The 57,671-nt window shown below is 52.1% G+C and carries 54 protein-coding genes and 2 pseudogenes (1 of these 56 running past the window's edge); 51 read left to right on the top strand and 5 right to left on the bottom strand.

The genetic code is table 11. From position 1 onward, the window contains the following. The 20 genes from Q0L28_RS03470 to Q0L28_RS03375 form a co-directional block, all read left to right on the top strand. On the top strand, nt 1-112 hold the final stretch of the coding sequence (locus tag Q0L28_RS03470) for an HAD-IIA family hydrolase (RefSeq protein WP_296631650.1). The gene continues 896 nt to the left of window position 1, outside the view; the window shows 112 of its 1,008 coding nt (coding positions 897-1,008); its start codon lies beyond the left edge, outside the window; the stop codon is at nt 110-112. Between the two features lie 9 nt (nt 113-121). Next, nucleotides 122-268, top strand: coding sequence for a hypothetical protein (locus tag Q0L28_RS03465; RefSeq protein ID WP_296631648.1), 147 nt, complete (start codon nt 122-124; stop codon nt 266-268). Continuing rightward, the gene (locus Q0L28_RS03460) at nt 269-1,078 is read left to right on the top strand and encodes a TlyA family RNA methyltransferase (protein ID WP_296631645.1); all 810 of its coding nucleotides are present in this window, start codon (nt 269-271) and stop codon (nt 1,076-1,078) included. Beyond that, nucleotides 1,075-1,992, top strand: a complete 918-nt coding sequence (locus Q0L28_RS03455; protein ID WP_296631643.1) for an NAD kinase — start codon at nt 1,075-1,077, stop codon at nt 1,990-1,992. The genes Q0L28_RS03460 and Q0L28_RS03455 overlap by 4 nt, the downstream gene beginning before the upstream one ends. A 6-nt stretch (nt 1,993-1,998) precedes the next feature. After that, the gene (recN, locus tag Q0L28_RS03450) at nt 1,999-3,696 is read left to right on the top strand and encodes a DNA repair protein RecN (RefSeq protein WP_296631640.1); all 1,698 of its coding nucleotides are present in this window, start codon (nt 1,999-2,001) and stop codon (nt 3,694-3,696) included. A gap of 63 nt (nt 3,697-3,759) precedes the next feature. Beyond that, entirely contained in the window at nt 3,760-5,442 is a 1,683-nt protein-coding gene (locus Q0L28_RS03445; RefSeq protein ID WP_296631637.1) for a CTP synthase, read from the top strand. Then, nucleotides 5,435-6,004, top strand: a complete 570-nt coding sequence (locus tag Q0L28_RS03440) for an NUDIX hydrolase (protein WP_296631634.1) — start codon at nt 5,435-5,437, stop codon at nt 6,002-6,004. Before Q0L28_RS03445 ends, Q0L28_RS03440 begins: the two co-directional genes overlap by 8 nt. A gap of 10 nt (nt 6,005-6,014) precedes the next feature. After that, nucleotides 6,015-6,929, top strand: a complete 915-nt coding sequence (gene xerD / locus Q0L28_RS03435) for a site-specific tyrosine recombinase XerD (protein WP_296631663.1) — start codon at nt 6,015-6,017, stop codon at nt 6,927-6,929. A gap of 68 nt (nt 6,930-6,997) precedes the next feature. After that, the gene (locus Q0L28_RS03430) at nt 6,998-7,834 is read left to right on the top strand and encodes a ParA family protein (protein WP_296631631.1); all 837 of its coding nucleotides are present in this window, start codon (nt 6,998-7,000) and stop codon (nt 7,832-7,834) included. Then, nucleotides 7,818-8,645, top strand: a complete 828-nt coding sequence (locus Q0L28_RS03425; RefSeq protein WP_296631627.1) for a ScpA family protein — start codon at nt 7,818-7,820, stop codon at nt 8,643-8,645. Before Q0L28_RS03430 ends, Q0L28_RS03425 begins: the two co-directional genes overlap by 17 nt. Continuing rightward, nucleotides 8,635-9,240 (top strand): SMC-Scp complex subunit ScpB, encoded by a 606-nt coding sequence (gene scpB, locus Q0L28_RS03420; RefSeq protein WP_296631624.1) that lies wholly within the window; start codon nt 8,635-8,637, stop codon nt 9,238-9,240. Before Q0L28_RS03425 ends, scpB begins: the two co-directional genes overlap by 11 nt. Beyond that, nucleotides 9,227-10,030, top strand: coding sequence for a pseudouridine synthase (locus tag Q0L28_RS03415; RefSeq protein WP_296631621.1), 804 nt, complete (start codon nt 9,227-9,229; stop codon nt 10,028-10,030). Before scpB ends, Q0L28_RS03415 begins: the two co-directional genes overlap by 14 nt. 2 nt (nt 10,031-10,032) lie before the next feature. Next, nucleotides 10,033-10,395, top strand: coding sequence for a chorismate mutase (gene aroH / locus Q0L28_RS03410; protein WP_296631618.1), 363 nt, complete (start codon nt 10,033-10,035; stop codon nt 10,393-10,395). Next, a complete protein-coding gene (locus tag Q0L28_RS03405; RefSeq protein WP_296631615.1) occupies nt 10,392-11,471 on the top strand; it encodes a prephenate dehydrogenase in 1,080 nt (359 codons plus the stop codon). Before aroH ends, Q0L28_RS03405 begins: the two co-directional genes overlap by 4 nt. Continuing rightward, nucleotides 11,468-12,148, top strand: a complete 681-nt coding sequence (cmk, locus tag Q0L28_RS03400) for a (d)CMP kinase (protein WP_296631613.1) — start codon at nt 11,468-11,470, stop codon at nt 12,146-12,148. The genes Q0L28_RS03405 and cmk overlap by 4 nt, the downstream gene beginning before the upstream one ends. Nucleotides 12,149-12,206: 58 nt before the next feature. Then, entirely contained in the window at nt 12,207-13,655 is a 1,449-nt protein-coding gene (gene der / locus Q0L28_RS03395) for a ribosome biogenesis GTPase Der (RefSeq protein ID WP_296631659.1), read from the top strand. A gap of 1 nt (nt 13,656) precedes the next feature. Next, nucleotides 13,657-14,250, top strand: coding sequence for a CDP-alcohol phosphatidyltransferase family protein (locus tag Q0L28_RS03390; RefSeq protein WP_296631610.1), 594 nt, complete (start codon nt 13,657-13,659; stop codon nt 14,248-14,250). Nucleotides 14,251-14,274: 24 nt separating this feature from the next. Then, complete coding sequence (locus Q0L28_RS03385; protein WP_296631607.1) at nt 14,275-14,730, top strand: FHA domain-containing protein; 456 nt, start codon at nt 14,275-14,277, stop codon at nt 14,728-14,730. Then, nucleotides 14,730-15,431, top strand: a complete 702-nt coding sequence (locus Q0L28_RS03380) for a MerR family transcriptional regulator (RefSeq protein WP_296631604.1) — start codon at nt 14,730-14,732, stop codon at nt 15,429-15,431. The genes Q0L28_RS03385 and Q0L28_RS03380 overlap by 1 nt, the downstream gene beginning before the upstream one ends. Before the next feature lie 159 nt (nt 15,432-15,590). Further along, entirely contained in the window at nt 15,591-16,094 is a 504-nt protein-coding gene (locus Q0L28_RS03375) for a MerR family transcriptional regulator (RefSeq protein ID WP_296631658.1), read from the top strand. A gap of 260 nt (nt 16,095-16,354) precedes the next feature. Here Q0L28_RS03375 and Q0L28_RS03370 read toward each other — a convergent pair. Then, nucleotides 16,355-17,110 (bottom strand): annotated as a pseudogene (locus Q0L28_RS03370) (ParA family protein); the annotation flags it as partial. A 68-nt stretch (nt 17,111-17,178) separates the two neighbouring features. Between Q0L28_RS03370 and Q0L28_RS03365 the strand changes: the two are divergent. From Q0L28_RS03365 to def, 3 genes are all read left to right on the top strand, one after another. Beyond that, nucleotides 17,179-20,586: a pyruvate carboxylase gene (locus Q0L28_RS03365; protein ID WP_296631602.1), complete on the top strand. Its 3,408-nt coding sequence runs from the start codon at nt 17,179-17,181 to the stop codon at nt 20,584-20,586. Nucleotides 20,587-20,653: 67 nt separating this feature from the next. Beyond that, nucleotides 20,654-21,850 (top strand): MinD/ParA family protein, encoded by a 1,197-nt coding sequence (locus Q0L28_RS03360; protein ID WP_296631599.1) that lies wholly within the window; start codon nt 20,654-20,656, stop codon nt 21,848-21,850. 6 nt (nt 21,851-21,856) lie between these two features. Next, complete coding sequence (def, locus tag Q0L28_RS03355; protein WP_296631596.1) at nt 21,857-22,354, top strand: peptide deformylase; 498 nt, start codon at nt 21,857-21,859, stop codon at nt 22,352-22,354. 2 nt (nt 22,355-22,356) lie between these two features. Here the strand turns inward: def and Q0L28_RS03350 are convergent, their stop codons facing one another. Beyond that, on the bottom strand, nt 22,357-24,183 hold the full coding sequence (locus Q0L28_RS03350) for a long-chain fatty acid--CoA ligase (protein WP_296631595.1): 1,827 nt from the start codon (nt 24,181-24,183) through the stop codon (nt 22,357-22,359). Nucleotides 24,184-24,326: 143 nt separating this feature from the next. Here Q0L28_RS03350 and Q0L28_RS03345 point away from each other — a divergent pair, with 143 nt between their 5' ends. The 3 genes from Q0L28_RS03345 to Q0L28_RS03335 are packed head-to-tail and all read left to right on the top strand — an operon-like array spanning nt 24,327 to nt 27,385. Beyond that, nucleotides 24,327-25,280: an ROK family glucokinase gene (locus Q0L28_RS03345; protein WP_296631592.1), complete on the top strand. Its 954-nt coding sequence runs from the start codon at nt 24,327-24,329 to the stop codon at nt 25,278-25,280. 39 nt (nt 25,281-25,319) lie between these two features. Then, complete coding sequence (locus Q0L28_RS03340; RefSeq protein ID WP_366843465.1) at nt 25,320-26,009, top strand: lysophospholipid acyltransferase family protein; 690 nt, start codon at nt 25,320-25,322, stop codon at nt 26,007-26,009. Nucleotides 26,010-26,023: 14 nt separating this feature from the next. Next, entirely contained in the window at nt 26,024-27,385 is a 1,362-nt protein-coding gene (locus Q0L28_RS03335) for a class II 3-deoxy-7-phosphoheptulonate synthase (RefSeq protein WP_296631584.1), read from the top strand. On the opposite strand, the gene pknB is transcribed toward Q0L28_RS03335, so the two are convergent. Then, nucleotides 27,382-29,310 (bottom strand): Stk1 family PASTA domain-containing Ser/Thr kinase, encoded by a 1,929-nt coding sequence (gene pknB / locus Q0L28_RS03330; protein WP_296631582.1) that lies wholly within the window; start codon nt 29,308-29,310, stop codon nt 27,382-27,384. The genes Q0L28_RS03335 and pknB overlap by 4 nt on opposite strands. A gap of 104 nt (nt 29,311-29,414) precedes the next feature. Between pknB and Q0L28_RS03325 the strand changes: the two genes are divergently transcribed. After that, nucleotides 29,415-29,762: an Rv2175c family DNA-binding protein gene (locus tag Q0L28_RS03325; RefSeq protein ID WP_296631579.1), complete on the top strand. Its 348-nt coding sequence runs from the start codon at nt 29,415-29,417 to the stop codon at nt 29,760-29,762. Here Q0L28_RS03325 and Q0L28_RS03320 read toward each other — a convergent pair. Then, complete coding sequence (locus tag Q0L28_RS03320) at nt 29,759-30,874, bottom strand: polyprenyl synthetase family protein (protein WP_296631576.1); 1,116 nt, start codon at nt 30,872-30,874, stop codon at nt 29,759-29,761. The two genes, Q0L28_RS03325 and Q0L28_RS03320, sit on opposite strands and share 4 nt — an antisense overlap. Before the next feature lie 64 nt (nt 30,875-30,938). On the opposite strand from Q0L28_RS03320, the gene Q0L28_RS03315 reads away from it, so the two are divergent. From Q0L28_RS03315 to dnaE, 21 genes are all read left to right on the top strand, one after another. Then, nucleotides 30,939-31,295, top strand: coding sequence for a DUF3040 domain-containing protein (locus Q0L28_RS03315; protein WP_296631573.1), 357 nt, complete (start codon nt 30,939-30,941; stop codon nt 31,293-31,295). A gap of 206 nt (nt 31,296-31,501) precedes the next feature. After that, nucleotides 31,502-31,933 (top strand): division/cell wall cluster transcriptional repressor MraZ, encoded by a 432-nt coding sequence (gene mraZ, locus Q0L28_RS03310; protein ID WP_296631570.1) that lies wholly within the window; start codon nt 31,502-31,504, stop codon nt 31,931-31,933. A 125-nt stretch (nt 31,934-32,058) separates the two neighbouring features. Continuing rightward, entirely contained in the window at nt 32,059-33,021 is a 963-nt protein-coding gene (rsmH, locus tag Q0L28_RS03305; RefSeq protein WP_296631567.1) for a 16S rRNA (cytosine(1402)-N(4))-methyltransferase RsmH, read from the top strand. Beyond that, the gene (locus tag Q0L28_RS03300) at nt 33,018-33,590 is read left to right on the top strand and encodes a hypothetical protein (RefSeq protein WP_296631565.1); all 573 of its coding nucleotides are present in this window, start codon (nt 33,018-33,020) and stop codon (nt 33,588-33,590) included. Before rsmH ends, Q0L28_RS03300 begins: the two co-directional genes overlap by 4 nt. A gap of 16 nt (nt 33,591-33,606) precedes the next feature. Continuing rightward, nucleotides 33,607-35,373: a penicillin-binding protein 2 gene (locus Q0L28_RS03295; RefSeq protein ID WP_296631560.1), complete on the top strand. Its 1,767-nt coding sequence runs from the start codon at nt 33,607-33,609 to the stop codon at nt 35,371-35,373. A gap of 2 nt (nt 35,374-35,375) precedes the next feature. Further along, entirely contained in the window at nt 35,376-36,920 is a 1,545-nt protein-coding gene (locus Q0L28_RS03290) for a UDP-N-acetylmuramoyl-L-alanyl-D-glutamate--2,6-diaminopimelate ligase (RefSeq protein WP_296631557.1), read from the top strand. Next, a complete protein-coding gene (murF, locus tag Q0L28_RS03285; protein ID WP_296631556.1) occupies nt 36,917-38,323 on the top strand; it encodes a UDP-N-acetylmuramoyl-tripeptide--D-alanyl-D-alanine ligase in 1,407 nt (468 codons plus the stop codon). Before Q0L28_RS03290 ends, murF begins: the two co-directional genes overlap by 4 nt. Next, nucleotides 38,320-39,420 carry a phospho-N-acetylmuramoyl-pentapeptide-transferase gene (gene mraY / locus Q0L28_RS03280; RefSeq protein WP_296631553.1) on the top strand — a complete coding sequence of 367 codons (1,101 nt, stop codon included), beginning with the start codon at nt 38,320-38,322 and terminating at the stop codon, nt 39,418-39,420. Before murF ends, mraY begins: the two co-directional genes overlap by 4 nt. 3 nt (nt 39,421-39,423) lie before the next feature. Then, nucleotides 39,424-40,893, top strand: coding sequence for a UDP-N-acetylmuramoyl-L-alanine--D-glutamate ligase (murD, locus tag Q0L28_RS03275; protein ID WP_296631550.1), 1,470 nt, complete (start codon nt 39,424-39,426; stop codon nt 40,891-40,893). Beyond that, nucleotides 40,890-42,188: a putative peptidoglycan glycosyltransferase FtsW gene (locus Q0L28_RS03270; protein ID WP_296631548.1), complete on the top strand. Its 1,299-nt coding sequence runs from the start codon at nt 40,890-40,892 to the stop codon at nt 42,186-42,188. The genes murD and Q0L28_RS03270 overlap by 4 nt, the downstream gene beginning before the upstream one ends. Further along, a complete protein-coding gene (gene murG, locus Q0L28_RS03265; protein WP_296631545.1) occupies nt 42,185-43,258 on the top strand; it encodes an undecaprenyldiphospho-muramoylpentapeptide beta-N-acetylglucosaminyltransferase in 1,074 nt (357 codons plus the stop codon). Before Q0L28_RS03270 ends, murG begins: the two co-directional genes overlap by 4 nt. Before the next feature lie 46 nt (nt 43,259-43,304). Beyond that, nucleotides 43,305-44,693: a UDP-N-acetylmuramate--L-alanine ligase gene (gene murC / locus Q0L28_RS03260; RefSeq protein ID WP_296631542.1), complete on the top strand. Its 1,389-nt coding sequence runs from the start codon at nt 43,305-43,307 to the stop codon at nt 44,691-44,693. A 66-nt stretch (nt 44,694-44,759) separates the two neighbouring features. After that, nucleotides 44,760-45,614: an FtsQ-type POTRA domain-containing protein gene (locus tag Q0L28_RS03255; protein ID WP_296631539.1), complete on the top strand. Its 855-nt coding sequence runs from the start codon at nt 44,760-44,762 to the stop codon at nt 45,612-45,614. Nucleotides 45,615-45,771: 157 nt separating this feature from the next. Further along, entirely contained in the window at nt 45,772-46,998 is a 1,227-nt protein-coding gene (gene ftsZ, locus Q0L28_RS03250; protein WP_296631535.1) for a cell division protein FtsZ, read from the top strand. A 27-nt stretch (nt 46,999-47,025) separates the two neighbouring features. After that, nucleotides 47,026-47,712 (top strand): YggS family pyridoxal phosphate-dependent enzyme, encoded by a 687-nt coding sequence (locus Q0L28_RS03245; protein ID WP_296631532.1) that lies wholly within the window; start codon nt 47,026-47,028, stop codon nt 47,710-47,712. Nucleotides 47,713-47,752: 40 nt separating this feature from the next. Further along, on the top strand, nt 47,753-48,184 hold the full coding sequence (sepF, locus tag Q0L28_RS03240) for a cell division protein SepF (RefSeq protein WP_296631529.1): 432 nt from the start codon (nt 47,753-47,755) through the stop codon (nt 48,182-48,184). Between the two features lie 19 nt (nt 48,185-48,203). Next, complete coding sequence (locus Q0L28_RS03235) at nt 48,204-48,491, top strand: YggT family protein (protein ID WP_296631526.1); 288 nt, start codon at nt 48,204-48,206, stop codon at nt 48,489-48,491. Nucleotides 48,492-48,592: 101 nt separating this feature from the next. After that, on the top strand, nt 48,593-49,282 hold the full coding sequence (locus Q0L28_RS03230; protein WP_296631523.1) for a DivIVA domain-containing protein: 690 nt from the start codon (nt 48,593-48,595) through the stop codon (nt 49,280-49,282). A gap of 3 nt (nt 49,283-49,285) precedes the next feature. Next, a complete protein-coding gene (gene lspA / locus Q0L28_RS03225; protein WP_296631520.1) occupies nt 49,286-49,792 on the top strand; it encodes a signal peptidase II in 507 nt (168 codons plus the stop codon). Continuing rightward, entirely contained in the window at nt 49,785-50,711 is a 927-nt protein-coding gene (locus tag Q0L28_RS03220) for an RluA family pseudouridine synthase (RefSeq protein WP_296631517.1), read from the top strand. Before lspA ends, Q0L28_RS03220 begins: the two co-directional genes overlap by 8 nt. A gap of 110 nt (nt 50,712-50,821) precedes the next feature. Beyond that, nucleotides 50,822-54,346, top strand: a complete 3,525-nt coding sequence (gene dnaE / locus Q0L28_RS03215; protein ID WP_296631515.1) for a DNA polymerase III subunit alpha — start codon at nt 50,822-50,824, stop codon at nt 54,344-54,346. Between the two features lie 10 nt (nt 54,347-54,356). Here the strand turns inward: dnaE and Q0L28_RS03210 are convergent, their stop codons facing one another. Beyond that, nucleotides 54,357-54,863 (bottom strand): flavin reductase family protein, encoded by a 507-nt coding sequence (locus tag Q0L28_RS03210; RefSeq protein WP_296631512.1) that lies wholly within the window; start codon nt 54,861-54,863, stop codon nt 54,357-54,359. A 71-nt stretch (nt 54,864-54,934) separates the two neighbouring features. Between Q0L28_RS03210 and hisD the strand changes: the two genes are divergently transcribed. From hisD to Q0L28_RS03195, 3 genes and pseudogenes are all read left to right on the top strand, one after another. Continuing rightward, entirely contained in the window at nt 54,935-56,263 is a 1,329-nt protein-coding gene (gene hisD / locus Q0L28_RS03205) for a histidinol dehydrogenase (RefSeq protein ID WP_296631509.1), read from the top strand. A 267-nt stretch (nt 56,264-56,530) separates the two neighbouring features. Further along, a complete protein-coding gene (gene nrdR / locus Q0L28_RS03200) occupies nt 56,531-57,001 on the top strand; it encodes a transcriptional regulator NrdR (protein ID WP_296631506.1) in 471 nt (156 codons plus the stop codon). Nucleotides 57,002-57,109: 108 nt separating this feature from the next. Continuing rightward, nucleotides 57,110-57,671 (top strand): annotated as a pseudogene (locus tag Q0L28_RS03195) (vitamin B12-dependent ribonucleotide reductase); the annotation flags it as partial.

Raw genomic sequence — 57,671 nt, 5'->3', positions numbered from 1 at the left:
AACTCACGGTGACCCGAAGAGCCTCGGTGCTTTGCGCGCCGCCTGTGCTGTCATTTATGCCTCGGAAGTTCCGATCTATGGCTTGGATGTTGAGCCAGCCCTTTACGAATAGGCTTAAGGCATGTCACAAGAACTAGAGACCCAAGTTACCGACGAGGTTTCCCGCATCACGGCTTTGCCGCTTGAAGCGCAGCCGCCAGCATTCGCCGCACTTCGCGACCAGCTTGAGCAGGCGCTTAATTCTGATGACAATGGCGCTGAGGCATAGTTGCGCCTCGATCTTGCATTAGTAGAGCGCGGTCTCGCACGTTCGCGAAATCACGCTGCGTCGCTTATCGACGCCGATCGAATTTTGATCAACGGAAAAGCAGCACGCAAGGCATCACAACCGGTTGAAGACGATGCTCAAATTGTTGCTCTCGAAGCTATTGACTACGTGAGTCGCGCTGGCCACAAGTTGGCAAAGGCGCTCGATAAATTTGCCGAAATCGACCTAGTTGGCAGGACCGCTTTGGACGTTGGTGCCTCAACCGGTGGATTCACCGACGTGTTGCTTCGCCGCGGTGTTGATCGCGTTTTTGCGATTGATGTTGGCCATGACCAGATGGTTCAAGAATTGGTTGACAACCCGCGGGTCATCAGCATCGAAGGTTTCAATGCTCGCGATCTAACTCTCGAGACTCTTTCGCAGCTGAGTCGAGTGCCCGAAAAAGACATCAAGATTGAGGTCGTGGTTGGCGACCTTTCATTTATCTCGTTGACCCTGGTGATGAAACAAATGCTTGAAGTTGCTCCAAACGCCGAGTTTGTGCTTTTGGTAAAACCGCAGTTCGAGGTTGGCAAACAGTCACTCAGCGCCCACGGATTGGTGACCGATCACCGACTTCGCGCTGGAGCAATCAAGCAGGTGGCAGACGAGGCTGCCGCGCTGGGCATGGGCATCCGCGGTTTGGAACGCTCTGAACTGCCGGGCACTCATGGAAACATTGAATATGTTTTGTGGATATCTGCAAACGAACCTGTAAATCAGTCAAAATGGACGGACCGGATTGAAGCGATTGCGAAGGAGTCAAAATGAGTTCAGCTCGTTTTGTATTGCTCGTTTCACACACTCGCCGCGAAGAAGCGATGGCCGCAACTCGAGTTGCGGTTGAAAAGTTGGTCGCTGCTGGCATCACTCCGGTGATGACCGAAGTTGAGTTGACTGATTTTGCCACTCACGCCGCTGGTCTAGAAGCGCAGGTTAAGCAACTCGACAAAGATTGCACACAATCGCAGCTTGAATTGGTGATGGTGCTTGGTGGCGACGGCACAATTTTGAAAGCTGCCGAAGTCGTTCGCGAATCTTCGGTTCCGCTGGTGGGCATCAATCTTGGCCACGTTGGTTTCTTGGCCGAAAGCGAAAGCGAAGACCTTGCCGAGGTGGTTTCTCGAGTAGCCGCTAAGCAATACAAAATTCGCGAACGCGTGACTTTGGATGTGACCGTTTTTGTAGATGGCAAAGAGGTTTATAAGAGTTGGGCGCTTAACGAAGCAACCGTTGAAAAGAGCGAGCGCGAGCGCATGCTCGAGGTGGTTGTTGAAGTTGAGGGCCACCCACTTTCTAGTTTTGGTTGCGATGGAATTGTCATTTCGACACCAACCGGTTCAACTGCCTATGCGTTTTCTGCCGGTGGTCCAATTGTTTGGCCAACCGTTGATGCTCTGATGTTGGTGCCATTAAGCGCACACGCTTTGTTTGCTCGACCATTAGTGATTCGCCCAGATGCTGTTTTGGCGGTAGAAGTTTTGCAGCGCAGCGCCGGTCACGGAATTCTTTGGTGCGATGGTCGACGCAGTGTTGAACTTCCGCCGGGTGCGCGTGTGGAAGTTCGCAAATCTGCTCAACCGGTGCGCATCGCGCGTATGCACGAGGGCAAGTTCACAGATCGTTTGGTGAAGAAGTTTCAATTGCCGGTTACCGGTTGGCGCGGAACCGACCACAGAAAATAATTCAACGTGATTGAAGAGATTTACATTCGCGACCTTGGCGTAATTGCTGAGGCGCGTTTGCCATTTGGTCGAGGTTTAACTGTGTTGACCGGTGAAACCGGTGCCGGTAAAACCATGGTGCTAACCGCGCTGGGTTTGTTGCTGGGGGAGCGTGCCGACTCTGCCGCTATTCGTCGCGGCCAGCCACAAGCTTTCGTTGAAGGCCGATGGATGTTGCCAGGGGATGCACCCGCCGTTGAACGAGCTGCTGAGGCAGGCGCCGAGGTTGTTGACGGTGAACTAATTTTGAACCGATCGGTCTCAAGTGAGGGACGTTCACGTGCTTCGATTGGCGGTCGCGCAGCACCAATCAACGTTCTCACCGAGATTGGTGAGCAGTTGGTTGTTGTTCATGGCCAGTCCGATCAGATTCGCCTTCGCTCGGCTGCTGCCCAACGTGAGGCGTTAGATCAGTTTGCCGGCGAAGCTTGTGCATCGGCACTGCAGAAATACCAGGCTCACTTTGGCGCTTGGAAGACCGCATCGACCCGACTTGCCCAGCTTGAAGCCGAGGCCAGCACCCGAAGCATCGAGGCCGAGGGAATTCGTGCCGCAGTAATTGAACTAGAAGAAGCTGCCCCACAGCCAGGCGAAGATGCCGCACTTGTGGAACAAGCCGAACGCCTAACCCACATTGAAGACCTAAGAGTTGCTGCGAACACGGCACACGAAGCGCTCTCGAGCGAGTCTTTTGGTGAGGCCAGCGATGCCTTGGGGTTAGTCGCAGTTGCACGCCGAGCACTTGAGCAGGCGGCCAGCCATGACAGCGAACTTGAGGCAGTTGCAGACGAATTGCGTGAAGTTGGGGCTCAACTCAACGAGGTGGCTGCCAAGATTTCTGGCTACGTAGCAGGCCTAGAAGAAGACACCACCGCGTCGCTGCAGCAAATTCAAGAGCGACGTGCACTGATTAGTCAGTTGATTCGAAAGTACGGGCCAACTCTAGACGAAGTGATTGAATTCCGTCGCACCGCTTCTGATCGCTTGCTTGACCTTGACTCATCTGGCGATCAAATTGAAAAACTTACTGGTGAGGTTGCCCGAGAGTTTGAATTGCTGCAGACCTCTGCAAGGGAGCTCTCCTCGCTTCGCCAAAAGGCGGCAGCCGAACTGGCTGAACAAGTAAATGTTGAGCTGGCAGCATTGGCTATGCCAGGCGCCACATTGGTGGTAGATGTTGCCGAGGCTTCTGACTTCAACGCCTTCGGTCACGATGCCATTTCGATTCAACTTTCTTCTTACCCAGGTGCCGAACCGCGCCCACTTGGCAAGGGCGCCAGCGGAGGAGAACTTTCTCGAATCATGTTGGCCATCGAAGTGGTGCTAGCCAAAACCGAGCAAGCGCCAACTTTTATTTTTGATGAGGTCGACGCCGGTGTGGGAGGCGCTGCAGCAATCGAAGTAGGTCGTCGATTGGCAGCTTTGGCCCAACAAGCTCAGGTAATCGTGGTGACTCACCTGGCTCAGGTTGCCGCCTATGCAAACCAGCATTTGCGAGTGCTAAAAAACACCACCGAATCTTTCACGGCTACCGACGTTGTTCAGCTATCCCTGGATGCTCGCATTGACGAACTTGCGCGCATGCTTTCTGGCTTGCCGGAATCAGAATCTGGTCGCGTTCACGCGGCAGAATTGCTCGACCGAGCCCGAGCGGAATTCGCTTAAAATTTTTGGGCCAGCATGTCGCGCGGTCTTAAAGGGCGCGAGTGAATGGTAGGCTGAAGTTCCATGGCAGAAGCTTTGGATCCCGGTAGAACACGTCACATTTTCGTCACCGGAGGTGTTGCATCATCACTCGGTAAGGGCCTAACCGCCTCGAGTCTTGGCAACCTACTGCGTGCCCGCGGCCTAAAGGTCGTGATGCAGAAACTAGACCCTTATCTAAACGTTGACCCGGGAACAATGAACCCGTTTCAGCACGGCGAAGTGTTTGTTACCGATGACGGCGCCGAGACCGACCTAGACATTGGTCACTACGAGCGTTTTCTAGACATCAACCTTGGCCAGTCTGCCAACGTAACCACCGGTCAGATTTACTCGACTGTGATTGCGCGTGAGCGCCGCGGTGAGTACCTTGGCGACACCGTTCAGGTCATCCCTCACATCACCGATGAAATCAAGCGCCGCATGCGTTTGCAGTCTCACGACGTGCCAGCTCCAGATGTGATCATCACCGAAATTGGTGGCACCGTTGGTGACATCGAGTCACAGCCTTTTCTTGAAGCAGCTCGTCAGATTCGTCACGAGGTTGGCCGCGATAACGTGTTCTATGTTCACGTTTCATTGGTGCCTTACCTAAGTGCATCTGGTGAATTGAAGACCAAGCCAACTCAGCACTCGGTGGCAACCTTGCGCTCAATCGGTATTCAGCCAGACGCAGTGGTTTGCCGCACCGACCGCCCGCTGCCGGATTCAATCAAGAACAAGATTGCTCTGATGTGCGACATCGACTCGAAGGCGGTTATCACCGCAGCCGACGCAGCGAGCATCTATGACGTGCCAACAGTTTTGAACGACCAGGGTTTCGACAGCTACATCATCGAGCGTCTTGGCTTGCAAGAAAAAGCTGGCGAAGTTGACTGGAGCCGTTGGCAGAGCGTCCTTGACGCAGTTCACCATCCGAAGCACCAGGTAAAAATTGGTTTAGTTGGCAAGTACATTGATTTGCCAGACGCCTACCTTTCGGTTACCGAAGCTCTTCGCGCCGGTGGTTTTGCAAACATCGCCAAGGTCAACATCAAGTGGATTCCTTCGGATGGCTGTGAGTCCGAAGAGGGCGCTCGCGCCGAACTTAGCGACGTTGACGCTATTTGTGTTCCTGGCGGTTTTGGTGTTCGAGGCATCGAAGGAAAACTTGGCGCCCTGAAGTTTGCTCGTGAAAACGGAATTCCAGCCTTGGGTCTTTGCCTTGGCTTGCAGTGCATGGTGATTGAGTATGCACGCAACGTGGTTGGCCTGCATGGAGCTTCATCAACCGAGTTTGACCCAGAAGCCAAGTATCCGGTGATTGCCACAATGGCTGAGCAGGTAGACATTTTGGCTGCCGGCGACATGGGCGGAACCATGCGTTTGGGTCTATACACCGCCAAGCTAAAGCCAGGTTCAATCGTGGCTGAGGTTTATGGTGCAGATTCGGCAGAAGAGCGCCACCGTCACCGCTACGAAGTTAACAACAGCTTCCGCGATCAGATTGCGACTGCTGGTTTGGTTTTCTCGGGCACATCACCAGACGACCACCTGGTTGAGTTTGTGGAATTGCCTCGTGAGGTTCACCCTTATTACGTTGCAACTCAGGCGCACCCTGAATTCAAGTCACGTCCTACCAATGCCCACCCGCTATTCCGCGGATTGGTTGCGGCGGCAATTGAGCGCCAGGCTTCGAACAAATTGTTCGAGGTTAACGGTGCCTAAAGACCAACCTGCTGCTCTTGAAGTCCTAAAGAGCGAAGTTGTCTTTGCTGGACGCATCTGGGATGTGCTGAGCGAAACTTTTAGCTACAACGGTGAACCTTTGGTTCGCGAATTTGTAAAGCACCCCGGAGCCGTTGCGGTGGTTGCTGTGAATGAGCGCCAAGAGGTGTTGCTCATTCAGCAGTATCGCCATCCCGTGCGTGAATACCTTTGGGAAATTCCAGCAGGTTTGTTGGATGTCGAAGGCGAATCTCGCGTTGAGGGCGCGAAGCGTGAGCTGCTAGAGGAGACCGGCTTCATCGCCGAAAACTGGCAAGAGCTAATTTCGTTTCACACCACTCCGGGTGGTAACAGTGAAACGATTACTACTTTTCTGGCGCAAGAACTACGCCATCAGGGCCACGACTTAGTGCTTGAAGGCGAAGAAGTTGACATGCAAGTTTTGTGGGTGCCACTAGCCGAAGCCGTGAACAGCATTCTCAAGTCTGAAATGCGCAGCCCAAGCGCTGCCGTTGGAATTATGGCTGTGGCTTTGAAACTTGGTGTGACTCCAAGTGTCTGATTTGCAGTCGATGGTCGAGCGCTACATCCGACATCTTGCAATTGAACGCGGCGTTGCCGAAAACACGCTGAAGGCTTATCGAGCCGACCTCGCGCGTTATCAAACTTTCCTCGAGCAAAAAGGCATCCAATCTGCGGATGCGATCAGCGACTTAGATATCGTGGATTTTGCCGAATCGCTAAATTTGAAATCGGGCTTGGTGGCCAGTTCGGTTGCCCGGGTATTGGCCGCGGTTCGTGGATTGCATAAGTTCTGGTTGCTAGAGGGACTAACCATCAATGACCCGGCGGCTGCAGTGAAGCCACCAAAGACTCCGCGAAATTTACCTAAAGCCATCACAATCGACCAGGTTGAACGCCTGCTAGCCGCAGCTGGCCCTGACCCAAACAATGAGCAAGATATGGCCGCCGACCCGGTGAGGGTTCGCGACCGAGCAATTTTGGAACTGCTTTATGCAACCGGCGCTCGAATCAGTGAAATCACTGCTCTTGATCTCGATGACCTAATCGATCCAACCTTGGTTCGCCTTTTTGGAAAAGGCTCGAAAGAGCGAGTTGTGCCAGTTGGCGGTTTTGCCCAGCGTGCACTTCAGGCCTACCTGGTTCGCACCAGACCCGGATTAGTCGCCAATGGCCGAGGAACGCCGGCCCTGTTTTTGAATCAAAGAGGCACCCGATTGAGTCGCCAAAGCGCTTGGCAAATTATTCACGATGCCGCCAAGGTTGCCGAGCTCGGAGTTGAAGTTAGTCCGCACACCCTGCGCCACTCATTTGCCACCCACCTGCTAGAGGGTGGGGCAGATGTGCGTGTGGTTCAAGAGCTTCTGGGTCACTCGTCGGTGGCTACCACTCAGATTTATACCCTGGTTACCGTGGATCGATTGCGTGAAATCTACGCCACAGCGCATCCGCGGGCCCGTCGATAGCGAATTTGGCAGGGGCCAGTCGGCGGTAGGCTAGAGCCCATAACCAGTGCGGAATTTCGGGAGGAATCATGGCCAAGGAAGCAAAGGCGCCGGATAACCGTTTCGCCAAGCCAAAACCACTTGCCACACATGGCCCAGCCCGCATTATTGCGATGTGCAACCAAAAAGGTGGCGTTGGCAAGACCACAACCTCAATCAACATGTCGGCCGCTTTGGCTGAATATGGCCGCAAGGTTTTGCTTATTGACTTTGACCCGCAGGGAGCACTTTCGGCCGGTCTAGGTGTCAACGCACACGATGCGTTGACAATTTATGACCTAATGCTTGATCGCAAGATCAACCCTAAAGACGCTATTCAAAAAACTTCGGTTGCGAACCTAGATGTGATTCCAGCCAACATTGAGCTTTCGGCAGCCGAAATGAAATTGGTGAACGAAATTGCTCGTGAGCAAATTCTTGCCAAGATTTTGAAGCAAGTGGTTGATGACTACGACCTGATCGTGATTGACTGCCAACCTTCACTTGGTTTGCTAACTGTGAATGCACTTACTGCTGCACACGGCGTCATCATTCCGCTGGCAACAGAGTTCTTTGCTTTGCGCGGTGTGGCAATTTTGGAAGACATCATTTCGAAGGTTAAAGAGGGGCTCAACCCGGCTCTTCAGCTCGATGGAATTTTGGCAACCATGGTGGATGCCCGCACTCTTCACTCGCGAGAAGTTCTTGGCCGTTTGCACGAAGCATTCGGTCAGAAAGTTTTCCGCAGCGTGATCAACCGAACCGTTAAATTTCCAGACGCAACCGTGGCTCAATCACCAATCACTGCGTTTGCCCCAGATTCAGAAGCTGCAGAGGCTTACCGCACCGTAGCAAGAGAATTGGTTTCTCGTGGCTGCGCCCCTTAAAGACGAGTTGTTTGACGGCACCGAGAAGGGCTCAGGCTTCGCAGTTAGCCTTGGCAATTTTGATGGCCCGTTTGACCTTTTGCTCTCACTCATCTCGAAGCACGAGATGAATATCACTGAAATCTCATTGAGCAAAGTCACCGACGAGTTCATTTCATATCTAAAAACTTTGGATGAAGCCGAAGAGCTTGACCAGGCAAGTGAATTTCTAGTAATTGCAGCAACCCTGCTAGACCTAAAGATTGCTGGCTTGCTGCCAAAGGGCGAAGTGGTCGACGCCGAAGACGTCGCTCTACTTGAAGCGCGCGACCTTTTGTTTGCTCGCTTGTTGCAATATCGAGCCTTCAAGGAAATTTCTAGCTGGTTCAGCACTGCAATCACACTCGAAGCGATGCGAGTATCGCGTGAAGTGCGCATCGAAGAGCGATTCAGAAAACAAAAGCCTGAACTGGTTTGGTCGATGTCGCTCGAGGAATTTGGCCGTCTGGCTCAAGAGACCATGACTCCTCGCGAGATTCCTTCGGTTGGCCTCACTCACTTGCACGCACCACGCATAAGCATTCGAGAACAGGCCGCAGAGGTAGTCAGCATGCTGCGCAAGGCAGTCAGCCTGAGTTTTAGAGATCTAATTGGTTCGGTAAAAGACCGTGCCGTTGTGGTTGCGCGCTTCTTGGCTGTGCTTGAGCTTTACCGCTTGTCGGCAATTAGTTTCGAGCAGGAATCACCGCTTGGTGATTTGAAACTTGCTTGGCGAGCCGAAAATTTTGACGATGAAAAACTAGCAACGCTTGGAGCTGACTATGACTCTTGATCAATCACCAGTTGAAGTTGAGCAAGAAATTGCCCACATCAACGCTGACAATCTGCGAAGCGCAATCGAGGCCATCTTGATGGTCACCGATGTGCCGCTTTCTTTGGTTGCCATTGCAACTGCACTGGATAACCCGGTGAACGAGGTGCGCGATGCGGTGCTTTCTCTAAAATCAGATTACGACGGCGAGGGCGAGCAGCCCATCCGCGGATTTGAACTTCGCGAAGTGGGCGGCGGTTGGAGAATTTATGTTCGCCAAGATTTTGACTGGGCTGTGCGCATGTTTATTGCCAACGAAAACCCAACCAAATTGAGTCAAGCCGCGCTCGAAACTTTGGCCGTGATTGCTTATAAGCAACCAATTTCACGCGGACAAATTGCTTCGATTCGTGCGGTAAACGTTGACTCAGTAGTTCGCACTCTGCTTAGCCGCGGACTTATCTCAGAGCTTTATACCGATTCAGAAACTGGTGCAATCAACTATGGAACTACCGAACTGCTGCTCGAAGTTTTGGGAATCAATTCCCTTGATGAGCTTCCATTGATTAGCCCGTTCTTGCCTGACGCTACTAGCAACTTCGATGCCGAACTCTAGCGAGGCGCCGGAGGGCGTAAGACTCCAGAAAGTTATGGCAGCAGCTGGCGTAGCATCGCGCCGCGTGTGCGAGGACTACATCACCAACGGCCGTGTCAAAGTTAACGGCAAGGTTGTCACCGAACTCGGCACGCGAATTAATCCTGAGGTCGACAAAGTCACTGTTGGTGGCACCCCGATTCAGTTGGATAACTCACGCGTGTACCTAGCGTTGAACAAGCCAGCCGGCGTGGTTAGTTCGATGGCAGACGAAAACGGTCGTCCAGACTTGAGTCAATTTGTAGTTGGCTATGACCGCGTTTTCAACGTGGGTCGCCTCGACTCTGAAACCACCGGGCTCATCATCATGACCAACGATGGCGAACTTGCGCACAAACTGGCTCACCCAAAGTTTGGTGTGCCTAAGACTTACGTTGCCCGAGTTGAGGGCATCGTGACTCCGGCCATCATCCACAAATTGCTCTCTGGTTTCGAACTTGAAGACGGAATGATCAAGGCCGACAAAGCCCACATCATTGACTTTCAACCGGGGGAGAGTTTGGTTGAAGTGCAACTGCACTCAGGCCGCAACCGCATTGTTCGAAGAATGTTTGAATTCGTGGGGCACCCAGTGGTCGGTTTGGTTCGCCGCTCATTTGGCCCAATTCAACTCGGCCCGCTCAAAGAGGGTCGCATTCGCGAACTAAGTAAAATAGAGGTCGGTGCGCTGCTAAAGGCCGCCGAAGGAAAGGTTGAGCGAGCCCCGCGTCCACGTGACAAGCAGGCGGCAGCCAACCAGAAGAGGCGGTAACCATGGCTATTCGCGCAATTCGTGGAGCCATTCAACTTGATGTTGACGAGCGTGAGCACCTTTTGAAGTCAACCGCAGAACTGTTGACCAAAACGTTGCACGCCAACGACATTGAAAATGGTCAACTGATTTCAATTCTTTTTACCGCCACTCCGGATATCACCAGTGAGTTCCCAGCAATTGCCGCGCGTGAGCTTGGCCTGGGCGATGTTCCGCTGATGTGTTTCGTCGAAATGAATGTAAAGCACGCGCTGCCGCGAACTATTCGAATCATGATCAATGCTGACCTTGAAAAGAGTCGTGCTGAAATCAAGCACGTTTACCTTCGCGGAGCGACTGCACTTAGGTTGGACATCGCGCAGTGACAACCAACCTAGGCACAGTAAGGATCGTGGGGGCGGGCCTATTGGGCACCAGCCTGGGTCTTGCTCTGTCTAAATTGGGTGTCGATGTTGTGCTGACTTCGCACTCGCAGAAGAGCATTGACCTGGCTATTGAATATGGTGCCGGTCGCGCGGCAGCAGAAAGCGACAACCCGAATCTGGTTGTGGTTTGCGTTCCGCCGGCAAAGACCGCACAAATTGTTGCTGCAGAATTAGTGGCCTTTCCAAGCGCCGTGGTGACCGATGTGGCAAGTGTAAAAAACAGTGTGCTAGAAGATCTTGCAGAACTCGGCGCCGACCTTTCTCGTTATGTTGGTTCGCACCCAATGGCTGGCCGCGAACGCGGCGGAGCTATTGCAGGCCGTGCCGATCTTTTTGTGGGTCGCCCTTGGGTGATTTGCTCAACATCGAAAACAACACCCGAGGCAACAAAACTTGTCGAATCGCTGGCTCAGGCAGTAGGTGCCGCAACCGTAGCGGTTGAGGCGAGCGAACACGACCGAGCAGTTGCGTTGGTGTCGCATGTCCCGCAATTGGTTTCAAGCCTTTTGGCTGCTCGCTTGGTTGCTGCCCGACCTTCGGATATCGCTCTCGCCGGCCAAGGCCTTCGCGACACCACCAGAATTGCCGCCAGCGACCCAAACCTTTGGTTGCAAATTCTTGAAGCCAACTCATCCGAGGTGTTGGCTGTACTCAAGGCTTTTGAAGTCGATTTACATTCTTTGGTTGCGGCAATCGAATCTGGTTCGGCCCAAACGGCATCGGCTCAAATTGTGAAGGTGCTTGAAACTGGCAACCTCGGCGTCGAGCGCATCCCGGGCAAACACGGCACCAAGCACACCGAGTACTCGCAAATTGTTGTGATGATCGATGACAAGCCGGGTGAATTGGCTCGTTTGCTCACCGAGGTTGGGCAAATTGGCGTGAACCTTGAAGAGCTCAAGCTCGAGCACTCGCCAAGCGCGCAGATTGGCCTTGTTGAACTTTATGTTGTGCCAGAGGCCGAGCAAAAGTTGATTGATGACCTGGTTGCCCGAGGATGGCGAATCGCTGGATGATCCCATTCATCGTTGCCATTGATGGCCCGGCAGGTTCAGGCAAATCAAGTGTTAGCAAAGAAGTGGCCCGCAGGTTGGGGTTCGGCTATTTAGACACTGGCGCTGCCTATCGTGCGCTGGCTTGGGCAAGCATGAATGACCCAAAATTATCCGCGGATAACCTTGCCGACCCAGGTTTTGCCCAGAATTTCGATTATTCAATTTCAACTAACCCTGCCGACTACTGGGTTTCGGTGGGTGAAACCGACGTCACTGACGCAATTCGTGAGGGCAAAATCGCCGAATCGGTGAGCAAAGTGGCCAGCATTCCGGCTGTGCGTGCATTTATGAAGGCTAAAACTCGTCAAATTGTCGACGAAGCCCCATTTGAAGCGGTGGTGGTTGAAGGCCGTGACATCACAACCGTTGTAGCCCCGGATGCAAAAATTCGCATACTGCTAACTGCGCGCGAAGCCGTTAGACTTGAACGACGGTCCGCCGAACTCCTTGGAGCTAATTCTGCAACCGTCGCGCGTCAAGTATTAGAACGTGACGCCAGCGACTCAAAAGTCGTTGACTTTATGACACCAGCTCCTGGTGTCCAACTCGTGGATTCTTCTGATCTCAACTTCGAACAAACGGTTCAGACCGTTATTGGTTTGATTGAGCAGGGGAGTTCTAAGGACTCAAATGATTAATGAAGAAGACTTCAACGAAGAGCCGGTGGATCCGGAATTCGTAGAACGTTTGCGCTCGATGAGCACTGACGAAGAAGACAACCGTGCTCGCGTTTTGCGTTCGGGCCTAGAAGACTATGACCTAGACCCAGAAGACTTCGATGTCATCGATGGCGCCGAAGAATTCCACGATGGCCCAGTATTCCTTCCAGCGCTTCCGGTATTGGCAATTGTTGGTCGACCAAACGTTGGCAAATCGGCATTGGTTAACCGAATTCTTGGTCGCCGCGAAGCTGTGGTTGAAGATAAGCCTGGAGTCACTCGCGACCGTGTTTCTTATAAAGCCGAGTGGAACGAACGTAAATTCACTTTGGTTGATACTGGCGGTTGGGAACCGGATGCACGAGGCATTGACAAGTCAGTGGCGCTTCAAGCTGAGATTGCGGTTGAACTTGCTGATGCTGTTTTGTTTGTGGTTGACGCAATGGTTGGGGCTACCAGCACCGACGAGCGCGTAGTAAAGATGCTTCGCGGTTCTGGCAAGCCAGTTATTTTGGTGGCCAACAAAATTGATGACGTTCGTCAAGAGCCAGAAGCGGCAAATCTTTGGTCGCTTGGTTTAGGCGAGCCATACCCGGTTTCTGCAGTTCACGGTCGTGGTGTCGCAGACCTGCTTGATGCAGCAATGAAGGTATTGCCAAAAATTTCAGCAGTAGCCAAAGAAGAAATCGGCGGCCCACGTCGAGTAGCTCTTATTGGTCGACCAAACGTTGGCAAGTCATCGCTTCTAAACAAAGCGGTTGGCAGCGAACGTGCAGTTGTAAATGACCTTGCCGGCACAACTCGTGACCCAATCGATGAGCAAGTTGAGTTGGGCGGCAAAGCTTGGCGATTTGTTGACACCGCTGGTATTCGCCGTCGACTTCACTTGGCCCAGGGCGCAGATTTCTACGCATCGCTTCGCACTGCTGCTGCGCTAGAACGCGCCGAAGTTGCAGTTGTGCTTTTTGATGTGACGCAACCAATCAGTGAAGCGGATATTCGCATCGTTGACATGGCGCTCGAGTCAGGACGTGCACTCGTGCTTGCTTTCAACAAGTGGGACGAACTTGACGACGAACGTCGCCGTTACCTTGAGCGAGAAATCGAACAAGACTTGGCGCACGTTGATTGGGCTCCTCGCGTTAACATTTCTGCAAAGACTGGTCGACACCTCGAGAAGCTTGTTCCGGCCCTTGAAATTGCACTCGACTCTTGGGATCAGCGCATTCCAACTGGCAAGCTAAACGCTTTTATTCAAGAGCTGACTATGGAAACCCCGCACCCAGTTCGCGGCGGCAAGCAGCCTCGGATTTTGTTTGCGACCCAAGCTGGCAGCCGCCCGCCAAAGTTTGTTTTGTTTACCACTGGCTTCCTTGACCCGGGTTACCGCCGCTTTATTCAGCGTCGCCTGCGTGAAACCTATGGATTCGAAGGCACACCAATCGAAGTTGGCATGCGAGTTCGCGAGAAACGTAAGCGCAGCTAACATGGCGGATCAACCGGTACTGAGCTTGAAAGAGCAGTTCTTAACGCTGCCAAATATTTTGAGCATGATTCGCTTAGCTCTAGTGCCAGTGTTTTTGATTTTACTTTTGGTGCACCAAGACTTGCTGGCAATTTTGGTTTTGGCTTTTGCGAGCATCACTGATTACTTAGATGGGTTTTTTGCACGACGCTTAAATCAGTTCACGCGCCTTGGGCAATTGCTCGACCCAGCAGCAGATCGCCTTTACATTTTTGCCACTTTGATTGGCCTCACCTTGGCCGGGCACATTCCACTTTGGCTTGCGCTCATCATCATTTCGCGCGATTTGATTTTGATGGTTAGCTACCCAATCTTGGCAACTCATGGATACGGGCCGCTGCCAGTTCACTTCTTGGGTAAGACCGGAACCTTTGCGTTGTTATACGCGTTCCCGCTTTTGTTGATGGCAAAAATTTGGACCGGCGCTGAATTTATTATTTTGCCGTTGGCTTGGGCGTTTGCACTTTGGGGCACCGGACTCTATTGGTTGTCGGGTTTTATTTACCTACGCCAAGTGCGCGACGTCGTGAAAAATGACCCAATTAAATCCCGCTAGGCTAGTGCCAAAGGAGTCATGGGGATGATGAATAACGCAGAGTTAGGTTTCGGGGGATCAGCCGATGAGGTTGAATCGACGCTGCGCTTTAACCAAGATTTGCTGGCTGAATCTGGCCCGCATTTAGACAATGACGAGCAAGCGGCAATCGACGCGTTGCCATCGGGTTCAGCTCTGCTAATTGTTCAACGCGGACCAAACCAAGGTTCTCGTTTTTTGCTTGACCAAGACGTGACCACAGTTGGTCGTCACCCAAATGCAGATATTTTTCTCGACGACGTAACTGTTTCTCGTCGCCACGCAGAGTTTTTGCGTGCCGGCAAAAGTTTTGAAGTAAAAGATTTGGCTTCACTCAACGGCACCTACTTCAACGGGTCTCGCATCGACGGTGCAACCCTTGAAAATGGTTCTGAAGTTCAGGTAGGAAAGTTTCGAATGACTTTCTATGCCTCAAAACATGATTTGGCTAAGGGCGAGTAATGGCACAAGCAGCACCAGCCAAACTGTTCGCAGCGAGGCAAGTAAAACTATTTACCATCGGGCAGGTTCTCGATGTGCTGAGTCAAAAATTTCCTGACCTGAGTCCATCAAAACTTCGCTTTCTTGAAGAGCAGGGTTTAGTCACACCGCAGCGCACCGCATCGGGCTATCGCAAATTTACCGAGCTAGACATCGAGCGAATTCAAATTATTTTGGAATTGCAGCGCGATCAGTATTTGCCACTAAAAGTCATCCGTAGTTATTTGGCTGACCTAGATGAAGGCAAGCAGCCGAGCCTGCCAGGCGGAACTGTTAATACTCAGCACCTGCGCCAGGCTCGAGGCAAAAAGCTGACTCGAATTGAATTGATTGCTGAGACCGCAATTACCGATCAGCTAATTGCTGAGGCTCAGGATGTGTCGCTGCTAACCGAAGAGCCTTTCGATGCTTCGGCCCTAGAGATTGCTCGAGCTATTGTGCACCTTCAGCGATTTGGCATTCAGCCTCGTCACCTGCGTGGAATCAAGGCTTCGGCCGAGCGTGAAATTGGCATTATTGAGGGCGTAGTGGCGCCGGTGCTTGGCAAAAATGACACTGCAAGTCGTTCACGTGCTGCCCATTACGCGGCAGAAATCGAGAATCAATTCTCTGCAATTCGCACTGAATTAATTCGCTCGGTTATTTCTAAAATCGACGGCTAAATTTGGCGCCAACACTGGCGACACGCCGTTAGGCAAAATTAACTGGGCATAGTGCCAACTCGGGGCAACAATTAAACCTGAGGTTGAACGTTACAAGACTGGAGAGGAGTCGCAGTGGACGAGCTAATTACTGGCAATCCAGTGGACTACTCACAGAACATGTTGTTCACCGACGGGCTGCCTTCGAGCGACCCAAAAGTTGGCTATCGAGGCACTTCTGCAGCTGCAGCCTGTGGCATTAGCTACCGCCAGCTTGATTACTGGGACCGCACCGGCTTGGTTCAGCCAAGTGTTCGTGGTGCAGCAGGTTCAGGTTCTCAGCGACTTTACGCATTTCGCGACATTTTGGTTCTAAAACTGGTCAAGCGTTTGCTTGACACCGGAGTTTCACTTCAGCAAATTCGCATCGCCGTTGAGCAGTTGCGTGCCGCTGGAATCAACGACCTTGCAGCGATCACTTTGATGTCAGATGGCGCTCGCGTTTACCTGTGCACGACTCAGGATGAAGTCATGGACTTGCTGGGTCGCGGTCAGGGTGTCTTTGGCATCGCAGTTGGCCGTGTGCTTCGAGAAGTTGAAGCCAGCCTGGTGAACATGAAAGAAAACCACATTGATGACTTGGATGAGCTTGCAGCTCGCCGTCACAACAAAAAAGCTGTTTAGGCTTCGTTAGTTTTTTCTTCTGCCTCAATTGGCTCAGATTCGGTCGCTGATTCAGCAATCTCCGTTGGCTGAGAGTCTTCGCTAACATCCAAAGCTTCAAAAATATCGGCCGGCTCTTCAAGTTTTTGCTCAAGCGCTTCGATTTCAAGCACTGTGTCTAGGTTCTGACCGCGCATGATGCGGCTCAGGCGAGCAAATCGTTTTTCACTCTTAGCGGCTCGCTTGCCCACGTGCTCAACAAAAGAAGCTAAGGCTGCTGCCAAAATTTCATCGAAAATGCCGGCAATCTCGGCGGCGCTGTCGCCGGGCCAGGTGTGAATTGGGCGGGCGGCACCTTGCGCCTGCTGCATGGTTGCGCGTTCTTCGAGGCGAACGTGCAGAACCTGCTCGCCAAACATCTCGTGCAATTCATTGGCGCGGAATTCGTGCTCTTTAGATTGGGGACGGTAGCGGTTGATCACTACTCCAAGGGCCTGAAGTCTTGGAGTGAGGGCACGGCGCAGTTCTTCGATGGCGCGCATGGCTCGCTCGGCAGCAACCACCGAGAAGATGGCCGGTTCTGAAACGATTAGCACGCGGTCGCTGGCAACCCAAGCGGTGCGGGTGAGGCCATTTATCGATGGCGGGGTGTCAATAATGACTAGGTCATAGTCTTTTTCGACGCGGCTTAGGGCCTCTTCTAGCTTCCAAACATCGCGAAGGGTTGGGTTTGGGGTGTCAAAATTGAGCGCCTTTGGGCTGCCCAACATTACATCTATGTGTCCAGACTGAACTTTGCCCCAACTGCTGGCTACGATTGCTCTATGCACAATGTTGTGCCGGGGATTTAGAAGAACATCGGCAACGGTTTCTTTGAATTCTCCGATGGCGCCGAGACCGGTTGAAGCATCACACTGCGGATCCAGGTCGACGACTAGGGTTCTGAGCCCACGCGCAAAGGCAGCAGAAGCAAGACCAAGGGCTACCGTGGTTTTGCCTACGCCTCCCTTTAGGGAGCTGACGCTCAGAACATGCACAGAAATAGGCTACCTTTTTATTCAGTGCGCCATGAAACCATGTTCGCTAAACGCCGCTTGAGGAGCCAATGTTCAAGAAGATTCTTGTCGCCAACCGAGGCGAGATTGCCGTACGCGCATTTCGCGCAGCTTATGAGCTAGGCGCCAAGACTGTCGCTGTTTTTCCTTATGAGGACCGCAACTCGACTCACCGGCTAAAGGCTGATGAGGCTTATCAGATTGGCACCATCGGTCACCCGGTTCGCGCCTACTTAGATGTGGCCGAAATCATCCGAGTGGCTAAAGAATCAGGCGCCGACGCCATTTACCCTGGCTATGGTTTCTTGTCTGAAAACCCAGAACTAGCCGAGGCTGCCAAGGCCAACGGCATTACCTTTATTGGCCCAGCTTCGGATGTGCTCGAGATGGCCGGCAACAAAGTGGTTGCCAAAGAGGCTGCGATTCGCGCCGGTGTTCCAGTGTTGAAATCTTCGCCTTCATCGGCAAACGTTGACGAGCTTTTGTCTCAGGCAGAAGAAATCGGTTTTCCAATCTTCGTAAAGGCTGTTGCCGGTGGTGGCGGTCGCGGCATGCGTCGTGTTGCCAAGCAGGAAGACCTTCGCGCTGCGCTGATTGAAGCCTCGCGCGAAGCCGAAAGCGCCTTTGGCGACGCTCGCGTATTTCTTGAGCAGGCAGTTATTCGCCCGCGCCACATCGAAGTTCAAATCTTGGCTGACACTCAGGGCAACGTAGTTCACCTGTTTGAGCGCGACTGTTCGATTCAGCGACGCAACCAGAAGGTTGTCGAAATTGCTCCGGCACCTTTGATCGATGAAGAACTTCGCCAGACTCTTTATCGCGACGCAGTTTCATTCGCCAAGCAAATTGGTTACCAAAATGCTGGAACCGTTGAGTTCTTGATTGACACCGTTGGTGCCAATGCCGGCAAGCACGTGTTTATTGAAATGAACCCGCGCATTCAGGTTGAGCACACCGTTTCTGAAGAGATCACCGATGTTGACCTTGTGCAGTCACAGATGCGAATTGCATCAGGGGAGTCGCTCGTTGACCTAGGCCTGACTCAAGACAAGATTCAGATGCACGGTTTTGCTGTGCAGTGCCGCATCACCACCGAAGACCCTGCAGCGAACTTTAGACCTGACACAGGAAAGATCACTACTTACCGTTCACCAGGTGGTGCCGGCATTCGCCTCGATGGCGGAACCGTTTCAACCGGTGCAGAAGTAAGCCCGCACTTTGACTCGATGCTGGTAAAGTTGATTGCAACCGGTCGCGATTTTCCAGCAGCAGTAACTCGCGCTAAGCGCGCTTTGGCAGAGTTCCGCATCCGCGGTGTTTCTACCAACATTGCGTTTTTGCAGGCTGTGCTTGCCGACCCAATTTTTGAAACTGGCGACCTAAGCACGTCATTCATCGATGAGCACCCAGAGCTTTTCTTGGCTAAGGCTTCGCAAGACCGCGGTACCAAGATTTTGTCTTGGTTGGCCGATGTAACCGTGAACCAGCCAAATGGTCCACGCGCCGGTCACTTCTCGCCAACTACAAAGTTGCCAAAGGTTGATTTGACTAAGCCAGCACCTGCCGGTTCACGCCAGCGTTTGCAAGAACTTGGCCCAGCTGGTTTTGCTAAGGCTCTGCGCGAACAGAAGAACGTGGCAATTACCGACACCACCTTCCGTGACGCACACCAGTCATTGTTGGCAACTCGCGTTCGTGGCCGTGACCTGGTTCAGGTTGCACCATATGTTTCACGCCTGACTCCTCAGTTGCTTTCGGTTGAGGCCTGGGGTGGCGCAACCTATGACGTTGCATTGCGTTTCTTGGGTGAAGACCCATGGGCTCGCTTGGCTGCACTTCGTGCCACCATGCCAAACCTCTGCATTCAAATGTTGCTACGTGGCCGCAACACCGTGGGCTACACCCCGTACCCAGTTGAAGTGACCGAGGCATTCGTTGCCGAAGCAGCTGCAACCGGCGTTGACATCTTCAGAATTTTTGATGCGCTAAACGACATTGACCAGATGAAGCCAGCAATTGATGCCGTGCTAAAGACTGGCACTGCGGTTGCCGAAGTAGCCCTTTGCTACACCGCTGACTTGCTTGACCCAAATGAGAAGCTTTACACCTTGGATTACTACCTAGGTCTAGCCGATCAAATTGTTGCTGCCGGTGCGCACATCATTGCGATTAAAGACATGGCCGGATTGCTACGCCCAGCAGCAGCCGAAAAACTGGTGACTGCTTTGCGCGCACGTTTTGATTTGCCTGTGCACCTGCACACTCACGACACCGCGGGTGGTCAGTTGGCAACTTTGATGTCTGCGATTAACGCGGGCGTAGACGCCGTGGATGTTGCCAGTGCACCAATGGCCGGCACCACTAGCCAGCCATCTGCGTCAGCATTGGTTGCAGCTTTGGCACACACCGATAAAGACAGCGGAATTGCGCTTTCATCGGTGACTGAACTTGAGCCTTACTGGGAAGCCGTGCGCAATGTTTACGCCCCATTCGAGTCGGGCTTGCCTGGCCCAACCGGTCGCGTTTACACTCACGAAATTCCTGGTGGTCAACTTTCAAACCTTCGTCAGCAGGCAATTGCGCTTGGCCTTGGCGACCACTTTGAAAAAGTTGAAAACATGTATGCCGCTGCCAACGAAATTTTGGGTCGCCCAACCAAGGTGACACCGTCATCCAAAGTTGTTGGCGACTTGGCATTGCACCTAGTTGCGGTAAATGCTGACCCTGCTGACTTTGCGGCTAACCCACAAAACTATGACGTGCCAGATTCTGTAGTTGGTTTTATGGCTGGTGAACTTGGCGATCTTCCTGGTGGTTGGCCAGAGCCATTCCGCACCAACGTGCTGCAGGGCAAGAACCTGAAGTTTGGAATCACTCCGGTTAGCGAAGAAGACCTTGCTGCGCTTTCGGGTAAAGACAGCTCAGTTCGTCGCGCAACTCTGAACCGATTGCTATTTCCGGCGCCTACCGCCGAGTTTGAAAAAGCTCGCGAAGAATTTGGCAACCTTGATCAGGTTGACACCGTTGATTACCTCTATGGCCTAGAGCAAGGCAAAGAGCACGTTGTTGAAATTGCCAAGGGTGTTCAGCTTTACGTTGGGCTAGAGGCAATTGGTACACCTGATGCCAAGGGATTCAGAACCGTTATGGCAACTTTGAATGGCCAGCTGCGTCCAATCAACGTGCGTGATCGCAAGATTGCCGTTGACACCGTTCAGGCTGAAAAGGCTGACAGCAAGAACCTAGGTCACGTGGCGGCACCATTTGCCGGTGTGGTCACTTTGGCGATTGTTGAAGGCACCCACGTAGAGGTTGGGCAGCCAGTGGCAACCATCGAAGCAATGAAGATGGAAGCCACTATTACTGCCAGCATTGCAGGCGTGGTGCGCCGTCTAGCCATTGCAAAGACCCAGGCTGTGGATGCGGGAGACCTCATCCTTGTAGTCGAAGGCGAATAAAACCGCCTATTGGGCTAAACTTGGGTCTCGTGCCCAAACCGGGCGCTTGATTTTTGAGGAGCGGTAAATGGCTATTTGGGGTAAAAAACCAGAAGACGGCGATTTCTTGGCTCCTCGCCCTGCGGTTGCCGAGGAGAAGTCTCACTCGCTTGCCGAAGTTGCTGTAGACGCTGGTTTCATCGATGTAACCCCGAGCACCTCTTCGATTGAAATTGTCACCGAAGAGCCAATCGTGAACCGCGATTTGGATAAAGCTGACACCGGCCCGATTCGCCGCACTAACTATTCGCGCCGTGACAGCCTTCGTGGCGAAGTTTTCAACCAACCTGAACCGGCGGCAATGCTTACCGCAGATCGCTTGCTAGACGTTAGTGCTCGCAACCGCCCAGCCCCAGAATCTGGCATTCGTCGCTTCATCTATTTCTTGACTCTGAAGACCATCAACCTTGGTGACTCTCTTGCTGTGCGCGAGCGCAAGGCAATCGATGCACGCATTGGTGCGGCTCTCGAGGGCGGCGCAAAATTTGTTCCGGTTCTAACTCGAAAGGGTGGCGTGGGCAAGACCACCGTCAGCACCCTTTTGGGTATGGCCTTGGCTTTGTCTCGCGAAGACCGAGTGATTGCAATCGACGCAAACCCAGACCGCGGAACATTGGCTGAGCGTGTGAGCAAATCAACTCGCTTCACGGTTCGCGATGTTGTAAACCGCGCTGCTGCAATTGATGGTTTCACTGACTTCTCAACCATGGTTTCACGAGACGTGACTCGCTTGGATGTTCTTGCATCTGACTCAGACCCAATGCTTTCGGAAGCATTTGACGAGGGCGACTACAACGTGGTTGCAGACATGGCTGCCCGTTATTACTCAATCGTCTTGACCGACTGCGGTACCGGCATTGTGCACTCGGTTATGCGACCTACCCTGCAGCGTGCAAATGGTTTGGTAATTGTTTCTGGAGGTTCGGTTGACGAAGCTCGTTTGGCTTCTGAAACCCTTACCTGGCTTGAAGCCAACGGCTACGGCGATCTAGTGCGCAACTCAGTAGTTGCTTTGAACACTGCAACTCAGGCAACACAGTTGGTGAAGCTGGATGAAATTGAACAGCACTTCAAGACTCGCGTTCGTCACGTGGTTCGAATTCCTTATGACCCAGCCTTGGCTGCTGGTTCGGTTATTAAATTCAAGGACTTGAAGAAGGCAACTCGCGAGGCTGCTCGTGAACTTGCTGCACTAGTTGTTGATGGCCTAAACAACCCGGTTTAATCTCAATTGTCGGTTCGTGAAATTCGTCTTTTTGGCGACCCAGTTCTAAAAACTGTTTCTGATGAAGTAAAAACTATTGACGACAAAGTGCATGCTTTGATCGGCGACCTAATTGACACCACAAAATTGCCTGGTCGGGCCGGTGTCGCAGCTCCACAAATCGGTGTCAATCTTCGTGCCTTCAGTTACAACATCAACGGAAACGTGGGCTACGTAATTAATCCAAAGCTCACCGAACTAGCCGGTGAAAAGATTCTTGTTGATGAGGGTTGTCTTTCAGTGCCCGGGCTTTGGCACAAAACACCGCGTTTTGAACGTGCCACAGTTGAAGGAATTGATCTAGAGGGCAACCCGATTAAGGTTTCGGGCGAAGGCCTCATGGCACAGGCGTTGCAGCACGAGTGTGACCATCTGGATGGTTTGGTCTATTTAGATCGACTGGAAGATGATGAACGCAAAGCAGCAATGAAAAACTTGCGCGCCACCGACTGGTTTATGAAGTAAAACTAAACGGTTCCGTTTTCGCCAGTCTTTGGCACAGTCTGATAAATCTCATCAATGGCCGGTGCAAAATCTCGCATCACAATTTCACGCTTCAACTTGAGAGACGGTGTTAGGTGGCCAGACTCTTCGGTAAGTTCCTGGGGCAGAATTACGAATTTTCTAATCGACTCAGCCTTTGAGAAGTTTTTATTCACGCGATCGATGGCTTTTTGAACTTCAGTCAAGACCTCCGGAAGCTTGGCAGCCTCGGCGATTGAGATTGCATTCTTTTGGCCGTTATTTGATAGCCAAAGTGGCAACATCTCAGAGTCCAACGAAATCAGGGCCGACACAAAAGGCATTTGGTCTCCAATCACAATCGCTTGTCCAATAAGAGGGTTAGCGCGAAGTGGATCTTCGAGAGCGGCTGGAACAACGTTCTTTCCGCCAGCGGTGACAATGAGTTCTTTCTTGCGACCTGTAATTGAAAGGAAGCCATCCTCGTCTAGGTTGCCGATGTCACCAGTTTTGAACCAGTCACCATCGAATGCCGCTTTGGTAGCCTCAGGGTTTCGCCAATAAGAACGCAGAATGTTGAATCCGCGCAACCAAATTTCACCGTCGTCGGCAATCTTGATTCCAGTGCCAGGCAACGCGCGACCAACCTTGCCAATCTTTAGATTGTCAGGTCGACCGATTGTTGCCGGGGCAGTGGTCTCGGTCAGCCCATAGCCTTCAAGCACGATCAAGCCAATTGCGCGATAGAAGTGACCCAAGCGAGGGCCTAGCGGTGCACCACCAGAAACGGCAAACTTCACTCGGCCACCCATTGCAGCGCGCAATTTTTTGTAAACCAAAACATCAAATAGTTTGTGTTGCAGTTTTAGACCAATCGAAGGGCCACCGGCGGTATCCAAAGCCTTTGAATATGCAATTGCCGTATAAGCCGCTTTGTGGAAGATCTTTTCTTTGCCACCGGCTGTAGCTTTTTGTTCGGCAGAGTTGTAAACCTTTTCGAATACTCGCGGCACGGCCAATAAGAATGTTGGTTTAAAACTTTGCATTGCCGGAGCAACATTTTTGGTGTCAGGTTGGTGGCCAACTTTGACTCCACCGTGAATGCAAATGACCGAGATGAAACGTGCGAACACGTGAGCCAATGGCAAGAACATCAATGTGCTGGCTGTGTCGTTGACCACTGTAGGCAACTCCAAGGTTGCGTTGCGGCTTAGTTCAACAAAGCCGCGGTGAGTGAGCTCACAACCTTTTGGTCGACCAGTGGTGCCAGAGGTGTAAATGATTGTGGCAAGGTCGGCAAGTTTTGCTGACTTGCGACGTTGTTGCAAAACCTCATCAGAAATATCTTTGCCGAGTTTCTTGAGACCTTCAAGCGCGCTGCCGCTGATGTTCCAAACCTGGCGACAAAGTGGAACACCAACCTTGATTTCTTCAAAGCGTGAAAGGTGTTCTTTATTTTCAACAAATAATGCAACCGAGTCCGAGTCGCTCAGAATCCATTCCATTTGACTTGGCGCCGATGATTCATAAATTGGAACCGACACCGCACCGGCATACCAAATGGCAAAGTCCAGCAGCACCCATTCGTAGCGGGTGCGACTCATGATGGCGATGGCTTGACCCGGCTGAATGCCAAACGCAATCAGGCCCTTGGCCAGCAAAATTACTTCATTGTAGAAGTCGGCGGTTGTGACGTCTGTCCAAACGCCTTCGGTTTTTTCAAGCGAGAAGAGTGGGTGGCTTGGGCTTTTTGCGTAGCGCTGCTCTAGCAAATCCGTGGTGTTTTCAGAAGGATCGGAAACCACAAGTGCCGGTGCGTCATAACTACGCATGGAGCCCCCTTCAACGCTGAATACTTTTGGACAACTCTACTGTTTGCATTCGATTCAGGTTGGGCTTTTGGCTCTGTTTTGGGGCAGAGTAAACTTTACGAAACGCTATTTGGCGGCTGACATCAACAAAAGTTTGGGGAATCGTGAAAGCGATCGGCATCGACATCGGTGGCACCAAAATTGCTGGCGCACTGGTTGATCAAGACGGCAAGATTCTGAAAGAGTCGCGAGTGCCATCGCCGGCACAAGATGCCAAGGCCATGGTTGCTGCCGTAGCCGGCCTAATTAACGAGCTGGCCGAAGGCGAAGACGTATTAGGTGCCGGAGTTGCGGCCGCCGGGTTTATTGATGCCAAACAGGCCAATATCATTTATGCGCCAAACATTAATTGGCGAAATGAGCCTTTCAAAGCACGTTTAGAAGAACTTGTCTCAATTCCGGTGATTATCGAAAACGATGCCAACGCGGCGGGCTGGGCCGAATACCGCTATGGAGCGGGAAAGAACTACCAGCACATGGTGATGCTCACCCTGGGAACTGGCGTCGGTGGAGCAATCATCGTAGACGGCCGCATGTTGCGAGGCGGTTTTGGAGTTGCCGGTGAATTGGGTCACCTTCGAATTGTTCCGGATGGCCGCCTCTGTGGCTGCGGTCAACGCGGCTGCATCGAGCAGTACGGCTCTGGCAGTGCTTTGCTGAAGGCTGCTCGAAAGTTGGCGGGTTCTGGTGGGCCGGCTGGTCAGCGGTTGTTAGAACTGCAGACTGCCGCGGGCGGTGAGCTTTCGGGCCAAGAGGTTTATCAAGCAATTCTTGAACGCGATGCCGGTGCATTGCGCATCTTGGCTGAACTGGGTGAATACGTGGGCACCGCGATTGCCTCGCTTTCTGCGGTGCTTGACCCAGAAATCGTAGTGATTGGTGGTGGTGTGAGCGCAGCCGGCGATTTGTTGCTTGAACCAATGCGCAAGGCCTACCTTGACCACCTGCCGGCAAGAGGATTCCGCCCGGAATTGAAGATTGTGGCTGCTGAATTCGTAAACGATGCCGGAGTGGTGGGTGCCGCCGATCTCGCACGAACCTCTCTTGGGTCAAGATAAACTGAACCTTCAAGGTTTTTCAACGGAGGGAGGCACTTCATGGCGTATTTCATTTTGAAGACCTTTCTTCTCGGCCCTCTTTTGCGCGTGTTGTTTCGCCCTTGGGTGCGCGGCATGGAAAACATCCCTAGCACTGGCGCAGTAATTCTGGCCAGCAACCACCTTTCTTTCTCTGATTCAATCTTTTTGCCGTTGCAGACCAAGCGCCCGGTGGTGTTTTTGGCCAAGAGTGAGTACTTCACCGGCAAGGGCATCAAAGGCGCCCTAACTCGTTGGTTCTTCAAGTCAACCGGTCAGCTGCCAATCGACCGCTCGGGCGGTAAGGCATCCGAGGCATCTTTGAATACCGGTTTGGGTGTATTGGCTCAGGGGCAGGTGTTGGGCATCTACCCAGAAGGCACTCGCAGCCCGGATGGCCGCCTCTACCGCGGACGCACTGGAATTGCTCGCATGGTGCTGGAGGCAAAAGTGCCGGTTGTGCCGGTGGCAATGATTGACACCGAAAAGGTTCAGCCGATTGGCAAGCGCCTGCCACGCATTCGCCGAATTGGCATTGTGGTTGGCAAACCGCTAGATTTCTCAAGATTTGACGGCATGGAAGGTGACCGCATTGTGTTGCGCGCAGTCACCGACGAAATCATGTACGAGTTGCTAAAGCTCAGCGGTCAAGAATACGTTGATGCCTACGCGTCATCGGTAAAAGAAAAACGAGCCAGGCTCGCTAGGTAATAGGGAAGTAGCAAATGAATGATCCAGTAGTTGCGGCAAGTCCAGCGGTTCTAGCCGGACTTGAGAACTATTTAAATCTTCCTGCAAAGCAGCAGCCAACTTGGCCTGACGCTGGCGAGGTTGCCAATGTTCGCGCCGAGCTAGCAACTTACCCACCTTTGGTTTTTGCCGGTGAAGTAGACATTTTGCGCAGCCGTTTGGCCGCAGCTGCTTCGGGCAAAGCGTTCTTGTTGCAGGGCGGTGACTGCGCGGAGACTTTTGCCGATGCAACTGCAGACCGAATTCGCAACCGCGTAAAGACTTTGCTGCAGATGGCAGTGGTCTTGACTTACGGCGCATCGATGCCGGTAATCAAGATGGGTCGCATGGCCGGTCAGTTTGCCAAGCCTCGTTCAAGCGACAGCGAAACTCGTGGCGATGTAACTTTGCCGGCGTACCGCGGCGACATTGTAAACGGTTATGACTTCACGGCTGAAGCTCGCACACCAGACCCAAAGCGCATGCTTAAGGCATACAACACTTCGGCTTCAACTCTGAACTTGATTCGCGCTTTCACCCAAGGTGGCTTTGCCGACCTGCGTTCGGTACACGAATGGAACAAGGGCTTCGCCGACAACCCTGCCAACTCTCGCTACTTATCTTTGGCGCAAGAAATTGACCGTGCGGTTCGCTTTATGGATGCGTGCGGCGCAGACTTCAACGAACTTCGCACCACTGAGTTCTATGTAAGCCACGAGGGTCTATTGATGGATTACGAGCGCCCACTTACTCGTATCGATTCACGTACCGGCAACCCATACATGACTTCTGGTCACTTCATTTGGATTGGTGAGCGCACTCGTCAGATGGATCACGCACACGTTGATTACCTATCTCGTGTTCGCAACCCAATCGGTGTAAAGCTTGGCCCAACCACTCAAGTTGAAGATGTAATTGAACTAATCGAAAAGCTTGACCCAAACCGCGAGCCAGGTCGTTTGACTTTCATCACTCGCATGGGCGCCGGCAAGATTCGCGAAGAGTTGCCAAAGCTTGTTGAAGCAGTTCGTGATTCAGATGCAAACCCACTTTGGATTACCGACCCAATGCACGGAAACGGAATCACCACCAAGAACGGTTACAAGTCACGTCGTTTCGATGACGTAATGGACGAAGTTGCTGGCTTCTTCGAGGTGCACAAGGCTGCTGGAACATTCCCTGGTGGAGTTCACGTGGAACTTACTGGTGATGATGTTGCTGAGTGTCTTGGTGGATCAGACCTGATTGACGAAGCTGCCCTTGAAGAACGCTACGAATCTGTTTGCGACCCACGCTTGAACCACATGCAGTCTTTGGAGCTTGCGTTCCTGGTTGCTGAAGAACTCGCTAAGCGCTAACGAGAGATGATGGTGACGTTGTCACCAAATCGCAACTGAGTGCCTTCGGCGGCAGTGGTTGATTTCACCTTGGCGATGCCCCAACGGCTCTGCACCTGATTGGTGTCAACCGTAACTCGCAAACCCATGGTTTCAAGAATTGATTTTGCCGCAAGGATTGTCTCGCCAACAACGCGAGGCATAATCACGATGTTCGGTCCCTTCGAAACCACAAGCGTTACTTCGCCGTCTTTGCCGATTGGTTCGGTAAGTGGCATCACACTAATCACTTGGCCGCCCGCAATTGTGTCGCTAAATTCCTGCGAGACATTTGCAACCTTTAGCCCGGCCGCCTCGAGTGCCGCGATGGCAACTGCCTGATCGATGCCGGCAACCACAGGAATTGATCCGAGTGAAAGCTGAAGGTCAACTGTTGAACCCTGCGGAATTGCAGCGCCATCGGCACCTAGGTAATCAAAGACCTGGCCGAGTGGTGCGGCATTGAACCAAGAATCAACTTTGCCAAGTTGAAAACCCGCGGATAGCAACGCGGTGGTTGCCTCGGCAAGGTTCTTGCCGGTGAGCTTAGGCACAGCAACTAACTTTGGCCCGCTCGAAACAACCAGTTTGATATCGCCGCCAAAAAACAGCGATCCCTTTGCCGGTTCGGTTCGAATGACCAGACCCTTGGTTACCGTGGCGCTGGTTTCTTCAACAATCACAACGCCCGCATTGATTTCGGCAAGTGCAGTTTGCGCATCGTCAACAGTGCGGCTGGTTAGGTCTGGCACTGCCGCGAAACCGCCAGGGCCGCTGCTAAACCACCAACCTGCACCAGCACCTAGAAGCACAACCAGCAGAGTGGTGATCAAAAGGTTTAGGCCACGGCGACGCGAACCAAGTTTTTCTAAAGCGGTGGGTTCAACTTCAAAGCTATCATTTGAACCGATTACTTCGGTGGCGTGGTGCTGTGTAGTTGATAGAGCACCCAGCACCTGAGTGGCATTGTCATCAAGTTGGAATGATTCCAACACAGCCGTTTGGTCACCGAAATCTGCATTTGGCATCACGGTAGTTTTGCTCTGATCAATTACGGTTAGCGACAACGTTGCATTCTTGTTGCCGAGCTCTTTGCGAGCGAGTTGCACAACTTCGAGCAATTCGGCCGCATCGTGTGGGCGGTGCGCTGCATCGCGCGCCGTTGCCCAAAGCACTAGTTCATCCATGATTGGTGGAATGTCTGACTTAAAACTCGACGGCGCAGGAACGTTTTCGTTAGCGTGCTGATATGCAATTTGCACTGCTTGCTCACCTTGGTATGGCTGACGCCCGGTAAGCAATTCAAAGAGGATGATGCCGGCGGCGTAAACATCGCTGCGCGCATCGGCAACGCCACGGGTCACCAACTCAGGGGAGAGATAGGCGACTGTGCCAACCAGCGAACCGGTGGATGTGTTGTTGGCAATGTCGCGCGCCAAGCCAAAGTCGCCAAGCTTGATGCGGCCGTCGTTGGCCAACAGAATATTTTCTGGTTTCAGGTCACGGTGCAAAACGCCAGCTCGGTGTGCTGCAGCTAAGCCGCTGAGCATTGGTTCAAAAAGATCAAGCGCGCGCTTTGCGTCTAGAGCGCCAAAGTCTTTTAGAGCATCGCGCATTGTGATGCCAGGAACATATTCCATTGCTAGGTAAGCAACTTCGCCATCTTCACCTTGATCAAAAACGTTGACCAGGTTTGGGTGCGAAAGTTTGGCTGCCATTTTTGCTTCGCGAATAAATTTTTCACGGAACGACGCATCGCTGGCAAGGTGCGGGTGAATGACTTTTAGGGCAACTTTGCGATCGAGTCGCTGGTCTTCGGCAAGATAAACCGTTGCCATGCCACCGCGAGCAACCACTGATTCGATTTGGTATCTAGAGGCAATCAGCCGACCGGCTAGTTCAGACATAGACCAGCCTTTCGCTCAAAGTGTGGGTGTCTCAAGACCAAGCAATATCATCGCACTTGAAACTGGGTTACCCCTGAACCCGCTTGGTGTGGCAATCTTGTCTTGTGATTGATCCTTTTGCCAGTGTGTCCCAATGGCTAACCGTTCCAGAAGTAGCCGACATCCTCGGCATTCCTCTTGGCAAGGTTCGCCGACTCATTGAAGAACATGCCCTGGTTGCCGTTAAGCGTGACGGTGTGCTCAAGGTTCCAGCCGAGTTAATCGAAGATGGCGAGACTCTGCCGAGCTTGCCGGGCACCATCGTGGTGTTGCTCGATTCTGGCTTTACTCTGGATGCCGCCATCGAATGGCTTTATACCTTTGACGACTCATTGCCGGGCACGCCAATTGAATTTTTGCTAAAGGGCCACAAGTCTGCGGTACGTCGCCTTGCCATGTCACTGGCGATTTAGCTTTCGCGGTCAATAACCTTTAGCGCCAATGCGCGCAGTTCATCCTTAGCGCGTTGATCTATCTCAAGCGATTCAAGTGCGTTCAAACTTTCATCGCCAAGTTCTTCAATCATTCTTTCAGTCTTGGCCAAGGCACCCGAACCAACAATGGTTTGCTGTAAGAAAGTAATTTGCTCTTGATCTAGGTTGCGCTGGCATAACATCTCATCAAAAATTCGACCAACCGAAGTGCTCAGCGATTCGCGAGTGAGCGCCACCAATACGGTTCGCTTTCCTTCGCGCAGGTCATCGCCAGCAGGCTTGCCGGTAACCTGCGGGTCGCCAAATACACCCAGGATGTCGTCGCGCAACTGAAAAGCCATGCCAAGTGGAATTGCAAATGCCGAAAGACCGCGAAGCAATGATGGCGATGCTCCGGCGAAAGCTGCACCGATAAGCATCGGGGCTTCAAGCGTGTACTTAGCTGTCTTATAAAGAATTACGCGGTTGGCGCGACCAACGGCTTCGTCGGCCGGTCTTGTCATGGCGGCGTTTTCTTCGACCACATCAAGATATTGACCAGCCATTACTTCAACTCGCATTTTGCTGAATTCTTCACGGCAAGCGGTCTCGATTGAAGTGTCTGGTGATTTCAGGAGTGCGTTGCCGAAAATCTCGCTGCTCCAACCGAGCATTAGATCGCCGACCAAAACGGAACCGGCAACACCAAAGCGTTCGTGGCTACCGCTCCAGTTTGATTCCTGGTGCAGGCGCTCAAAGCGCTTATGCACTGCTGGCGCACCGCGGCGGGTATCTGATTGGTCGAGCAGGTCATCGTGCACCAATGCGGCACCGTGGAACATTTCGAGTGCGGCGGTGATGCCCACAATGGCTTCGGCCGATTGAGCGCGCTGCGCTTCATTTTGTTTTATGTCGGCATTGCCAAGGGCTCCGGCCCAAGCCCAGTAGCAGAACAGGGCTCGAAAACGCTTGCCACCTTGCAGCAGGTCGTGGCTATAGCTGACCACCGTTGAAAGATCGGGGGAGATGGCTACGAAGTCATCCCGGCGCTGGGCAAGAAAAGAATCAAGGTGCTCTTGGATAAGAGACAGCAGCACTTTGGTTTCACTCACGGGAATAGCCTAACCGTGGCTCGGTGTTTAGACTGTTGAGACGATACTTCGCAAGCGGAGGGTAATGATGGCGCTATCAGAGCACGAACAGCGAATGCTGGATGAACTTGAGCGCGGACTTTATGCCTCGGATGCCAACCTGGCCAACAAACTAAATCGCCAAAGTGGTTTTTCTCCTCGCAAAATTGTTGCCGGTGCAGCGGTTGCCATCGTGGGTCTTTCACTACTGATCGTTGCCGTGACCATTCAGCTGGTTATTTTTGGCGTCATTGGCTTCGTTGTGATGCTGGCGGGTCTGGTGTTGGCAAGCTCGAATGTTGGCGGCAAGGCTCCACAAAACCCCACTTCTAGGCCTTCTTCACCAAAGGCCCCTAAAAAGAACTTCTTTGAAGAACGCTGGGACCGCCGCCAGGGCCTATAAAGGCTAGTTTTTTCGCAAAACCCACCCATTCGGGTGGGTTTTTTGCTTTAACTGATGGTTTTTGCTCCACCTAGCAAAATCCAAGTATTTATTGACATATATGACACACCGGGGCTAAATTTAAGCCAGAAATAGACCATTTGTGGATGAAAGTGGTGTATTGTGGAGGTAAGCGTAAAATCGATGTCGAAGGAAGGGGGACGCAGATGTTGCTAGGCACTCATGCACCCAAGCTCGACGAAAAGGGCCGTGTTTTTCTGCCGGCCAAATTCCGCGATGAACTTCAAAGTGGCTTGGTAATCACCCGTGGCCAAGAGAACTGCCTTTACGTATTTAGCGCCGCTGAGTTTGCTGCCGTTCACGACAAGATTCGCCAGGCGCCAGTCACCAGCATTGAAGCTCGCAACTACTTGCGCGTTTTTCTTTCAGGCGCCTCGGATGAGCTTCCAGACAAGCAAGGCCGCGTGACTATCCCTGCGGCACTTCGTCAATATGCCGGCCTAGACAAAGAATTGATCGTCATTGGTGTTGGTTCACGCGCTGAGATTTGGGATGCCAAGTCTTGGAACGAGTACCTAGCCAAGCAAGAAGATGCCTTCGCGAATGTTGCGCAGGAGGTGATTCCGGGACTCTTCTAGCCCTGCTGCTAGAACTCCAGCCGTTCACGACTCTGGCTATCTTCCCCGATGCCAGATTCAGCCAAAGACAACCAAGCCGAGGCGAATGGATGGGGCCCTAGAAGCAGGGACCACCGGAACTAAAAATGACAAAGAACATCTCTGAACTTCACGAACCAGTTCTTCTTGAGCGCTCAATCGAAATTTTGGCTGAGGCTTTTACTGGCGAAAACCCTATCCTCGTGGACTGCACCCTTGGTCTTGGTGGCCACAGCGAAGCATTTCTAGACCGCTTTCCAAACCTCACTCTGGTTGGCATTGACCGTGACCCAAAGGCACTTGAACTTGCCGGAGCGCGGTTGGCTCGCTTTGGCTCACGGGTGAACCTAGTGCACGCGGTTTACGACGAAATCGCTGAAGTGCTTGAAGAGCTAGACATCGATGAAGTGCAGGGCATCTTGCTTGACCTCGGTGTTTCATCAATGCAGTTGGATGAGCGTGACCGTGGCTTTGCCTATTCCTACGCGGCGCCACTTGACATGCGCATGGACTCAACCACTGGCAGCACTGCTGCCGATGTTGTAAACACCTATAGCGAGGCAGAACTTGCCCGCATTTTCAAAGAGTTTGGCGAAGAGCGATACGCGAAGGCTGTGGCTCGTGAGATCGTGGCCGCCCGCAAGGCCACTCCGTTTGTAAACAGCACCGAGTTGGCAGCTCTGATTACCAAGGTCATTCCGTTCATCCCAGGTAAAAGCTCTGGTCATCCTGCAAAGCGTGTATTTCAGGCACTGCGCATTGAAGTTAACGGTGAACTTGAAGTTCTTGCCCGCACAATGCCAGCGGCAATTGATTGCCTGGCGGTAGGCGGCCGAATTGTGGTGCTTTCGTACCACTCACTTGAAGACCGAATTGTGAAGCAGGCACTCGTTGCGGCTGCAAATTCTTCAGCGCCAATCGAATTGCCTATCGAGTTGCCAGAGCACGCACCAGTGCTTCGCCTTTTGGTTAAGGGCGCAGAGCCTGCTACAGACCTTGAAATTTCAAAGAACCCACGTGCTGCATCGGTGAGACTCCGTGCCGCAGAGAAGATCCGGAGAGCAGCATGAGCGTAATGCGATTGAACAACCGTCAAGCAGCAGGTTTGCGAGCGCCGCAACGCCCACAGCTTTCGTTGGTGACTTCAACCAACCGCCTTCGTTCATCTCGCCCGGCGCTTGCCATCATTGGCACCGTAATGGTTGGTGCAATTGGCGTTGCGCTTTTGAACTTGCTGTTGACCATCATGACTTCATCTGCGGTTTATGAGCTTGCAAACTTGCAGCAGCAAAAGAAGGAACTAATCACTACCACTCAGATTTTGAGCGAACAGGTTGATTCACTTGCTTCTCAGCAGAATCTTTCAAATGCTGCCGAGAAACTTGGCATGATCACCAACGCCAATCCGGTTTTCTTGCGACTTGCTGACCAGAAGGTTTTTGGCAAGCCACAGGCCGCACTAAACACCGATGGCCGTGTTGCTCGCAACTTGGTGCCTAACTCGGCCCTAACTGCAACTTCGGCAAATGTTTCAACCAAGACCAAGACCATTGCTGCCGCTGATGTCGCTAACCAGAAACCTGCTGTGGTGCAGGTAACTTCAAATGGTGGCGCTATCCCAGCTTCACCAACTCACTAGATAGGCAGGTCGGCAGATGACATATCTGACGCCTGGAGAACCTAAAAAACGCATTCGCCTTCTAGTTGCGATTGTGGTTGTTCTAGCGGTTATTTTTGGCATTCGCCTAGTTGATTTACAAATTATTGAGGCCGACGCAATCAATGCAAAGTCATTTGCCAATCGTGCCGTGAGTCGAGTTTTGCCAGCCTTGCGAGGCGAAATCATAGATTCGCAGGGAAAAGTGCTAGCTAAGTCGGTTTACCGCTACGACATCAACGCTGCACCAAGCAAAGTTCTGCCAATCACGCGCGAGGTTAACGGGCAGACCGTAACCGTTTCGGTTGAACAACTTGCAACCGAGATTGCAGCCATTATTGAGATGACTCCGCAAGATGTGATGACGAAAATCACTGGCACCGGTGAGTACTCGCAAATCAAAAAGCGTGTGGATGCCGAGCAGTACCGCAAAGTACGTGCGCTTGAAATTCCATGGCTTTATTACGACCCAATCCCAACTCGCATTTATCCAAACGGTGCTGTTGCCGGAAACATCCTGGGATTCTTGGGTACCGATGGAAATGCTCTAGAGGGTCTCGAGATGCAGTACGACAAATGCCTCGCTGGCGTTGACGGCAAAGAGACCTTTGAAAAGGGCGAAGACGGCATCAAGATTCCTTCGAGTGTTGTGACTACCCAACGAGCCGTGCCGGGCAAAGATATACAGCTGACCATCGATTCTGACCTGCAGTACTTTGCGCAGCAGGCGCTTTCTAGCCAGTTGGCTTACCTGCAGGCCGACTGGGGTTCGGCAATTGTTATCGAAGCCAAGACCGGAAAGATTTTGGTGGCCGCCGAAGTTCCAACCGTTGATCCAAACGTGCCCGGCAAATCGGCCGATCAAAACCGCGGCTCAAGAATTTTTAGAGCTTCGTTTGAACCCGGTTCGACATTGAAGACAGTGACCGCTGCCACAGTTGTTGACACCGGCGCCGGAACTCCATTGACGCGCACCGTGGCACCTTACTCTTGGTCAATTCCGGGGGTTGGCTACACGGTTACCGATTCACACGCTCACGGCTATGACAAGCTAACCCTCACCGGTGTGCTTCGCGATTCTTCTAACACTGGAATCATGAAGATTGGTCAAAGCGTGCCTTACACGGTTCGTTATCAGTACTTGCAGAAATTCGGACTTGGAGCAAAGACCGGCGTTGGGTATCCGGGTGAAGAATCTGGATTGCTAAACCCAGTTGATAAATGGGACGGCATCAAGAAGTATGTTTCGATGTTTGGCCAAGGCATCAGTGTGACGCCTATTCAGTCGGCATTTTTGTATCAGACCATTGCCAACAAGGGTGTGCGTTTGCAACCTCAATTGGTTGATGGATGTATTGATGCCAATGGCAATGAGACCAAGAATGTCGTCAAGCCAGGTGTTCGTGCAATCTCAGAAAAAACTGCATCAGAAACCGCAAGCATGCTCGAGATGAACGTAATCGAAGGTGGTGTTGGTCGCACCGGTGGCGTTCCTGGATACCGCGTTGGCGGTAAGAGTGGCACGGCGCAAATTACCGATCCAAATACTGGCCGTTATGGCCCTCTGCACGCAATCTCATTTATCGGGATGGCGCCAATTGAAGACCCGCAATATGTGGTTGCCGTGACATTCTTTAAGTCAAGAACAGTTAGCAACGCACTTGGTGCAACACCAGTTTTCAAAAAATTGTTTCAGCAGGTGCTGCGCGATCGCCGCGTGCCACCTTCGACCACCAAACCGACCATGATTGCGACCACCTGGTAACCATGACTATCGAGCAGATTCCACCAATCCTTAGGCCTGATCGGGTAAAACCCGTTTCGGTCGAAGCATTTGCAAAGCATTTTGATCTTCAAGTTTTTGGAGACGCATCTTCTTTGCAGATCACTGGAATCAGCATGAACACGGGCGATCTGCGACCTGGCGATCTCTTTGTGGCAATGCCTGGCAAAAAAACTCATGGAGCAACATTTGTGACAAAGGCGCTTGAACTCGGTTGTGTGGCTATCGTCACAGATCAAGCCGGTCGAGACTTAATCGGAGAAGTTCGTGTTCCAGTTTTGTTGCTCGAAGAGCCTCGCAAAAAACTCGGAGAACTTGCCGCCTTTGTTTATGGCAACGTGGCTGGCCAGATGCCAAAACTTTTTGCCACCACGGGTACGAATGGCAAAACATCAACCAGTTATTTGCTTGAAGCGATTTTGAAACAGCTTGGTGAGATCACTGGTTTGACATCCACTGCAGAGCGTCACATTGCCGGTGAAGTAATTGTGAGCCGATTGACTACACCTGAGTCACCTGAAATGCAGGCACTGATTGCACGCATGCGCGAAAAAGGTGTGACTGCGATTGCGATTGAAGTTTCGGCACAGGCTCTAAGCCAATTGCGCGTAGATGGATTGCACTTCGATGTAGCCGGGTTCACCAATCTGAGTCACGATCACCTGGATGACTACAAAGACATGCAGGAGTATCTTGAAGCGAAGTTGCCTTTGTTTACCAAGGCTCGAGCAAGTCGCGGAGTAGTTTGCCTAGATTCGAAATATGGAATCGAAGTTAAAAAGCAGAGTGAAATTCCAGTTGTGACCATCACGAGTGAACTCGGGGTCAATGCCGACTGGCATGTTGCGATCACAGCAGAAACTTCGAAGTACACCTCTTTTGTTCTTGCAGGGCCAGATGGTGTCAACATCCGTTCCCGGGTGCCTCTTCTAGGCGCACACATGGCGGCAAATGCGGGTCTCGCAATTGTGATGCTGATTGAAGCTGGTTTTGACGCCAATCGGATTGCCAAAGCAATTGCCGGTGGAATTGATGCTTACCTGCCAGGTCGCACCGAACGTGTTTCGGGTGACACCGGACCAAACGTTTATGTTGACTTTGGCCACAGCCCAGATGCCTTCTTGAACACTTTGTCAGCCGTGCGCAAAGTTACCGACGGACGCGTGTTTATGGTTTTTGGTGCCGATGGAGATCGCGATGCCAGCAAGCGACCTGCAATGGCTCAGGTGGCTGCCGAAGGAAGCGACGTATTGATCATCACCGACCATCACCCGCGCTTTGAAGACCCTGCATCGATTCGAAAAACTCTTATGGATGCTGCCAAGGCGGCGCGCCCAGACCTTGAAATTTATGAAATGAGCCCTCCCGAAGCGGCCATTCGCAAAGCTGTCTCGTTAGCAAAGCCGGGAGATGCAATTCTTTGGGCAGGCCCTGGTCACCAGGATTACCGCGACATCAAAGGTGTCAGAACGCGATATTCGGCTCGCGAAGAAGCGCGTGCGGCCCTGCGAGAAAATGGTTGGTCATGATCTCGATTAGTTTGAACGAAATTGCTGAAGCTGTTGGCGGAACCGTGCTGCAAGCAAGTGCTGGTGACGCATTAGTAACCGGATCGGTCGAAACCGACTCGCGACTTGTGGCTTTGGGAAGTCTCTTTGTTGCAAAACCGGGTGAAGTGACCGATGGTCATTTATTTGTTTCCGATGCCGCGCAAGCAGGGGCTGTTGCTGCAATTGTTGAGCGCGAAGTGCCAGAAGCTAATTTGCCGCAGATCAAGGTTTCTGATTCGGTCGCAGCGCTGGGTTTGTTGGCAAAACATGTTCTGCAGGTGGTGCGCAGCCGCAGCGAATTGAAAGTGGTTGGCATCACGGGTTCAAATGGCAAAACCACCACAAAAAATATGTTGCGTGAAATCTTGAGCAGTGCTGGTGAAACCATTGCTCCAATTGAATCCTTCAATAACGAAGTTGGCGCTCCCATTTCGATTTTGAAAGTTACCGACCAGACCAAATTCTTGGTTGTTGAACTTGGAGCCGGTGGCGAGGGCAGCATTCGCTACCTGGCTCAAATTGCTAAACCAAATATTGGCGTTGAACTTAAGGTTGGCCTGGCACACGTTGGTGAGTTTGGTGGCATCGAAACCACTGCCAAAATCAAGGCTGAACTTGCTGAAGAACTTGGCGCTGAAGATCTGCTAATCCTGAACGCCGATGACGGTTACGTGCGTGATATGCAAGACCTAACCACGGCAAAAAAGATCTGGTTTGGCACTAGCGCCGATGCAAATTACCGAGCTACCGGCCAGAAACTTGACATCACGGGAACAAGCTTTGAACTGCACTGGCCGGATTCGCAGGTATCCGAGGTTAAATTGCAGATTCTTGGCGAACACCATGTGATGAATGCGCTTGCCGCAGCCGCAGTAGCAGATTCGCTCGGTGTGCAGCGAGCCCAAATTATTGCCGCACTGCAGAACATGCCATTGGCTGAGCGCTGGCGCATGCAATTGATGCAGCGTGCAGATGGTGTGGCTGTAATCAATGACGCCTATAACGCGAGTCCTGATTCCACCAAAGCTGCCTTGCAAACCTTGGCGCAACTTGGCAAGAGTGGCCGACGCACAATTGCGGTGCTTGGCGAAATGGCCGAGCTAGGTGAATCATCTCGAGAGCAGCACGATGCCATCGGTCGCATCGTTGTTCGTCTCGACATCAATCAACTAATCGTGGTGGGGCAGAGTGCCAAGTTGATTCACATGGGCGCTGAGCAAGAAGGCTCTTGGGGCGGCGAATCAAAATTCTTTGAGTCAATTGACGAGGCTTTGGCCTACCTTCGTGGAATGCTTGTGGCTGGCGACATTGTGTTGGTTAAGTCATCGAAGAGCGCCAACCTGAGACACCTTGGGGATGACTTGATGGAGGTTAGCGCTTGAGAGCGATATTGCTTGCTGGTGGCATTGCCATGGCGTTCACCCTTTTGGCCACACCTGGTTTTATCTGGCTGTTTCGCCAGCTTAAGTGGGGCCAGTTCATTCGCGATGATGGGCCAGAATCGCACCACACCAAGCGTGGCACGCCAACCATGGGTGGCGTTGTAATCATCTTTGCTGCGGTGCTCGGCTATTTTGTTGGCAAACTTGCAAACTTTGAAACCCCAACGGCTTCGGCCTTGCTCGTGCTTTTTATGTTGGTTGGCCTCGGATTGGTTGGCTTTATTGATGACTTCATCAAGACTCATAAGCAACGCAGCCTTGGGTTAAATGGTTGGGCAAAAATTGCCGGCCAGGGTGTTGTGGCTACGGTCTTTGCCATTTTGGCTTTGCAGTTTCCAAACGAGACTGGGCTAACCCCGGCCTCTACCAAGATTTCGATTGTTCGAGACACCGGCATCGACTTGATGATGTTTGGCACCATCGCCGGCGTGATTCTTTTTATTCTTTGGATTTACTTCTTAGTTGCATCCGCTTCGAACGGTGTGAACATTGCCGACGGATTAGATGGCTTGGCGACGGGCTCAAGCCTGATGGCAATTGGCGCATACACAGTTATCGGTTTCTGGGAGTTCAACCAGTCTTGCACCACAGTGGTTGAAAATATCTCTAGTTGCTATTCGGTTCGCGACCCGCTCGATTTGGCAGTGGTTGCATCTGCAATTGTTGGCGCTTTGATTGGATTCCTCTGGTGGAACACATCTCCAGCTCAAATTTTTATGGGAGACACCGGTTCACTAGGTTTGGGTGGTGCACTTGCAGCCCTGGCAATTCTTTCTCGCACCGAACTGTTGCTAGTGCCGATCGGCGGAATCTTCGTGATCGTTACTGGCTCAGTAGTGATTCAGCGCTTGTTCTTCAAACTCACCAAGTGGCGCACCGGAACAGGTCGACGCATTTTCCTGATGAGCCCGTTGCACCACCACTTTGAGCTAAAGGGTTGGGCTCAAATCACCGTTGTGGTTCGTTTTTGGATTATTGCCGGACTAAGCGTTCTTACCGGTATTGGAATTTTCTACATCGAATGGATTTACGGTTAGCAAATGGCACAACTCGATCAACTGCAAAGCTGGCACTCGAATTGGCGAGGGCTTCGCGTTGTTGTATTTGGTTTAGGCGTAAGCGGCTTTTCGGTTGCTGACACATTGGCCGAGTTGGGTTGCGAAGTGCTCGTGGTGGCCCAAAAAGCTGAAGCCGATTTGCTCGACATCCTTGATGTAATCGGTGTTTCTCACATCACCGGAGAAGCCGCAGTTGGTGTGTCTCAGCAAGTGATTGATTTTGCTCCTGAATTATTGGTGACCTCGCCTGGAATTCGACCTGAAAACGAACTGCTGGCTTGGGCTGCCGAAAACGATGTAGCGGTATGGGTAGACATTGAATTGGCTTGGCGAGTGCGCGATAAAAATGCCAAGGTTGCCGACTGGATTTGCGTGACCGGCACAAATGGCAAAACCACGACCGTGCAGTTGGTGGAGCACATGCTGGTCACCAGCGGCAGGCGCGCCTTGGCTTGTGGCAACATCGGCACTCCAGTTTTGGATGCAATTCGAGACCCAGAGGGCTTCGATGTTTTAGTGGTTGAGCTTTCGAGTTTTCAATTGCACTACATGGGCAACATTGAGCCTTATTCGAGCGCAGTGTTGAACATTGCCGACGATCACTTGGACTGGCACGGTGATTTCGAAGCGTATTCAGACACTAAAGCCAAAATTTATGAGAACACCCGAGTTGCTTGCGTTTATAACGTGAATGACCTCGCCACCGAAAAAATGGTTGAAAATGCCGATGTGCACGAGGGTGCAAGGGCGATTGGCTTCACCACCGGCATTCCAAGCCGCAGCCAGGTGGGCTTTGTCGAAGACATTTTGGCCGATCGGGCTTTTTTGGACGATCGTGCAAATTCGGCACTTGAAATTGCAACTCTCGAAGACCTCGCAGAAATCGGTGTTCTCACACCACACTTGATGGCTAACGTTGCCGCTGCAACTGCATTGGCGCGTTCAATTGATGTTGCGCCAGCTGCAATTCTTGAAGCGATTCGAACTTTCAAGTTGGATTCGCACCGCATTGAGTTATTGCTTGAAAAAGATGGTGTGCGTTGGATAGATGACTCTAAAGCTACGAACCCTCACGCTGCAGCAGCATCGCTCAACTCATTTGAAAACGTTATTTGGATTGTTGGGGGATTACTCAAGGGCGTCGACCTGGGTGAGCTTGTCAAGAATTTTGGCGGCCGATTAAAGGCAGCAATCGTTATCGGTGTTGACCGTGCGCCTGTTCTCGAGGCGCTTGCTGCCAATGCGCCAAGCGTTGCAGTCGTTGAAATTAGTGAGTCCGACAAATCGCAGGTCATGACCAAGGTTGTAATCGCAGCAAAAGAACTTGCTGCCGCTGGTGACACCGTGTTGCTGGCCCCGGCTGCAGCATCAATGGATCAATTCAAGGATTACGAGGATCGCGGCCAACAATTTTCGGATGCAGTGCGCATTGAAGTTGGTGATGAAATATGAGCCAAAGGTTATCTCCTGCTGAACGCGCTCGATTAGCGTCGAAACCAACTGACATTCGCACTAAGGCTAAGAAAAAGGCGCCGGCGGCTACTTCGGTTCGCAGCGGCGCTGCCAAACTAAGCGGCCAGGGTGCGGTGCGAGTTCAGCACTGGTTCGACAAAATTTTCAAGGCCCAGTCAATTCATTTTTATCAACTGCTTGGCGTCACTCTTTTCTTGGTTATTTTTGGCGTGATCATGGTGTTGTCAGCTTCTTCGGTTGATTCACTCAAGGCCAATAACAATTCATTTGCGGTTGCCGGTAAGCAATTATTTTTTGCGGTACTTGGCCTGCTAGCCATGTCGGCAGTGTCACTGTTGCCGCTTTCGTTTATTAAGTCACGCGCCAAATTTGTATTCATGGCTTCGATGGCGCTGCAAATTGGTGTGCTGTTCTTTGGTAAAGAAATCAACGGAAACCGAAACTGGATTGAGATTTTTGGTTTCACGCTGCAGCCATCCGAGTTCTTGAAGATCGCCGTGATTCTGCATGTGTCTGCATACCTGGCAACCAAGGTCGAATATTTTGATGATCGATCGGTTTGGGTTCGCGCACTCGTAATCTCTGGCGCTGCAATGGTAGTGGTGTTTTTAGGCAAGGACCTTGGAACTGTAATCATCATGTTGATTGCATTCGTCGGATTGCTGGCGCTCGCTGGAATGCCTTCAAAGCTGCTAAATCTCGTTGGTGTGCTGCTGATTGTGCTGGTTCCAATAGCGCTGAGCATCGGAAGTTCTCGTCTGGGTCGAATCATGGCTTGGCTAAACCCAAATGCTCCAGACCCAAATGACTACAACTGGCAATCAGAGCATGGAATGTGGGCTATCTCGGCCGGTCGATTTTTTGGCTCAGGGCTGGGCGAATCAAAGATGAAGTGGAGTTGGATTCCCGAGGTTGAGAACGACTTCATCTTTGCCATCATCAGCGAAGAACTCGGTTTGCTTGGTGCACTCTTGGTGATAGCGCTATTTGTTTCGCTGGCTTTCTCGTTCGTGCGCATTTTGCAACGCACCCAGGATTACTTCGGCAAATTTGTAGTTGGCGGCGTAATGCTTTGGATCGTTTTTCAAGGATTAATTAACATCGCAGTAGTGTTGCGCCTCTTGCCAGTGTTGGGTGTTCCGCTGCCACTTATTTCTGCCGGTGGTTCTTCGTTGGTGGCAACACTTGGCGCTATCGGCGTGGTGCTTGCTATTGAACGAGAGAATCACGCCAACCCAATTGCAGCGGCAAGGCCAGTTAGGTCTCGCCGATGACCAATTTCTTGCTTGCCGGTGGTGGCACAGCGGGCCATGTGAATCCTTTGATTGCTTTGGCCGACCAGATCATGGCAGCCAATTACAAAGATCAGGTTTGGGCTTTGGGCACGGTTGAAGGTTTGGAATCGCGATTGATTCCAGCCGAGGGTTATGACTTGCTCACCATTGAGCGCCTGCCATTTCCGCGTCGACCAAATTTCTACGCGGTCAGATTTCCGATGAAGTTTTTGCGCGCCGTTTCTAGAGTGCAACGCTTCATCAAGGCACATCAGATTGACGTAGTGGTTGGATTCGGTGGTTATGCGAGTGCGCCAGCATATGTTGCGGCAAAGCGAAGTGGCATTCCATTTGTGGTGCACGAAGCCAATGCCTTGCCTGGTTGGGCTAACAAATTTGGCGCCAAGGATGCCGCCGCAGTGGGAGTTGCTTTTGCAAACACTCCGCTGCCAAAAGCTCAGCATGTTGGCATGCCATTGCGCGCCGAGATTGAGTTTCTAAATAAAGAGAAAGACGTGAGCGCGGCACGCGAAAATTTTGGTCTAGACCCTGACACCATCACTCTGCTTGTGACTGGCGGTTCACTTGGCGCCAAACGCATCAACGAAACCATAGAGGCTTCACGAAAAGTTCTTGCTGCCGCAGGTATTCAGGTGCTTCACATCGTTGGCGGCAAATCAGATCTAGACCCGGTTCAAACTCGCGACTATGTGCGAATCGGCTATTGCGACGAAATGGCAACTGCAATTGCTGCAAGTAGTTTTGCGATTTCTCGAGCGGGCGCATCAACGGTTAGTGAGTTTGCTGCCGTCGGTTTACCGGCGGCCTATATTCCGTATCCGGTTGGTAATGGCGAGCAGCGCTTTAATGTTGCCGAATTGGTTAAGGCCGGCGGGGGAATCTTGGTTGAAGATGCTGAATTCACGCCTGAGTTCGTAGCTCAGGAAATCGTTCCATTGATTTCTAGCCCAAAGCTTCTCAAAGAAATGTCTCAGGCAGCCAAGTCCCACGGAATTTCTGACGGCGCCAAGCGACTGCTAAAGCTGGTCAAAGGCGTGTTGGAATCCTAAACCTCGATAAGCAGTTCTAGTCTTCATAGGGAATGTAAGGAAACCAATGATCAAGCCAGATTTTAGCCAACCAGTGCCCGCCGATTTAGGCGTGGTTCACTTTGTTGGCATCGGTGGCTCTGGCATGAGCGGCATTGCCCGAATTCTTCTTGGCATGGGGCACAAGGTAACTGGCAGTGATCTGCGCGACACCTCAAACGTGGCAGCACTTCGCGAGTTGGGTGCGGAGATTTTCATTGGGCACGATGCCAGCCATCTAGGTAACCCAGACACTGTTGTGGTCACCTCAGCGCTTTGGCCAACAAACCCTGAATATCTTTTGGCTAGAGAGCGCGGCATTCCGGTGATTCACCGGTCGCAGGCGCTGGCTTATCTCACCTCTAAACGAGAAGTCATTGCAGTGGCTGGTGCCCACGGCAAAACCACCAGCACAGGCATGATCATCACTGCTTTGTTGGCTCTGGGAGAAGACCCAAGTTTTGTTAACGGTGGAGTCATCGCGGCGTTGAACGCTTCGTCGGCTAGTGGCACCGGTGAACTTTTCGTCATCGAAGCTGATGAATCAGATGGCAGTTTCCTGCACTACGACACAGCGGTTGCGCTGATTACAAACGTAGATGCCGATCACCTTGATCACTACGGCAGCGAGGAAGCTTTTGAGGCGGAGTTCGCCAGATTTGCTCAGGGTGCTAAGAATTTTGTTGCGATCAGCGCCGACGATGCTGGCGCGGTGCGAGTGACACGTTTGATCAAAGACAAACGAGTTATTCGTTTTGGGCGCTCGGATGATGCAGAAGTGCGTCTATTCAATGTGGATGCCTCGGGTGCGCAAGTTTCATTTGGCTTGGATTATCTTGGCGAAAAATTGCATGCAAAGCTTCAGATTCCTGGTGAACACAATGCCATCAATGCCGCAGGGGCCTTTGCTGTTTTGGTTGGCCTTGGATTCGACCCGCAAAAATCTCTCGCTGCAATAGCCACATTCGGTGGAACCGAGCGACGCTTTCAACTGCACGGCGAACAACGCGGTGTAAGTGTCTATGACGATTTTGCCCACCACCCAACCGAGGTTTCGGCTGCAATCAAAGCTGCGAAGGCGGTTGTTGGCGAAGGTCGCTTGATTACCGTTTTTCAGCCACACCTTTACAGTCGCACACGCCTGATGGCCAAAGAGTTTGCCGAAGCGCTGGCAGCCAGCGACGAAGTCGTGGTTCTAGATATTTATGCAGCGCGTGAAGATCCGGAGCCTGGCGTTACCGGTGCCCTTATTTCGAATGCTTTCAAAAACGCGCAGCAGGTGCACTACGTGCCTGAATGGGATGACGTTGCCGACGTTGCTGCCAAGCTGGCTAAACCTGGTGACTTCATCATGACCATGGGTTGTGGCGACGTTTATCGAATGGTTCCGAACCTTCTTGACGCGCTCAAAAGGTAGTTGAGTTTGAAGCGACCAAATTCTAAGGCTGGTGCAAAACCGGCAACCAGAGCGCAAACTCCACGGATGGCGGCAGCGACGCCGAAAGCTCCGCAAAAAATCACGCCAATTAATCGAAAAGTTGTAAAGCGTGAGTCAAAGCGCCTAACTTCGATCAAAAAATATCGAGGCAAGTCTGCAATTACCAATCGACTTTCGGCAGAGGCGCGAAGATTCACCGCACACACCCGTCAACGACGAATAATTACGATTTCAGTTGTTGCCTCGGTAGGCACGCTAATTCTTTTGGTGTTGGCAACCATGTTCACGCCGCTATTGGCTGTTGAAAAACTAGAGGTCACCGGCACAAAGCGGTTGAATTCAAAATCCATCGTCAATGCTCTGATCAGCCAAATGGGCAAACCACTACCGCTAATAAATTCTGGTGAGATTCAAGAGAAGCTCAAAACGTTTGAACTTGTTGAGAGTTTCTCGCTGGTGAGTCTTCCGCCGCACACGTTGCGCGTGCAAATTGTTGAACGCCAACCAATCAGCATCATTTACGTTGCCGGCACCGCCTACCTTTATGACCCGGCCGGCGTGCGGGTTGGCAGGGCAACCAGCAGCGACACTTTGCCAACCATTCGTATCTCGGGTGACCCTAAAAACAACGCCCAGTTCAAAGCCGCAATCGATGTGTTGTTAGCGCTGCCGGCAAGTTTGCTGCCTCGAGTTTCAGAGATTGATGCAAAAACTAAGGATGACGTGACGCTCAGTCTTCGCGGTTATGCCGGGCAACGCATCATCTGGGGTGATGGTTCGCAATCGGTGCTCAAATCAAAAGCTTTGGCTGCACTGATTAAGAATCAAAAAACCACCGACAACGTCACCTTCGATGTGTCGTCGCCAGACGCGCCAACCGTGAGCTACGGAAACTTTTAGACACGCCCACTTGCCTACGACAGAAGAGTGGGGGCAAGGCGTACTTTCTTCGCGCAAAGCATTAATTGAAGAGATGTTTAAGCCTCAGGGTGAGGTTTAACCTTTTTGGGCTTTGCAAAGGTTGCGAAAGCAACAGGAGCGAAAGCGGAGGATTAGCGTGGGTCTGAACCAGAACTACCTAGCGGTTATCAAGGTTGTTGGCGTTGGCGGCGGCGGTGTGAATGCACTGAACCGCATGATTGATGCTGGCCTTCGTGGCGTTGAATTTGTTGCCATCAACACCGATGCTCAGGCATTGCTAATGAGCGAAGCTCACGTGAAGCTCGACATTGGTCGCGACCTAACCCGCGGTCTTGGAGCAGGTGCTGACCCCGAAATTGGTCGCCGCGCAGCCGAAGACCACGCAGATGAAATTGAGGCAGCCCTTCGCGGTGCCGACATGGTATTCGTTACCGCTGGTGAGGGTGGTGGCACCGGCACCGGTGCAGCGCCGGTTGTTGCCCGCATCGCAAAGAATCTTGAAGCCTTGACCGTTGGTGTGGTTACCCGCCCATTCGGTTTTGAAGGCAAGCGCCGTGCGCAGCAAGCCGAGCAAGGCATCGATGTGCTTCGCGGCGAAGTTGACACTTTAATCGTTGTGCCAAACCAGCGTTTGCTCGAACTGGTCAACAAGTCAGTTTCAGTTATCGAGGCATTCGCCACCGCGGATGACGTTTTGCGCGCCGGTGTGCAGGGCATCACCGACCTAATCACCACTCCTGGTTTGATCAACCTCGACTTCGCCGATGTGAAGTCGGTAATGAAGGGTGCCGGTTCGGCACTCATGGGCATCGGAACCGCAAAGGGTGAGGACCGTGCGGTTCGCGCAGCCGAGCTTGCAGTTTCAAGCCCGTTGCTAGAAGCCAGCATCGATGGCGCTCACGGCGTCTTGCTTTTGGTACAGGGTGCTTCAGATTTGGGTCTGCACGAAATTGATGAAGCCGCCCGCTTGGTGCAAGAAGCGGTTAGCCCAGAAGCCAACATCATTTACGGAACCACAATCGACGACACTCTTGGTGACGAAGTTCGCATCACCGTGATTGCTGCAGGTTTCGATGGTGGTCAGCCTCAGGTTCGCAAGGTTGAGCGCAAGCCATTCAGCACGCCAGCCGCAGCTCCGGCAGCCGCAGCAACTACTGGTTGGGCAGCGACTGCAGCTCACCCTGCCACCGAAGCAATCGACACTCAGGTTCCTTCTGCTTTTGCCGCACGCTCTTCAGCGGATGAAGGTCAGTTCTTCAACCAAGAAGAAGATGACGACGCTCTGATTCCCAGCAGCAGTGTTGCGCAATCAGCCGATGGCACCTGGGGCGACGACCTCGACATTCCAGACTTTCTTCGCTAATTTTTTGGCCGCGCTAAAGAAAATCAAATGGCTTCGCTAGCAGCTCGCTATCAAGGCGTGCTCGATCGCATTTCACAAAGTGCTCAATCGGCAAATCGAGATGCAGCCGACCTAACACTGGTGGTAATCACCAAGAATCACCCGGCCTCGATGGTGCTTGAACTAATCGAACTAGGCGCACGTGATTTTGGCGAGAACCGCGACCAAGAAGCTGAGCCCAAGGCTGCTGAAATTGCGCAAGCGACCAGCACGCCGATCAATTGGCACTTCGTTGGTCAATTGCAAACCAATAAGGTCAAATCGGCCTTGAGCTACGCCAGTACGATTCACTCGCTAGATCGCCAATCGCTGTTAGATTCGCTCGCCAAGAATTGCTTAGAAAAATCAGAGCCTTTGGATGTGTTCGTGCAATTGAATTTGACCGATGACCCAGGCCGTGGCGGCATTGAACCTAAAAACCTTGAAGCTTTTGCCAATAACGTTTTGTCTCACAGCAACCTTCGCTTGATGGGTGTGATGGGGGTAGCAGCACTCGACCGAGCCCCAGAGGTCGATTTCGAAACTATCCGCGGTGCCAGCGAAAAATTGCAACAACTTGAGCCCGGCGCAAAGTTCATTTCGATGGGCATGTCAGGTGATTTTGAAACGGCAATTGCATTTGGCGCGACACACTTGCGCATTGGCAGCGAAATCATGGGAAATCGGGTGTATTAGCCATATTCTGGCTAATAAGTAATCCGCAGGAGGATAAAAAATGGCAGGTCTAATTTCACAGGTTTCAGGCTGGCTTGGTCTAGCCGATGAGGCAGAAGCTTTGCCGCCTCGCCCAGTTGCCGCGCCTGTTGGTCAGGAGCGCCCAGCTGCCCGCATCACTCAGATGCGCCCGCGTCGTGGCGTGAGCGATGTCAACGAGATTTACACCATCGTTCCAAAGAGCTACGCAGACTCAAAAGAGGTCGCTGAGAACTACCGTCTAGGAATTCCGGTAATCGTCAACATGGGCGAGATGTCAGAAGTTGACTCACGTCGTTTGCTCGACTTCTTGTGTGGTCTAAAAGAGGGTCTAGAAGGCCACATCAAGCGCGTAACTCCAAAGGTTTTCTTGCTAACCCCAACTCACGTTGCAGTTAACAACGAAGATGACGAAGACGAAACTGCAGGCGACGACCTGCTAGTTCGTCCGTAATTTCAGAAACTTCATATAAATGGGCCTCTTAGCGCTAATCCTGTGGTGGGCGCTAGAGGTCTATTTTTATCTTCTGATAGGCCGCTTGCTGGTTGATATGGTGACCTCGATAAACCCGTCATTCAGGCCCAAGGGCATCATCCTGGTGCTATTTGAAGTGATTCTCACCCTTACTGATCCACCGCTAAAACTGGTGCGTCGAATCATCCCGCCATTACGCATGGGGGCAATCCAGCTAGATTTTGGTTGGACTCTGCTGGTTTTTGCCATCTTTTTCCTTCAATCGATGGTTCGATTCATCGCCTAGGCGCACATTTGCTGCAGCCGCTTTGTTGACCGGACATCCTGAGGTAACCTTTTCTGGTGCCGCATCCCCGGGCGGTCACCATACAAAACGAGGTATTAGCTATGCCATTGACTCCCGAAGATGTAGTCAACAAAAGATTTCAGCCAACCAAATTTCGTGAAGGCTACGACCAAGACGAAGTTGATGACTTTCTCGATGAAATCGTTGTAGAACTTCGCCGACTGAACCAAGAGAACGAAGACCTTCGTCAGCGACTGTTGGCATCTGAGTCTCGCATTGCCGAATTGCAGCGCAGTGGCGCTGGATTGGTAGCCGAGATCAACACTCCAACCGCTGAGAGCGCATTGAGCCCAGCGGTTGCAACCACTCAGAGTGCCTTCCCAGAAGCCACCCAGGATCCAAGCACTCTTGACACCAACAACACCAACAACCTTTTGCAGTTGGCTCGCAAATTGCACGAAGAGCACGTTCGCGAAGGTTTGGCAAAGCGCGATGCGCTTATCGCCGAGGGCCACGCAACTGCAGCTCGTGTAGTTCGTGAAGCAGAAGCTCAGCAGCGCGCCGACATGAGCCGCCTTGAGCAAGAGAAGGCTTTGATCGAGCACCGCATTCAAGAATTGCGCAGCTTTGAGCGTGAATACCGCATCAAGCTGAAGGCGTACATCGAGAACCAGCTTGCCGATCTAGAAGAGTCAGATGCAGCGCCTACCGAGCGTTCAGCACCTGCTGCTCCGGCGCTTGGTTCGTTCAACTTTGTGCAGAACCCATACGCACCTCAAGACAACAACTAATAAGTGGCTAAATCGAACCAACGGGTAAAGCGTCAACTTTGGATGCTGATTATTGCTTGGGCAATTATCGGTGCCGACCAAGCCATTAAGAACATTGTGATTGCCTCGGTTACGCCAGGTGTAACACAGCCGCTCATCGGTGACTTGGTGAAACTAAACCTGTTGTTCAATGACTCAGCGGCATTTTCAATTGGTGGCGGTGCTACCTGGATCTTCACAATCATTTCAACCTTGGCAGCTCTGGCGCTGCTTTATTTGAGCCGCAAAATTCAAACCACCGGATGGGCAATTCTTGCCGGTGTATTGCTTGGGGGAGTAGTTGGAAATCTGATTGACCGACTAACTCGTGCACCGGGCTTTGGAGTGGGTCATGTTGTTGACTACATCCAAATTCCGTTTAACTTCGCGGTTTTCAACCTTGCCGACATGGCAATTGTTATTTCAGTTTCGATCGCGGTAATTCGCATCGCGCGCGGCGAAAAACTTGGTCGCGCCAAGGCAGATGGCTGAACTAAAGCAGTTGCCGGTTCCAGATGGAATCGTGGGGCAACGCGCTGATGCAGGTCTAGCTAAATTGCTTGGCGTTTCGCGTTCGGCTGCGGCCGACCTGCTAGAAGCCGATTTGGTTTCACTAAATGGCAAAGTTATCGGCAAGGCCGACAAACTTATTGCCGATGGATTTCTAGAAATTCAAATGCCCGACCCAAGCAATCCGCTTGAAATCGTGCCGGTGCAGGTAGATGACTTCAAGATCATTTACCAGGATGACGACATCATCGTGATCGACAAACCCGCAGGCGTTGCCTCGCACCCTTCGGTGGGTTGGGATGGACCAACCGTGCCGGGGGCATTGTTGGCGCTTGGGATTCAAATTGCGACATCGGGTGCGCAAGAACGTCAAGGCATTGTGCAGCGTTTGGATGTTGGCACCAGCGGACTAATGACTTTGGCTAAGAGCGAGTTGGCCTATTCGCGTTTGAAGCAGGCCTTTCGCGACCGCGCAGTTCACAAGGTTTATCACGCGGTAATTCAGGGCCTGGCTGATCCGCTGGACGGAACCTTCGATGCACCAATTGGCAGACATCCGAAGCATGAATTCAAGTTCGCCGTTATGAACGACGGCAAGCACTCGGTGACCCACTATGAAACTCTCGAAGCTTTTCGCGCGGCGTCGCTGGTTGAAATTATTTTGGAGACTGGTCGCACACACCAGATTCGCGTTCACTTCTCGGCATTTAGGCACCCACTGGTGGGAGACACGATGTATGGCGCCGACCCAGTGTTGGCTGCCAAAGTGCACCTAAATCGTCAGTGGTTGCACGCCGTCAAATTGAGTTTCGAGCACCCAATCACCGGTAATCAGGTTGAATTTGAAAGCAAATATCCGGCAGAGCTCACCAAGGCTTTGGATATTTTGCGCAGCAACTAGGTTTCTCGGCCGTGGCTACCAAACGCGATGGGTGGCACGGTTAGGCTGGGTTTTCGCGCAACAGCAATTGCCGCCAGAGTAGAAGCCGCCAGAGCAGAGAAGGAGTTTCGATGTCTACCAATAAAGACTCATTCGTTCACCTTCATGTGCACTCTGAATTCTCAATGCTCGATGGTGCGGCCCGAATTAAGCCGCTCACCGAAGCGGCTGCCGAAATGGGCATGCCTGCGATTGGCATTACCGACCACGGCAATAATCACGGTGCCTTCGATTTTTATAAAACTGCAAAAGCTGCCGGCGTAAAACCAATCATCGGCATCGAAGCATACCTTTCGCCTGGCACAGCACGCCAAGATCGCACTCGCGTGCGCTGGGGCAGTGGTGGCGAAGATGATGTTTCGGGCGGTGGCGCCTACACCCACATGACCATGTTCGCGCAGAACACCGAAGGCATGTACAACCTGTTTCGCATGTCATCAAAAGCCTGGCTTGAAGGTTTCTATTTCAAACCGCGCATGGACCGCGAACTGTTGCAGCAATATGGCAAGGGTGTGATTGCAACCACCGGATGTGTTTCTGGCGAAATTCAAACTCGTTTGCGTTTGGGCCAATATGCCGAAGCGCGCCAAGCTGCCGCTGACTATCAAGATATTTTTGGCAAGGGCAATTTCTATGCCGAAATCATGGATCACGGTTTAGATATCGAACGCCGCACGATGGCTGATCTATTGAAGCTTGCAAAAGATCTCGATCTGCCGCTGCTGGCCACCAACGACTTGCACTACACCCACGCCGGTGATGCTTCGGCGCATGAAGCTTTGCTGTGCGTGCAATCGGGCTCAACACTGATTGATCCAAACCGATTCAAATTTGATTCCCAAGAGTTCTACTTGAAATCGCCGGCGCAGATGCGTGCCCTGTTTGCCGACTATCCAGAGGCATGTGACAACACTCTTTTGATTGCTGAGCGTTGCGAGGTTGAATTCGTCGAGCGTGAACTAATGCCTCGATTCCCGGTGCCGGAGGGATTCACCGAAGCAAGTTGGTTTGATCAAGAAGTTGCCGCTGGCATGCAGCGTCGCTACCGCGGTGAGATTCCAGAAGCGCAGGCCAAGCAGGTTTCTTATGAAGTCGAAGTTATTAAGCAAATGGGTTTTCCTGGCTACTTCTTGGTAGTTGCTGACTTCATTGCTTGGGCGCGTGCTCAAGGCATTCGAGTTGGCCCGGGTCGTGGCTCTGCAGCTGGTTCAATCGTTGCCTATGCGCTTGGCATCACCGAGCTAGACCCGGTGAAGCACGGTCTAATCTTCGAGCGTTTCTTGAACCCAGAGCGCATCTCGATGCCCGACATCGATGTTGACTTTGACGATCGCCGCCGCGGTGAGGTAATTCGCTATGTGTCAGATAAATATGGCGATGACCGCGTGGCGCAGATTGTCACCTTTGGAACCATTAAGGCAAAACAGGCGTTGAAAGACGCAGGTCGTGTTTTGGCAATGCCATATTCGGTTGGTGAAAAACTAACCAAGGCGATGCCTCCGATGGTGCTTGGTCGCGATGTCGCTCTAAACGATTTGATCGACAAAAAATCTGAACGCTATAAAGAAGCAGCTGACTTCCGAGAAATTATTGAAAACGATGCCGACTCTGCCAAGGTGTTCGAGCTTGCACAGGGTCTCGAGAGTCTTAAGCGCCAGTGGGGTGTGCACGCGGCTGGCGTGATCATGTCGGCAGAACCGCTCATCGATGTGATTCCAATCATGAAGCGCGAAGATGACGGCGCAATCATCACTCAGTTTGATCAGCCACCTTGTGAAAAGTTGGGTCTTTTGAAGATGGACTTCTTGGGTCTTCGAAACCTAACCGTTCTTGATGACACACTGGCCAACATCAAATCAAACCGTGGTGAAACCGTGGTGCTTGAAGATCTTGACCTAGACAGCGACCCTGCAACTTTCGAGTTGCTTTCACGCGGCGACACCTTGGGTGTATTCCAACTTGATGGCAATGCGATGCGCTCTTTGCTTCGCTTGCTAAAGCCGTCGCTGTTTGAACACATCTCTGCGGTTATTGCCTTGTACCGCCCTGGCCCGATGGGCATGAACTCGCACACCAACTATGCGCTGCGTAAAAACGGTTTGCAAGAAGTTGACTCGGTACACCCTGAGCTATCTGAATCATTATCGGAGGTGCTTGACCCGACCTACGGTTTGATTGTTTATCAGGAGCAGGTGATGGCTGCCGCGCAAAAAGCAGCGGGCTTCACCTTGGGTAAAGCAGACTTGCTGCGTCGAGCAATGGGTAAGAAAAACAAAGAAGAACTAGACAAGCAGTACGAAGGTTTTTCTGCAGGCATGAAGGCTAATGGCTACTCAGATGCCGCGGTAAAGGCCCTCTGGGACACGCTGCTGCCATTCGCCGACTACGCCTTCAACCGCGCGCACAGCGCCGCCTATGGCGTGCTTTCTTATTGGACCGCCTATCTGAAGGCAAACTATCCAGCCGAATACATGGCAGCACTGTTGACTTCGGTGGGCGATTCGAAAGACAAGCTTGGGCTTTACCTGAGCGAATGTCGACGCATGGGAATCAACGTTTTAGCTCCTGATGTGAATGAGTCAATCGCAGAATTTAGCGCGGTGGGCAAAGACATTCGTTTCGGTTTGGGAGCGGTTCGAAACGTTGGCCTAAACGTGGTCGAAGGCATTCGCAATGCCCGTGAAGAAAAGGGTCGCTTCACTTCGTTCTATGACTTCTTGAAAAAAGTTCCAGCCGTGGTTTGCAGCAAGCGTGTGATTGAATCGCTTGCCAAAGCAGGAGCATTCGATTCGATGGGCCACACTCGTCGCGCTCTTGTTGAAATTCACGAAGAGGCAGTTGATTCACAGTCTTCACTCAAAAAGAACGAAGCTGCCGGCCAGGTTGATCTCTTTGCATCTTTCTTTGACGATGTTGATCTTGGTGAGTCCTTCAACCAGACAGTGCCAGATCGACCAGAGTGGCCAAAGAAAGAAAAGCTTGCCTATGAGCGAGACATGCTCGGTCTTTATGTAAGTGATCACCCGCTCGCAGGGCGAGAAGCGCAGTTGGCCAGATACGCACAAATGACCATCGGTGAAATCACCGCGAGTGAAACCCTCAAAGATGGTGAAACAATCACCATCGCAGGTTTGGTAACTCAGGTGCAACACAAAGTTGCTCGCACTTCGGGTAATCCTTACGGCGCGGTAACCATCGAAGATTTCGAAGGTGAAATGACCGTGATGTTTATGGGCAAGACCTATCAAGAGTTTGGTCGCAACTTGCAGGCCGATCAGATGGTTGTGGTGCGCGGACGAATCAGCAACCGAGATGATGGCAAGAGTTTGAATGCTTATTCAATTGAGACCATCGAAGGTTCCGGAGACACACACGTGGGCCCATTGGTGCTCAGAGTCAATGATGCAGATGCCACGCGCGAAACACTCGAAGAGCTTGATCGAATTCTTAAGGTGCACCAAGGCGACTCAGAAGTTCAAGTGAAATTGGTGGGCGTTGACGGCGAAAGAATGTTTAAGCTTCAGCCAACCGTGCGAGTAACAGTTGATCTAATTGGTGAACTAAAAGTTTTGCTTGGCGCCAAGTGCCTGAGCTAAAAACTAAAAATTAGTTAAGCGCGCGACCCGGTGACATGTAGCGGCGGTTGTAATAAAGCAACGCGTCGTCTTCTTGGCCTGTAAGACCCTCAAGAATATTCACAATCACAACAGCGTTTGAATCAACATTGTGAATCTCACGAATGCTGCAAATCATTACTGCGGTGGCATCCTGCAAAATTGGTAATCCGTGGGCACCAAAAGACCAGTCGCTTGGAGTGAATCGCTGCGTGTGATCTGCAGCCATGCGCTGGGCCAAAGCCAAGTTGCGCTGACCGAGGGTGTGAATGGCCACGTGAGTTGCCTGGCATAGTGATGGCCAGGTGCTTGAACCCGATGCCACGTTGAAACTTGCAAGTGGCGGGTTAGCGCCAAGCGAAGTCATTGAGGTGGCTGTAAAGCCCACTGGCTTGCCCTCAGCTGAAGTGAGGGTGATTACTGAAACTCCGGATGCGTGGCGACGAAATGCTGCACGCAAAGCTTCGGTTGGGTCGATTTCTGGTTGGTACTCGGACATGTCTTTGCCTCTTGCTCTCAGTTCAAGGTTACCCTGCCGTTTAGAATTGGATAAACCGTATGGAGGGCATCATGGGCGAAAGCAAAGCAATCAACTTGCGCACCGTTGACCTGCGCGGTCAAAAATTTGATTCGGCCACGGTTAATCGTTTGGTGCCTCGTGCCACCGTCGATGTAAACCAGGCGATCACCCAAATTTCAGAACTGCTCGAGGATGTGCGCATCCGCGGTGACCAAGCCGTAGTTGATGTCACCAAATTGCGTGACGGTGTAGACCCAACCCCCATTCGAGTAAGCCAAGAAGAGCTCAAGCGAGCATTGGCCGAACTGAAGCCTGAGTTGCGCAAAGCAATCGAAGAATCAATTGAGCGAGTGTTTAGAGTTTCGCGCGAAAACCTGCCGCAGGGCACTTCGGTTACTCTGGGCAATGGGGCAGTGGTGCGTCAACGCTGGCAGCCGGTTGATTCGGTTGGGCTTTATGTGCCAGGAGGCAAAGCGGTTTACCCGTCGAGCGTAATTATGAATGTGGTTCCAGCGCAGGTTGCCGGCGTGCCGCGCCTAGCGGTTGCCTCACCAGCCCAAAAAGATTTCAATGGTCGCCCGCACCCAACCGTGCTTGCCACCGCGGCGCTGCTTGGAGTTGAAGATGTTTATTGCATGGGTGGCCCCGCTGCGATTGCCGCCTTTGCCTATGGATTGCCGCAGATCGACTTTGCGCCGGTGTCGCTGGTGACCGGCCCGGGCAACATTTATGTAGCTGCTGCCAAGCGCGCTTTGCGAGGCACCATCGGCATCGACTCTGAGGCTGGCACCACCGAAATTTTGATTTTGGCCGATGCGAGTGCGAATGCTCGCTACATTGCGTTCGACCTAGTTAGCCAAGCTGAGCACGATGAAGCGGCTGCTTCGGTGTTGGTCACCAATTCGGTTGAGCTGGCCAATGCAGTGATCAACGACTTGGGCGAAATCGCCGGCAAGACCTTGCACGCCACTCGCGTGCAGGCCGCGCTCGAAGGCCAGCAATCGGCAGTGGTTCTGGTGGATGACCTATCCGCAGCCACGCAGTTTGCGAACTTTTATGCCACCGAGCACCTTGAATTGCACACCGAGAGTAACGAAGCGACACTAGGGCAGATCACCAATGCCGGTGCCATCTTTATGGGTGATTACTCGCCGGTGAGCCTTGGCGATTACATGGCGGGTTCCAGTCACGTGCTGCCAACCGGCCAGGCGACCAAATTTAGTTCTGGTCTGGGTGTGCACAGCTTTATGCGAGCCCAGCAAGTAATCGACTACAACCGAGCTGGATTGGCTGAAATCGCCGACTTAGTAGCTAATTTTGCTGAAGCCGAAGGGCTGCCAGCCCACGGCGAGGCAATCACCGCCCGCTTCGACCAATAATTGTCGGCAGCGCCTGCCAAAATTTGGGGCAGTGGCGAAGGTTTCATTTATTAATTTCTGGTGTCTTAATGCTCAAAAGGGCGCAATTTCACACAAAATCTAGCCAAAAATAGGGCTTTAATTGGCGACACGCCGATTTGAGCAATTGCGCGAGTGAATGGTAGGTTAACCACAAGATATAGGGGCTACGAACAGAAAACTATCCACATATAGTAGGCAATCGCTCAAAATCTGTGGATAACTTTTGGATTTGAGAGGGGAAATGGCATGCATTGCCCGTTTTGTCGCTTTCCCGACTCAAGAGTCACCGATTCAAGAACTTCAGACGATGGATCCTCGATTCGCCGTCGTCGCCAGTGCCCAGAATGCGGCATGCGTTTCAGCACCACCGAAACCGCATCGCTAACTGTGGTCAAGCGCAGTGGAGTGGTTGAACCGTTTAGTCGCCAAAAGATAGTCAACGGTGTCCGCAAGGCTTGCCAGGGTCGTCCGGTTTCAGAATCGGATCTAGCTCTGCTGGCCCAAACAGTCGAAGAGACAGTACGCGCAACGGGCGCTGCTCAAATCGACGCAAATGAGATTGGCCTGGCCATTCTCGAACCGCTACGAAAACTCGATGAAGTTGCATTTATGCGCTTCGCAAGTGTTTACCAAGGGTGGGAAACACTCGAGGACTTCGAAGCGGCAATTAATGTGCTGCGTGCAAATCACGAAGCACAAATGCAACAACCGCAGTAACAAATGGGGGCGGCAAGCAATTGCCCAACAACTTTTGCAATTTAAACAACCACAACTAAGAAAGGCAAAGCAGTGACCGACACCACAGCTTTCATCCACAACACCGGCATGGGCAAAGGGCTCACCATCAACCGCATCTACACCACCGAAGGTGTGCACCCATACGACCAGGTCAACTGGGAGTATCGCGATGTAGTCCAGACCAACTGGCAGACCGGCGAAACAATCTTCGAGCAGCGCGGCGTAGAGTTCCCAGAATTCTGGAGCCTAAACGCCAGCACAATCGTTACCACCAAGTACTTCCGCGGTGCCGTTGGCACTCCTGAGCGTGAGTACAGCCTTCGTCAGCTAATCAACCGTGTTGTGCTTACTTACACACAGGCCGGTCGCGACCACGGTTACTTTGCAACCGAAGAAGACGCAACCATCTTTGAGCACGAGTTGACCTACATGCTGATGAACCAGATCTTCAGCTTCAACTCTCCAGTTTGGTTCAACGTTGGAACCAAGAGTCCTCAGCAAGTGTCGGCATGTTTCATCCTGTCAGTTGACGACTCAATGGATTCAATTCTTAACTGGTATCGCGAAGAAGGAATGATCTTCAAGGGCGGTTCAGGTGCAGGTCTAAACCTTTCACGCATCCGCTCTTCAAAGGAGCTTCTAAAAAGCT

Origin of the sequence: Rhodoluna sp., from assembly GCF_024639375.1 — a bacterium.
Classification (GTDB): Bacteria; Actinomycetota; Actinomycetes; order Actinomycetales; family Microbacteriaceae; genus Rhodoluna.
This window is presented reverse-complemented; position numbering and strand designations above follow the sequence as displayed.

Excerpts from the sequence above, each read along its gene's own strand:
- Q0L28_RS03465 (WP_296631648.1), top strand. The coding sequence starts at position 122 with ATGTCACAAGAACTAGAGACCCAAGTTACCGACGAGGTTTCCCGCATC.
- Q0L28_RS03455 (WP_296631643.1), top strand. The coding sequence starts at position 1,075 with ATGAGTTCAGCTCGTTTTGTATTGCTCGTTTCACACACTCGCCGCGAA.
- Q0L28_RS03445 (WP_296631637.1), top strand. The coding sequence starts at position 3,760 with ATGGCAGAAGCTTTGGATCCCGGTAGAACACGTCACATTTTCGTCACC.
- xerD (WP_296631663.1), top strand. The coding sequence starts at position 6,015 with ATGGTCGAGCGCTACATCCGACATCTTGCAATTGAACGCGGCGTTGCC.
- Q0L28_RS03430 (WP_296631631.1), top strand. The coding sequence starts at position 6,998 with ATGGCCAAGGAAGCAAAGGCGCCGGATAACCGTTTCGCCAAGCCAAAA.
- scpB (WP_296631624.1), top strand. The coding sequence starts at position 8,635 with ATGACTCTTGATCAATCACCAGTTGAAGTTGAGCAAGAAATTGCCCAC.
- Q0L28_RS03415 (WP_296631621.1), top strand. The coding sequence starts at position 9,227 with ATGCCGAACTCTAGCGAGGCGCCGGAGGGCGTAAGACTCCAGAAAGTT.
- aroH (WP_296631618.1), top strand. The coding sequence starts at position 10,033 with ATGGCTATTCGCGCAATTCGTGGAGCCATTCAACTTGATGTTGACGAG.
- cmk (WP_296631613.1), top strand. The coding sequence starts at position 11,468 with ATGATCCCATTCATCGTTGCCATTGATGGCCCGGCAGGTTCAGGCAAA.
- der (WP_296631659.1), top strand. The coding sequence starts at position 12,207 with ATGAGCACTGACGAAGAAGACAACCGTGCTCGCGTTTTGCGTTCGGGC.
- Q0L28_RS03390 (WP_296631610.1), top strand. The coding sequence starts at position 13,657 with ATGGCGGATCAACCGGTACTGAGCTTGAAAGAGCAGTTCTTAACGCTG.
- Q0L28_RS03385 (WP_296631607.1), top strand. The coding sequence starts at position 14,275 with ATGATGAATAACGCAGAGTTAGGTTTCGGGGGATCAGCCGATGAGGTT.
- Q0L28_RS03380 (WP_296631604.1), top strand. The coding sequence starts at position 14,730 with ATGGCACAAGCAGCACCAGCCAAACTGTTCGCAGCGAGGCAAGTAAAA.
- Q0L28_RS03375 (WP_296631658.1), top strand. The coding sequence starts at position 15,591 with ATGTTGTTCACCGACGGGCTGCCTTCGAGCGACCCAAAAGTTGGCTAT.
- Q0L28_RS03365 (WP_296631602.1), top strand. The coding sequence starts at position 17,179 with ATGTTCAAGAAGATTCTTGTCGCCAACCGAGGCGAGATTGCCGTACGC.
- Q0L28_RS03360 (WP_296631599.1), top strand. The coding sequence starts at position 20,654 with ATGGCTATTTGGGGTAAAAAACCAGAAGACGGCGATTTCTTGGCTCCT.
- Q0L28_RS03350 (WP_296631595.1), bottom strand. The coding sequence starts at position 24,183 with ATGCGTAGTTATGACGCACCGGCACTTGTGGTTTCCGATCCTTCTGAA.
- Q0L28_RS03340 (WP_366843465.1), top strand. The coding sequence starts at position 25,320 with ATGGCGTATTTCATTTTGAAGACCTTTCTTCTCGGCCCTCTTTTGCGC.
- Q0L28_RS03335 (WP_296631584.1), top strand. The coding sequence starts at position 26,024 with ATGAATGATCCAGTAGTTGCGGCAAGTCCAGCGGTTCTAGCCGGACTT.
- pknB (WP_296631582.1), bottom strand. The coding sequence starts at position 29,310 with ATGTCTGAACTAGCCGGTCGGCTGATTGCCTCTAGATACCAAATCGAA.
- Q0L28_RS03315 (WP_296631573.1), top strand. The coding sequence starts at position 30,939 with ATGATGGCGCTATCAGAGCACGAACAGCGAATGCTGGATGAACTTGAG.
- mraZ (WP_296631570.1), top strand. The coding sequence starts at position 31,502 with ATGTTGCTAGGCACTCATGCACCCAAGCTCGACGAAAAGGGCCGTGTT.
- rsmH (WP_296631567.1), top strand. The coding sequence starts at position 32,059 with ATGACAAAGAACATCTCTGAACTTCACGAACCAGTTCTTCTTGAGCGC.
- Q0L28_RS03300 (WP_296631565.1), top strand. The coding sequence starts at position 33,018 with ATGAGCGTAATGCGATTGAACAACCGTCAAGCAGCAGGTTTGCGAGCG.
- Q0L28_RS03295 (WP_296631560.1), top strand. The coding sequence starts at position 33,607 with ATGACATATCTGACGCCTGGAGAACCTAAAAAACGCATTCGCCTTCTA.
- Q0L28_RS03290 (WP_296631557.1), top strand. The coding sequence starts at position 35,376 with ATGACTATCGAGCAGATTCCACCAATCCTTAGGCCTGATCGGGTAAAA.
- murF (WP_296631556.1), top strand. The coding sequence starts at position 36,917 with ATGATCTCGATTAGTTTGAACGAAATTGCTGAAGCTGTTGGCGGAACC.
- murD (WP_296631550.1), top strand. The coding sequence starts at position 39,424 with ATGGCACAACTCGATCAACTGCAAAGCTGGCACTCGAATTGGCGAGGG.
- Q0L28_RS03270 (WP_296631548.1), top strand. The coding sequence starts at position 40,890 with ATGAGCCAAAGGTTATCTCCTGCTGAACGCGCTCGATTAGCGTCGAAA.
- murG (WP_296631545.1), top strand. The coding sequence starts at position 42,185 with ATGACCAATTTCTTGCTTGCCGGTGGTGGCACAGCGGGCCATGTGAAT.
- murC (WP_296631542.1), top strand. The coding sequence starts at position 43,305 with ATGATCAAGCCAGATTTTAGCCAACCAGTGCCCGCCGATTTAGGCGTG.
- Q0L28_RS03255 (WP_296631539.1), top strand. The coding sequence starts at position 44,760 with ATGGCGGCAGCGACGCCGAAAGCTCCGCAAAAAATCACGCCAATTAAT.
- Q0L28_RS03245 (WP_296631532.1), top strand. The coding sequence starts at position 47,026 with ATGGCTTCGCTAGCAGCTCGCTATCAAGGCGTGCTCGATCGCATTTCA.
- sepF (WP_296631529.1), top strand. The coding sequence starts at position 47,753 with ATGGCAGGTCTAATTTCACAGGTTTCAGGCTGGCTTGGTCTAGCCGAT.
- Q0L28_RS03235 (WP_296631526.1), top strand. The coding sequence starts at position 48,204 with ATGGGCCTCTTAGCGCTAATCCTGTGGTGGGCGCTAGAGGTCTATTTT.
- Q0L28_RS03230 (WP_296631523.1), top strand. The coding sequence starts at position 48,593 with ATGCCATTGACTCCCGAAGATGTAGTCAACAAAAGATTTCAGCCAACC.
- Q0L28_RS03220 (WP_296631517.1), top strand. The coding sequence starts at position 49,785 with ATGGCTGAACTAAAGCAGTTGCCGGTTCCAGATGGAATCGTGGGGCAA.
- dnaE (WP_296631515.1), top strand. The coding sequence starts at position 50,822 with ATGTCTACCAATAAAGACTCATTCGTTCACCTTCATGTGCACTCTGAA.
- Q0L28_RS03210 (WP_296631512.1), bottom strand. The coding sequence starts at position 54,863 with ATGTCCGAGTACCAACCAGAAATCGACCCAACCGAAGCTTTGCGTGCA.
- hisD (WP_296631509.1), top strand. The coding sequence starts at position 54,935 with ATGGGCGAAAGCAAAGCAATCAACTTGCGCACCGTTGACCTGCGCGGT.
- nrdR (WP_296631506.1), top strand. The coding sequence starts at position 56,531 with ATGCATTGCCCGTTTTGTCGCTTTCCCGACTCAAGAGTCACCGATTCA.